At 45.3% G+C, this 44,682-nt stretch carries 45 protein-coding genes and 4 pseudogenes (1 of these 49 only partly in view); 16 read left to right on the forward strand and 33 right to left on the reverse strand.

The genetic code is table 11. The annotated features are described in order from the left end of the window. From V5G28_RS34995 to V5G28_RS35025, 7 genes are all read left to right on the forward strand, one after another. Positions 1-777 carry the 3' portion of a BMP family ABC transporter substrate-binding protein gene (locus V5G28_RS34995; RefSeq protein WP_332996210.1) on the forward strand. Its footprint begins 363 nt before the window's first position, so the window shows 777 of its 1,140 coding nt (coding positions 364-1,140); the start codon falls outside the window, past its left edge; its stop codon occupies positions 775-777. A 3-nt stretch (positions 778-780) separates the two neighbouring features. Then, the gene (locus V5G28_RS35000; protein ID WP_336231547.1) at positions 781-1,014 is read left to right on the forward strand and encodes a hypothetical protein; all 234 of its coding nucleotides are present in this window, start codon (positions 781-783) and stop codon (positions 1,012-1,014) included. Between the two features lie 607 nt (positions 1,015-1,621). Next, positions 1,622-1,822: a hypothetical protein gene (locus V5G28_RS35005; RefSeq protein ID WP_332996215.1), complete on the forward strand. Its 201-nt coding sequence runs from the start codon at positions 1,622-1,624 to the stop codon at positions 1,820-1,822. Positions 1,823-2,016: 194 nt separating this feature from the next. Then, positions 2,017-2,895, forward strand: coding sequence for a polysaccharide deacetylase family protein (locus tag V5G28_RS35010; RefSeq protein WP_332996217.1), 879 nt, complete (start codon positions 2,017-2,019; stop codon positions 2,893-2,895). 334 nt (positions 2,896-3,229) lie between these two features. Continuing rightward, complete coding sequence (locus V5G28_RS35015) at positions 3,230-3,820, forward strand: sporulation/spore germination protein (protein WP_332996218.1); 591 nt, start codon at positions 3,230-3,232, stop codon at positions 3,818-3,820. A 173-nt stretch (positions 3,821-3,993) separates the two neighbouring features. Next, complete coding sequence (locus V5G28_RS35020; RefSeq protein ID WP_332996220.1) at positions 3,994-5,634, forward strand: DICT sensory domain-containing protein; 1,641 nt, start codon at positions 3,994-3,996, stop codon at positions 5,632-5,634. A gap of 10 nt (positions 5,635-5,644) precedes the next feature. Beyond that, a complete protein-coding gene (locus V5G28_RS35025; protein WP_332996222.1) occupies positions 5,645-6,436 on the forward strand; it encodes an SAM hydrolase/SAM-dependent halogenase family protein in 792 nt (263 codons plus the stop codon). A gap of 52 nt (positions 6,437-6,488) precedes the next feature. On the opposite strand, the gene V5G28_RS35030 is transcribed toward V5G28_RS35025, so the two are convergent. Then, positions 6,489-8,084, reverse strand: a complete 1,596-nt coding sequence (locus tag V5G28_RS35030; RefSeq protein ID WP_332996224.1) for a sensor histidine kinase — start codon at positions 8,082-8,084, stop codon at positions 6,489-6,491. Between the two features lie 279 nt (positions 8,085-8,363). Here V5G28_RS35030 and V5G28_RS35035 point away from each other — a divergent pair, with 279 nt between their 5' ends. Together V5G28_RS35035 and V5G28_RS35040 are read left to right on the forward strand one after the other, a co-directional pair. Beyond that, positions 8,364-9,041 carry a general stress protein gene (locus tag V5G28_RS35035; protein WP_332996226.1) on the forward strand — a complete coding sequence of 226 codons (678 nt, stop codon included), beginning with the start codon at positions 8,364-8,366 and terminating at the stop codon, positions 9,039-9,041. A 277-nt stretch (positions 9,042-9,318) separates the two neighbouring features. Then, positions 9,319-9,810, forward strand: a complete 492-nt coding sequence (locus tag V5G28_RS35040; protein WP_096564355.1) for a BON domain-containing protein — start codon at positions 9,319-9,321, stop codon at positions 9,808-9,810. A gap of 222 nt (positions 9,811-10,032) precedes the next feature. Here the strand turns inward: V5G28_RS35040 and V5G28_RS35045 are convergent, their stop codons facing one another. From V5G28_RS35045 to bioF, 3 genes are all read right to left on the reverse strand, one after another. Then, entirely contained in the window at positions 10,033-11,331 is a 1,299-nt protein-coding gene (locus V5G28_RS35045) for a hypothetical protein (protein WP_332996230.1), read from the reverse strand. 35 nt (positions 11,332-11,366) lie between these two features. Beyond that, the gene (locus V5G28_RS35050; RefSeq protein WP_332996232.1) at positions 11,367-12,002 is read right to left on the reverse strand and encodes a hypothetical protein; all 636 of its coding nucleotides are present in this window, start codon (positions 12,000-12,002) and stop codon (positions 11,367-11,369) included. Positions 12,003-13,020: 1,018 nt separating this feature from the next. Further along, positions 13,021-14,190, reverse strand: a complete 1,170-nt coding sequence (gene bioF, locus V5G28_RS35055) for an 8-amino-7-oxononanoate synthase (RefSeq protein WP_332996234.1) — start codon at positions 14,188-14,190, stop codon at positions 13,021-13,023. A 151-nt stretch (positions 14,191-14,341) separates the two neighbouring features. On the opposite strand from bioF, the gene V5G28_RS35060 reads away from it, so the two are divergent. Then, the gene (locus V5G28_RS35060; RefSeq protein ID WP_332996235.1) at positions 14,342-15,205 is read left to right on the forward strand and encodes a class I SAM-dependent methyltransferase; all 864 of its coding nucleotides are present in this window, start codon (positions 14,342-14,344) and stop codon (positions 15,203-15,205) included. Positions 15,206-15,347: 142 nt separating this feature from the next. Here V5G28_RS35060 and ruvA read toward each other — a convergent pair whose 3' ends face one another. Together ruvA and V5G28_RS35070 are read right to left on the reverse strand one after the other, a co-directional pair. Further along, positions 15,348-15,983, reverse strand: coding sequence for a Holliday junction branch migration protein RuvA (ruvA, locus tag V5G28_RS35065; protein ID WP_096564350.1), 636 nt, complete (start codon positions 15,981-15,983; stop codon positions 15,348-15,350). Continuing rightward, the gene (locus V5G28_RS35070; protein WP_332996238.1) at positions 15,980-16,729 is read right to left on the reverse strand and encodes a sucrose-phosphate phosphatase; all 750 of its coding nucleotides are present in this window, start codon (positions 16,727-16,729) and stop codon (positions 15,980-15,982) included. The genes ruvA and V5G28_RS35070 overlap by 4 nt, the downstream gene beginning before the upstream one ends. 226 nt (positions 16,730-16,955) lie before the next feature. Here V5G28_RS35070 and V5G28_RS35075 point away from each other — a divergent pair, with 226 nt between their 5' ends. Beyond that, a complete protein-coding gene (locus tag V5G28_RS35075; RefSeq protein WP_332996240.1) occupies positions 16,956-19,319 on the forward strand; it encodes a sensor histidine kinase in 2,364 nt (787 codons plus the stop codon). 80 nt (positions 19,320-19,399) lie between these two features. On the opposite strand, the gene V5G28_RS35080 is transcribed toward V5G28_RS35075, so the two are convergent. The 8 genes and pseudogenes from V5G28_RS35080 to xseA form a co-directional block, all read right to left on the reverse strand. Further along, a complete protein-coding gene (locus V5G28_RS35080) occupies positions 19,400-19,720 on the reverse strand; it encodes a putative quinol monooxygenase (protein WP_332996243.1) in 321 nt (106 codons plus the stop codon). Positions 19,721-19,724: 4 nt separating this feature from the next. Next, entirely contained in the window at positions 19,725-20,642 is a 918-nt protein-coding gene (locus V5G28_RS35085) for an SDR family oxidoreductase (RefSeq protein WP_332996245.1), read from the reverse strand. An 88-nt stretch (positions 20,643-20,730) separates the two neighbouring features. After that, positions 20,731-21,591: a helix-turn-helix transcriptional regulator gene (locus V5G28_RS35090; protein ID WP_332996247.1), complete on the reverse strand. Its 861-nt coding sequence runs from the start codon at positions 21,589-21,591 to the stop codon at positions 20,731-20,733. A gap of 234 nt (positions 21,592-21,825) precedes the next feature. Continuing rightward, positions 21,826-22,221 (reverse strand): annotated as a pseudogene (locus tag V5G28_RS35095) (LuxR C-terminal-related transcriptional regulator); the annotation flags it as partial. Positions 22,222-22,324: 103 nt separating this feature from the next. Further along, positions 22,325-22,510: pseudogene (locus tag V5G28_RS35100) on the reverse strand (response regulator); the annotation flags it as partial. Positions 22,511-22,759: 249 nt separating this feature from the next. Next, a complete protein-coding gene (locus V5G28_RS35105; protein WP_332996249.1) occupies positions 22,760-23,008 on the reverse strand; it encodes a UPF0175 family protein in 249 nt (82 codons plus the stop codon). A 174-nt stretch (positions 23,009-23,182) separates the two neighbouring features. After that, on the reverse strand, positions 23,183-23,383 hold the full coding sequence (gene xseB, locus V5G28_RS35110) for an exodeoxyribonuclease VII small subunit (RefSeq protein ID WP_332996251.1): 201 nt from the start codon (positions 23,381-23,383) through the stop codon (positions 23,183-23,185). Between the two features lie 36 nt (positions 23,384-23,419). After that, the gene (gene xseA, locus V5G28_RS35115) at positions 23,420-24,673 is read right to left on the reverse strand and encodes an exodeoxyribonuclease VII large subunit (RefSeq protein ID WP_332996253.1); all 1,254 of its coding nucleotides are present in this window, start codon (positions 24,671-24,673) and stop codon (positions 23,420-23,422) included. 291 nt (positions 24,674-24,964) lie between these two features. On the opposite strand from xseA, the gene recA reads away from it, so the two are divergent. Next, a complete protein-coding gene (gene recA / locus V5G28_RS35120; protein ID WP_332996255.1) occupies positions 24,965-26,053 on the forward strand; it encodes a recombinase RecA in 1,089 nt (362 codons plus the stop codon). 53 nt (positions 26,054-26,106) lie between these two features. On the opposite strand, the gene V5G28_RS35125 is transcribed toward recA, so the two are convergent. From V5G28_RS35125 to V5G28_RS35170, 10 genes and pseudogenes are all read right to left on the reverse strand, one after another. Further along, positions 26,107-26,766, reverse strand: coding sequence for a Na(+)/H(+) antiporter subunit B (locus tag V5G28_RS35125; protein ID WP_332996257.1), 660 nt, complete (start codon positions 26,764-26,766; stop codon positions 26,107-26,109). Beyond that, on the reverse strand, positions 26,763-27,398 hold the full coding sequence (locus tag V5G28_RS35130; protein ID WP_332996259.1) for a DUF4040 domain-containing protein: 636 nt from the start codon (positions 27,396-27,398) through the stop codon (positions 26,763-26,765). Before V5G28_RS35130 ends, V5G28_RS35125 begins: the two co-directional genes overlap by 4 nt. Further along, positions 27,391-27,672: a monovalent cation/H(+) antiporter subunit G gene (locus V5G28_RS35135; RefSeq protein ID WP_096564334.1), complete on the reverse strand. Its 282-nt coding sequence runs from the start codon at positions 27,670-27,672 to the stop codon at positions 27,391-27,393. The genes V5G28_RS35130 and V5G28_RS35135 overlap by 8 nt, the downstream gene beginning before the upstream one ends. Then, a complete protein-coding gene (locus V5G28_RS35140; RefSeq protein ID WP_096564333.1) occupies positions 27,669-27,920 on the reverse strand; it encodes a hypothetical protein in 252 nt (83 codons plus the stop codon). Before V5G28_RS35140 ends, V5G28_RS35135 begins: the two co-directional genes overlap by 4 nt. Beyond that, positions 27,917-28,306: a cation:proton antiporter gene (locus V5G28_RS35145; protein WP_096564332.1), complete on the reverse strand. Its 390-nt coding sequence runs from the start codon at positions 28,304-28,306 to the stop codon at positions 27,917-27,919. Before V5G28_RS35145 ends, V5G28_RS35140 begins: the two co-directional genes overlap by 4 nt. Next, positions 28,303-29,735, reverse strand: a pseudogene (locus tag V5G28_RS35150) (cation:proton antiporter). Before V5G28_RS35150 ends, V5G28_RS35145 begins: the two are co-directional and overlap by 4 nt. Next, positions 29,732-29,926, reverse strand: a complete 195-nt coding sequence (locus V5G28_RS35155; protein ID WP_332996299.1) for a hypothetical protein — start codon at positions 29,924-29,926, stop codon at positions 29,732-29,734. The pseudogene V5G28_RS35150 and the gene V5G28_RS35155 overlap by 4 nt, the downstream one beginning before the upstream one ends. Then, positions 29,923-31,350 carry a cation:proton antiporter gene (locus V5G28_RS35160; RefSeq protein WP_332996263.1) on the reverse strand — a complete coding sequence of 476 codons (1,428 nt, stop codon included), beginning with the start codon at positions 31,348-31,350 and terminating at the stop codon, positions 29,923-29,925. The genes V5G28_RS35155 and V5G28_RS35160 overlap by 4 nt, the downstream gene beginning before the upstream one ends. After that, entirely contained in the window at positions 31,347-31,682 is a 336-nt protein-coding gene (locus V5G28_RS35165; RefSeq protein WP_332996295.1) for a cation:proton antiporter subunit C, read from the reverse strand. The genes V5G28_RS35160 and V5G28_RS35165 overlap by 4 nt, the downstream gene beginning before the upstream one ends. A 53-nt stretch (positions 31,683-31,735) precedes the next feature. Further along, positions 31,736-32,032 carry a hypothetical protein gene (locus V5G28_RS35170; protein ID WP_332996302.1) on the reverse strand — a complete coding sequence of 99 codons (297 nt, stop codon included), beginning with the start codon at positions 32,030-32,032 and terminating at the stop codon, positions 31,736-31,738. A 109-nt stretch (positions 32,033-32,141) separates the two neighbouring features. On the opposite strand from V5G28_RS35170, the gene V5G28_RS35175 reads away from it, so the two are divergent. Next, positions 32,142-33,362 (forward strand): ATP-binding protein, encoded by a 1,221-nt coding sequence (locus tag V5G28_RS35175; RefSeq protein ID WP_442994320.1) that lies wholly within the window; start codon positions 32,142-32,144, stop codon positions 33,360-33,362. Positions 33,363-34,497: 1,135 nt separating this feature from the next. Here the strand turns inward: V5G28_RS35175 and V5G28_RS35180 are convergent. The 9 genes and pseudogenes from V5G28_RS35180 to V5G28_RS35220 all read right to left on the reverse strand — a co-directional run bounded on the left by V5G28_RS35180 (position 34,498) and on the right by V5G28_RS35220 (position 41,979). Then, complete coding sequence (locus V5G28_RS35180) at positions 34,498-35,910, reverse strand: cation:proton antiporter (RefSeq protein WP_442994321.1); 1,413 nt, start codon at positions 35,908-35,910, stop codon at positions 34,498-34,500. Positions 35,911-36,190: 280 nt separating this feature from the next. Continuing rightward, positions 36,191-36,523 carry a P-II family nitrogen regulator gene (locus V5G28_RS35185; RefSeq protein WP_096564327.1) on the reverse strand — a complete coding sequence of 111 codons (333 nt, stop codon included), beginning with the start codon at positions 36,521-36,523 and terminating at the stop codon, positions 36,191-36,193. A 93-nt stretch (positions 36,524-36,616) separates the two neighbouring features. Continuing rightward, complete coding sequence (locus V5G28_RS35190) at positions 36,617-37,840, reverse strand: sodium-dependent bicarbonate transport family permease (RefSeq protein ID WP_096564326.1); 1,224 nt, start codon at positions 37,838-37,840, stop codon at positions 36,617-36,619. A gap of 125 nt (positions 37,841-37,965) precedes the next feature. Beyond that, positions 37,966-38,176: pseudogene (locus tag V5G28_RS35195) on the reverse strand (SulP family inorganic anion transporter); the annotation flags it as partial. A 324-nt stretch (positions 38,177-38,500) separates the two neighbouring features. Further along, positions 38,501-38,659, reverse strand: a complete 159-nt coding sequence (locus V5G28_RS36980; RefSeq protein ID WP_442994322.1) for a hypothetical protein — start codon at positions 38,657-38,659, stop codon at positions 38,501-38,503. Positions 38,660-39,428: 769 nt separating this feature from the next. Beyond that, complete coding sequence (locus tag V5G28_RS35205; RefSeq protein WP_332996267.1) at positions 39,429-39,809, reverse strand: hypothetical protein; 381 nt, start codon at positions 39,807-39,809, stop codon at positions 39,429-39,431. Positions 39,810-40,188: 379 nt separating this feature from the next. Continuing rightward, positions 40,189-41,088, reverse strand: coding sequence for an alpha/beta hydrolase (locus V5G28_RS35210; protein WP_332996269.1), 900 nt, complete (start codon positions 41,086-41,088; stop codon positions 40,189-40,191). A 52-nt stretch (positions 41,089-41,140) separates the two neighbouring features. After that, positions 41,141-41,374, reverse strand: a complete 234-nt coding sequence (locus V5G28_RS35215) for a hypothetical protein (RefSeq protein WP_332996271.1) — start codon at positions 41,372-41,374, stop codon at positions 41,141-41,143. Between the two features lie 47 nt (positions 41,375-41,421). Then, the gene (locus V5G28_RS35220; RefSeq protein ID WP_332996273.1) at positions 41,422-41,979 is read right to left on the reverse strand and encodes a DsbA family protein; all 558 of its coding nucleotides are present in this window, start codon (positions 41,977-41,979) and stop codon (positions 41,422-41,424) included. Between the two features lie 358 nt (positions 41,980-42,337). Here V5G28_RS35220 and V5G28_RS35225 point away from each other — a divergent pair, with 358 nt between their 5' ends. The 3 genes from V5G28_RS35225 to V5G28_RS35235 all read left to right on the forward strand — a co-directional run bounded on the left by V5G28_RS35225 (position 42,338) and on the right by V5G28_RS35235 (position 44,664). Then, positions 42,338-42,838, forward strand: a complete 501-nt coding sequence (locus tag V5G28_RS35225; RefSeq protein WP_332996275.1) for a helix-turn-helix domain-containing protein — start codon at positions 42,338-42,340, stop codon at positions 42,836-42,838. Positions 42,839-43,075: 237 nt separating this feature from the next. Continuing rightward, positions 43,076-43,528, forward strand: coding sequence for an IS630 family transposase (locus V5G28_RS35230; protein WP_332996277.1), 453 nt, complete (start codon positions 43,076-43,078; stop codon positions 43,526-43,528). Between the two features lie 261 nt (positions 43,529-43,789). Then, positions 43,790-44,664, forward strand: a protein-coding gene (locus V5G28_RS35235; protein WP_332996280.1) for an IS630 family transposase whose coding sequence is annotated in 2 segments (ribosomal slippage) — positions 43,790-44,119 and positions 44,122-44,664 — 873 coding nt in all. Because the reading frame shifts where the segments join, the coding sequence is not laid out codon by codon here. Positions 44,665-44,682: the final 18 nt, after the last annotated feature.

A 44,682-nucleotide genomic window follows, 5' to 3' on the forward strand; every position in this document is an offset into this window, starting at 1 on the left:
AAAGTAGCAAAAGACTTTCCCAATGTTGTTTTTGAACATTGTACTGGATACAAACGCGTCAGGAATGTCGGTACCTATCTGGGACGCTTTGAAGAACCGCGATACCTAACTGGTATGATTGCTGGCAAGATGACAAAATCGAATGTGATTGGTTTTATTGGTTCATACCCAATTCCTGAAGTCATTCGCGGAATAGGTGCGTTTACGCAAGGACTGCAACAGACAAATCCCAAAGCAAAAGTGAGGGTGGTTTGGGTGCAAAATTCGTATGATCCAGCTAAAGAAAGAGAAGCTGCCCAAGCTTTAGTTAATTTAGGTGCGGATGTCCTAACGCAGCATATCGACTCCGTCGCTCCTATTCAACTAGCAGAGGAAAAGGGTATTTATGCTTTTGGCTACAACACTGATATGAGTAGGTTTGGTGCAAAAGCTCACCTAACATCAGCCATTAATAAATGGGGTAAATTTTATACAGATAAAGCCTTGGCTGTGATCAACGGGACTTGGAAGTCTGAGGAAGTTTGGTATGGAATTGCTCAAGAAATGGTGGATATTTCGCCCTTGAATCCTGTAATTCCTCAAGATGTTCAACAATTGGTAATAAGGAAACGCGAGGAATTTATGAGCGGTGCTGCACATCCTTTTGATGGTCCGGTGAAAGACCAAAATGGTGTGGTGCGAGTCCCCAAGGGTCAGGTGTTGGGCGATAAGGAACAACTGGCGATGGATTGGTATGTTGAGGGAATTGAGGGAGGAATTCCCAAGGTAAAATCTTGAAAAATGAACCGCCCTAAGCGATTGCCCAAGGGGCACGCAAGAGAGCGCAATCGCATTTCTGCAATCTACAAAGGGCTAGTTTCTCCCCTCAAGTCATTGTGGACACTTACGAATGAAGCAATCGCCAATCATTATTTTGAATCCATTGAGGAACTCGAAGAAGCCTTAGTTGCCAGTTGCCAAGTCCTACTTGAACAAAAAGGTTTCATTAGTAGATTAACCTGCTACCACTGGTGACCAAGGACTGCTGTATACGATAACTCATCAACCAGATTTCATATAACCATTAATGGGATGGAAATCTAACTTATTGATATTTAAAATGTCTTATTGACACTATGCGTTTGCCCTGAAAGTTTTCCTAATTGGGAAAAGGCAACTATGACCATACGCTACTCATCGTATTTTCCTACTATGTACGACGCTGATTCCAGCCATCCAGGATGATTCGATTTTATCTTGGTGGCTTCTACCTTTTTTTGTTCTATCTTTTGCGGTTTGCTTAAAACTAAGCCAGTCACAAGTCCGACCAAGAAACTTGAAGAGATTGCTAATATCATACGGAAAGAAAAAAGTGATAAAAAGTTAACTAATTAATACTACCCGGTATAATTTGAAGCTCCGGAAATTTTGAAAGGTTAAAAAATAAAAAAACAATTAAGCTTTGATATAGTTCTTATAAAGAAAAAAAATGATTTATGTGTAAACAATAAAGAAAGTGAAAAATATAGTTTTACAAAGTCTTAGGAAGCGAGTTATTGGAGAGTGAACTAGGACTTGTGATGTTTGGTGGGGCGATCGCCCTGGTTGTTTTCGCGCTTGGTGGAAACCAGAAAGAATTCTCTTGGATGCTTACTTATTTGGCGCAGTCAGTGTAATTGGGCTAATCTTACAAGGACTGGCAGTTGATATCTCTCCTTATCTTTTGTCTTCCTTGCCCTATTTGGCAACTATCCTTGTACTGCTCATTATCTCGCCCGATGCCAAGAGCATCCAACTGAGGGTACGCGCCTCGCTGGGACAACCCTTGGGTCCTAATGATTAATATGTAGCGATATATACTAAAATTTAAATTTTTGTTGTATATTATACAAAAAATGTCTAATATATCTAAAATTACTCTTTTTTTGTGTAATCAGCTAAAAATCATAGTTAATATAGACTATTGACTTTTGACCATTGCTGAAATAATCAACATAAGTTATATATTTTGAATTTTGCCTGCGTGAATTTTTAATTATGCAACCTCCATTTTTTCAATCAATGACACAACGTTCGGTTCTGAAATTACCGAATAATGCCAGAGTTGCTGTTTCGGTGGTGATGAATGTTGAACACTTCACTTTTGGCAAACAGGGGACAGCAATTCAACCTGATTTAAATAGTTATCCAGAAATTGCCAATTATGGTTGGCGCGACTATGGCAATCGAGTTGGGATTTGGCGCTTATTTGACTTATTCGCTGAATTAGAAATTCCCGTGACGGCAGCAGTGAACGGCGAAATCTGCACACTTTATCCGGAAATTATCGCAGCCATGCAGCAACATCATTGGGAAGTGATGGCACACGGTCTTAACAATTCCAAAGGTCATAGTGGCATGGATAGGGAAGCAGAAATAGAAATAATTGATAAAACGCTGAGTTTACTAGAAGAAGCCACTGGAAAAACTCCAAAAGGTTGGTTGACACCGGGGTTTTCGGTTACAGAATCAACGTTTGAATTGTTGTATTCTGCGGGAATTCTTTATACTGCTGACTGGGTAAACGATGACCAACCCTATTGGTATTATTTACCCAACGGACGCTTGTTGGCAATTCCCTATACTCTCGAGACCAATGATATTACCTTATGCTTGAATAACCGATTTTCTGGTGCAGAATTTGCCCAAGCGATAGAAGATCAATTTGACCAACTTTGGTTAGATGGAGAATCTCAAGGGCGGGTTATGACTATTAGCTTGCATCCGTTTATTGTGGGTCAGCCACTGCGGTATAAGTATTTAAAACAATGTTTGTTACATATTAAAAATCAACCTAATACATGGTTGACAACAGGTGAGGGCATTTATGAATGGATGACTGAAACCACAGGAGTCAAGACACCGCAATATGAATAAGACAATGAATAAAAAGACTAAGTATGGTAGAAATAAAGTTAACTCGTTCAGTCATTAGTCATTAGTCATTAGTCATTAGTCATTAGTCATTAGTAAGAGGGCGCGAGTTTCAGGCGTTATTACCTTCGCTCTTCTTCGCTCTGTTTATTCCTACCTATTTAAGAAATTGAGCAAAAAACTGAAAATGTGACAAATGGCAAGATTTCAGTAAGATTACTGATTGACTAAGGGAACGCTATTTGAAAATATGACGAATGTTCATAAGTCCAGAATTTATGCGGATTTGATGGCAGCAAAAGTGTAGTCAATAGCAAAAGTTAGGGACAATAGAATTATGAACAAAGTTATGAAGCCCAGCAAAAAATATGTTGTTCCGTTTATGGTTGTGGGTATAGTTGCCAGCCTCAGCAGCTGTAGTTCTCATCCCATCTCTCATCATCTTGAAAGCACAATGCCAACAGCCAATACAACAACTAACAGCCAACTTGCTGCACAAGCAGCAACTGATAGCATATCTTCAACTGAAGAAATGTCAAACCAAAATAAGGCTTCTTTGAGTTCTGTCGCTGTTACTAAAAAAACTCTTCACGTCAGCCTATTTACAAGTGATACTCAATGTCAAGAACTGATTCCACAACAAGTCTTAGTACCAAAGCAAGAACCTGTGATAAGTGCGGTGGGTAACATCATAAAGCAATTTGACAGTGCTGATTTTAGCTTGTCTGGGTATAGTGTCACTGTCAAAAATCGAGTCGCAACAGTTGATTTACAAATATCCCCTGATTCCGAGCGTCAATTCACTTCTCTTTCCAGTTGTGAGCAGTTTGCTCTATTTGGCAGCGTTCGCAAAACTTTATTAAGTCATGTTGAATGGAATATTAAAAAAGTTCGGTTCACGCACCGAGGGGAGGAAATAGTTGTTTGAAAGAAAGAAAATAAAAGATAAAAATATTTTTTATTCATTATTCTGTCTTTATATAGAAACTATATCCGCTGCTCAACTATCTTTAGAAGCTAGGATTTTTTGTGGCTTTCTTATAAGATGAGAAGCGAAGGCAATATCGTTTGGTTAGTCCTTTTCCTTGTTGTGCTTTGCCCATGAATTTTTCTTTTGCTCAGGATGTGTCCGTTTATCAGCTGGCTTTGGGAATGCAAGCGCCTCCTCAACCATTGCCCCATAGTCCTGCTAGTCTACTGTCACTTGTCAGATCACAAATTGATTTACTTATTGAGCAACAGATTGCAGCCACTTTGTGGGTAAAGCTACCACCAGGAAAAATTTGGCACTCAGAAATTGAACGCTATCACCAACAACTGAGAATATCTGACGTCATTCGTACTTTGCATATTGAGGAAAGTCAGGAAAGCAGCAGAGGAATAGAGGGAGTAGAAGAGAACACCTGCGTGGGTGGGTTCCCTGATTTGAGCGGGCTGTCGAAGAGCGAAAATGCGCACAGTAGGAGTGAAAAACTCTCCGCGTCACTGCGTCTGCCAACGGCAGTCCCACGCCAGTCGCACGACATACACACTCCAACGAACAGAGGCAACGCCTTGCCTCCTCAATTGGAACCACAGGGGAATAGCTCCTCAATGGCAACTTCCCCACCGGGTAGCCTCCTGTGTGCGTCTTCTGATATACGAATACAGAGCTTACCAAATAGCTTGTTGCGTAGGGAATACTTTCTGATGGTGTTGTCGCCGCAGTTTTGCTTTCTCATTCTGGCTCATAGACCATTTAGAAGACGCAGAAATAATTCGGCAACGAACAGAAAAAAAAACCCGCAGTTACTTGCTATAAGTACCTTTGATGGAAAAGTCATTCAGCGAGTGTTAGATGTTATCAAACAGGGGATAACACCAGAATCATCCGTGTTTATACCGAACGATTTTATTTGTCCCGCCGCAAGCGAGCCAGCACTCATAAGTCAACTGTTGGCAAAACAACTCCAGCAACAGGATGAAATTCATCGTCAAAGAACGACAAAGCGTCTTGCGCAGATGCAGCAGCAAAATCAGAAATTGCAGGAAACTCTGCAACTTCAAGATGAATACTTGAGCAATGTGTGTCAGGAACTGCGCGCGCCTTTAACACATATGAAGACAGCCCTGAGCCTTTTAAATTCCCCTAATCTTAAACCCCCTCAGCGACAACGTTATTTCCAGATGCTCAAACAAGAGTGCGATCGCCAAAATGCCCTGATTACTGGTGTGTTGGATCTGGTGCAGTTAGAGCGCAATTTGGAGCGGATACCTTTGGAGGCTGTGCGTCTGTCGGACATTGTGCCTGGAGTCGTTAGTATCTACCAGCCCTTAACCCGAGAAAAAGGTCTGATGTTAGCCTACACTGTACCTACTGACCTTCCACGTGTTTGGTGTGTGAGCGGTGGGCTGAGGCAGATTGTGATTAATCTGCTTTCCAACAGCATTAAGTTCACCCCCAAAGGTGGACAGGTTTGGGTACGAGCACGTGTTCAGGGTGATTATGTCCAATTAGAATTTCGCGATACTGGTATTGGTATTGCCGATAGCGAGATTCCCAAAATCCTTGAGCGCTTTTATCGCGTACGTCCAGTCGCAACTGAAGATCCTGGTGGTGTTGGTTTGGGCTTATCAATTGTGCAATTATTGCTATGGCGCTGCGGTGGCTTTTTGTCTGTAAAAAGTAAACTCTATGAAGGTTCTACTTTGACTGCGCAGCTAGCGATCGCCCCTGAAAATCCACCACAATCATCCTTTTGAGACAAACTTTATGTTCATCACCTTGATTGCAGATTATGGTAATGGTGACCCAGCTTTTGCTGAAGTGACGCAACGTTTACTCATAGGACTACCGGAAGCACAGATTCATACTCTCTCAGTTCCTGCTTTCAGTACTCTGGCGACAGGTTTTTGGATTGCCCAACTTGGTCTTAACCCCGGTCCCCAAGAGCGTTTAATTTATCACAACTGCGCGCCTCGTCAAGATGATAAACAACCTAGACTGGATAATGAAGGCGAAGGACTCACTTATGCCTTGCTACCCAATGGCGTTACAGTCGTAGGCGTTAATGCTGGTTACAGTCTCTCTTTTATCAAAGAATATGCACAAAAAGTGCATATAGTCAAGGTTTCTAGAGGTGGGTCGCAGTTTCGTTCTCGTGATGTGTTTCCCAATGCGGCGGCGGCGATTGCTCAAGGCGACTTTAGCCTTTTAGGAGAAGTTTTGAACCCAAGCAATATACCCGATCCCCCGAGCGATCGCGTTGCTTGGATTGATGGCTACGGTAACATCAAAACCACCATCCCATCACATTCTGTCAACCTCAAACCTGAAGAGAAGGTCGTCGTCCGCGTGGGTGATGTCGTCAGTGATGCAGTGTACTCCGATGGTAGTTTTAAAGTGCCAGAAGGAACTTTAGCTTTTTCTCCAGGGAGTTCTGGTTGGTCAATGGCTGATGGGTCAAAATCAGTTCGTTGGATGGAACTATTTCTGCGTGGTGGTAACGCCTGGGAACGCTTCGCCAGACCCCGTGTTAATCAGTTAATTACTCGCATCGGCTAGCAACGCCGAAAAGAGCTTGGCTTTCCATAAATCAGATGCCGGTGATCAACGATTAATTCTTCACTTCCCACTTTTGCTGACTGCTGACTTCCAAGGGAAGGAAAATCGTTAGTACTTCTCCGTGACGCGGACGTTCGCGCACAATCAGTTTACCGCCGATCGCCTGAAACAAATGCTTAGTTGCAGCGAGATTCAAACTTATCGTACCCGTTTCTGGTTGGAACATCAGCAATTGACCAAGAGCTTTGCGAATTGGCGGTGTGCAGGTCGATGCTGATGCTTTCCCATTATCTCCAGCTTGAGGTAACGGCAATAACTGTAATTTAAGTTGATCCCCAGCAGGAATGACTTGTACTTGAATATGGCTACCACCGGGTAAGCTGCGGGTGAAATTCTCCATCAAACCAGTCAGAACCCGATCCAACATGGTAGGATTACTGATGACAGTGGGTAACTGCTGAGGTAAAACCACATCCAAAGTCAAGTTCCGCCGATTTGCTGCTTCTTGCCAGCGAGGGATGCTTTGCTGCAACACTTGCTCGAGAGACATTGGTGTCAGTTGAGCGTGTGTGCATTTTACGGTGGGAGATGTTTCCAGTTCTGCTGCTCTAAAGAGCAACTCCATCCGGTCAATTTGCTCAGTGCATTCACGGTCAATCAGTTCCAAACGCTTGATAACGTTGGCAGGCAGATCACGCTGTTTGAGCAGTAGACGAGTGATGGTGCGGATGGTAGTCAGAGGGGTGCGAACTTCATGAGCAAAAGCTTGCAGCAACTCTACATCAGGACGAGGTGAGGAGAGATGGGGAGATGGGGGGCTAGAGGTTGCCACTTTGTAGGGTGAACCAGAAGCGTCTGGTGCAGAAGTTCCTATAGAACGAAGTGCCCCTTGGGCAATAGAGGACTTTGGGCTTCCCTCTAGGGTTGGGGAATAAGAAACTTTGGGTTCGCACAAAGTAGAGTTGGCGGGCAATGAAGATTCGTTGTGTCCCCGTGTTCCCGTGTCTTCTTCTGGTTCTGGAAATTGCGTTAGCAACAACCGAGTGAACTCCATCACTATGCGATAATCTGGAGTTTCTGGAGAATACTTTTGTACTAATTTCTCTAAATCGGCAAACAACTGCGGATGACTTAATCTGACTCGTGCTCCGAGCGATCGCCATGCTAACTCAACGACTTCTGGATCAAAAGAAAATGAAAAACTTTTATCACCATTGGTGTCTTGTGCTAAAACCAGCACTAATCTAAACTGCTTGGTGAAAACCAAACAAAACTGCTCCCTAGCCAATGGATCTGTTCCTAACAGAGGTAAAACTGACTCACCAGGAGCAAATGCATCTGCCACAGCCACAGCATGAGGCATTTGAAATGGCATGAGTGCCAAGGGGTTAAATGGCTTTGCCGTAAAAGTGACTGTCTGTAAGCTTTGAGCTAGTGTTGGTTCGCTGAAGACAGGTGCTGGCGCAGCTAAAACTAATCCTTGGGTATCTTCAGGTAACGCTGTTGCCAAGGTATTTAATAACAACTGTTGTGTCGCCGCTATGCTTACGCGCCACTGCTGCTGTGCTTTGACAGATGAGCATTCAGCTATTGTTGATTGACTATTTGCTAAAACTTCGCTCAGACTTGGCAAGATCCATTTGTACACAACTTTTCACCCCTTCAATAAAGAGCGACTGACAGCATTTTGGGCAGGCATTCACTACTTATTTACGAGGTTATAAGGATTTCTTTGTTAGTGAAAGTCGTAGAACCGAACAATTGGAGCGCAATTTCCCCTGTAACCAATCTGTTGATAGATGCTTAGCTTACACTTGCGGACGATGCAAGTTAGACCAAAACAAGGCAAAACAGTAATGTGAGCGCAAAACAAAGTAGAAACTACATAATTTTGTGCTTATTTTTCGCTATGAAATGGAGGAGTAAAATGGCTTTGGGCGAACACAAGCGTGCTGTTGGGGTATTTTCTAGCCGTCGTGAAGCTGAGTATGCACTTAGCGAACTCAGAGATGCTGGCTTCCCGATGAATAAGATTTCTATCATTGCTAGAGATGCGGCTCGTGAAGGTGATATTGCTGGTGTCGAAACGCAAAAGGGTGTTGGCAACAAAGCTGATGAAGGAGCCGCAACCGGAGCAGTGACCGGTGCAACATTAGGGGGTATTACTGGCTTGCTCGTAGGTTTAGGTACCTTGGCAATTCCTGGCGTAGGTCCTATATTACTTGCAGGCGAAGTAGCTACAGCTCTGGCGACAACTGCTGTTGGTGCTGGAATTGGTGCAGCAACTGGCGGATTATTGGGTGCGCTCATTGGTTTGGGAATTCCTGAAGAACGAGCCAGAGTATACAATGATCGGGTCTCTCGTGGTGATTATTTGGTGATAGTAGACGGTACAGATGATGAAATTCGTCATGCTGAAACTGTTCTGACAAACCAGGGTATTCAGGAGTTTGGGATTTATAATGCACCTGGTGTTGCAGACACTCGTACAGATTACACTGATCGCGTTGTCAACAATCAACCTCCGCTAACCAACAATCAACCTCCGGTAACTAACAATCAACCTCCGGTAACTATTGTTGACCGTCGGGATGCAACTATTTAATGAGTCGTCAGTCATGAGTCGCTCATTAAAAAACTACTTTCTCCGGACTATTGACTCTTGAGTCTGGACTTTGAAAGATTCGCTCCTCAACCTCACACAATTAACAGTGTTCAGTTATCAGTCAGTTATCAGTCAGTTCCCGTAATTGAAGTCAGGGAATTTCTACAACGATTTGGGTGTTCTTGTATCTGTTTTGTAGATAATAAAGATAACTGTCTGCTGTTAATAACTGCTTATGTCAATGAAACTTTTAAAACATTCAAGTGGAACAGAGAAGATGAACAAGTTTATTCCATTGATCATTAGTGGCGTTATAGCTGTTGGTGCGGTTGGTTGCGAAGAACCCCCTTCTAGAACGAGTGCAGATGCTCCTTCGGGAACAACTGAAAACGTTAACGCTCCAACAAAAGAAACTGCTGAAAAAACTCAAGAAGACGCTACCGGTCAAGTTCGTAAAGACCAAATAGAGTCTGACATTAGAGCACGCGAACAACGTAACAATGCTACTGGCGGTGATGCGCAAAGAGCCGATGCTGATTTAGAAAGCGAAGTTCGCGGCAAGTTAGAGGCGAATTTGCCAGCTAGTCAGTTAACAGTTGACGCTAAAGAAGGTGCTCTGACTGTAGCAGGAACTGTTCCTACTCAAGAACAACTGAATAAAATTCCTACTTTGGCGCAAGAGATTAAAGGTGTCAAAAGTGTGAAGGTTGAGGCAAAAGTAGCTCCAGCGCAACCTAATTCAAACACGAACAATCAACCAGGTCAGTAGCAAGTTTTGTAGCTCATAAGGCTACCATAGGCATCTACCATACTAAATTCAACAACTAACGCTCGCATTCTTCAAGGAAACAGAAGAATGCGAGTACTTCTATATTTGAGCTAATACCGTTTTGAAAAAAGAATGCGACACATGATGGCTCATATATAGGTTCTATCTGTCGCTATCATTTTTTGAATTGGTATAAGCCACCAAATTGCAGAAGGGAAAAACTTAGCCTTTTGTTTGTGTACGCCAGTGCTTGAGAGTGACCATGTAAATGAAAATGATCATTAATACAAGGGGCGTTATTGTTGTTGGCTCCGGTACCTTCTTCACTTCCTGTCCAGGCACAGTTACGGGAGGAGTGGATGGCACTTCAATGATTTGGTTTTCACCGGGAGGACCACCATTGCCGCTAGGAGGAACAGACCCGCTGCCACCAGAGGAAGAGGAAGTGCCAACAGGCGGTGTAGCTGCGATGCTGCTACCACCGCGACCGGAGGAATCACCGCCACCGAAGGAGAGAAGAAGTAGCAGTAAAGCAAGACCGGCACCGCCAATTAGCCAAGTTGGAAAAGAACTCCCTGAGCCTTGTTGCAATACGGTATCTTCTGCTATGTTGCCAGGAAAATCAACTTGTGCAAGGCTGGAAGGAAGATCAAGACTGATCGCTTCTGGCTCTAACCATACTGGAGATTCCCATGAAACGACTTCTCCAGCGACAGTTTCCCCAGCGAACCAATCAGCTTTGGGAACGCCAAGATTTGGACGGTTGAAATCACCACCATCTGGTGAATATGGCACGGAGAGTTCTTTGAGAATGGTCTCTTTGAGAGACTGTTCATTACCATTCAACGCAAGCTTGGCTGCTGAAAGTTTCTCCGAGAAAAACTTGGCTTCCTCCGGCTTTAGACCCATAGCTTGAATCTGCTGCTGAGCATCGGGAATTTTTGCAATCTCCTGAAGCAACAGACGTCCATAAGAGTATTTCAAATCCAGCAAGGCATTGCGAGGATCAAGCGAGTTTCCACCTCCAGAAGGTGCCCAGTCAAAGTTTTTGGTGACTTGTCCCAGACCTTCTTGAGGAGTCTGACTTACCGTCTGCCCAAGAAGATACCGATACCCGTCCACGATATCAGGGTTGTTGTTCTCCCAGAATGAGGCGTACGGTATTTGAGCAAGATTGGGATTGTTTCCATAAAAGGAAGCGAAATTGCGGAAGTTTTCTTCCCCACCAGCGGCTTTCATCAGCAACTGCTCGTAGGTTGGTCCACCATTCGACTCAAGTATTTTCTGGAAGACTGCTCCAGCCTTGTTACAAGCGGCACCAAATCCTACACTACATGCAGGAATGCCTCGCATTTGGCTTAAATCTCGCCCTGATACCTGGTACTGGAGATAGTTTTGCTCCAGTCCTTGTTGGATACCATAATGTCCAACGTTGAGTTGAGCAGAAGCAGGTTGAGATGCATTGACTACTGTTGCAAAGGATGATACTGTAACTACAATTTTTTGAACTTTTGACTTCAAGGGATTTACCTCCAACAAGTAATTTTCGATGCACCTTATGAGACTGGAGAGGAAGCGAAATTCTGAGGCGAGTTGATGTTAATTGTGATTGCTGTCCCCTTAAGTTTTTCGCCTGTAACAGAGTGGTAGATGACAACAGCGCTGTTTGGTTGGTCGAAGAGGTAACCACGACTAGAAGGTTGTACCTTTGCTTCCTTCACTAAGGAAAAGAAGGATTCCAGATATCTGCGTATACTTTCACGGTTCCCTTGATTTGTCTTTGTATGCTTGTCTATGAGTGTCATGAATAAGTCCAGGCTGCGGTTGTCCTGCCCTTCAACGAGAATGCCGCCCTTTAGGAAAGAACTGGCTACAAGCTTTCCATTGATTTGTTGGACTTTTAATAGGGTGTAATAACGTCCCTGCTTCCTAGAATCACTTGCATAACAAACCCAGGCACCATCTGGGTTTTGTGTAAAACCTTGCTGCCCTAAGTAGGAAAGCGGTTCTTCACTTTTCTGGCTCATTAGTGGAGGTAACAAATCTTCCACGGCATCCGAAGAGCAAAGCTTCTGCGTCGTTTTTTGTTGGGGAGTCGTTGGAGTCTCTTGCGCTATTACAAAGTAAGGCATAACAGCAACAGCAGATAGAGAGATAGCAAATGTACTTAGTAAACGAGTAAATATATTCATGTTTTTCTTTATAAGAAGTTATTGGTCTTTAAAAGTTATTGAGGAATACCTTCTGTCGAAGAGTGTCCTATTTATTTCTTTTGTTCTAGATACAATTATCTAGATATTATTTCCGTATTTAGTTAAAATTCCCTATAAATATTTAAAAAGAATGTGTGAATAATTCGTGTTGTGGCTAAGTAAAAATAAGGAACAACCATCCTGCTGAGATTTTCCCTCTTTTCCCTTGTTGAGCTTAAAGGTATTAACAACAAGGCTTTTAAATTTTATTCTTCTAAATAATTTGATGAGATCTCCTGATAACCATAAGCGTTTTTACCGATGGAACCTCGATTCACTTCCTGTCACCTGAAATGTGATTTATGAAGCCAACTTTAAATTCTCGTAAAGTCTCATTATGAAGCCAGCTTTAAATTCTCGTAAAGTGTCATAGCGTTTCTTGTTGCTGAGACTGCACCGTGTATACAACTGATTTTTCGCTATAACCTTGCGTACAATATCCGTATATGAAACACTGTTGAAAAATTGTACGGCTTGAAAACTTAGTTTATATATCAGCCGTGATTTATGAAATCTAAAAAATCTTTGGTTGATTCATGAGAGTTTTGGGTGCAATGATCATTATTTTGCTTTCTTTGCTAAGTTTTTGGACAGTATACTACTAGCTTTGTTGCTGTTTTAGCACCCAGATAAAAACATACTAAGCAGTGACCTGAGTCACAACATGAATCTCAAGCTCTACATTATAGTTATGAGCAGGATTATATATATCAATCATCTAGTTGACTAGGCAGTGATCTGAGTCACAACAGTAAAGAGCTACATTGTCACAGGACAATTACCATAAATAAAATTTACTCAGCAGTGATTTTAATCACAATATTCATGTGAATCTCTGCCAGGATATTTTTAGCAAAATAATAGGGTGGGGATTGCGATATTTTTCAACGCAACTGTGTATATGCCGTCAAGACGAGCCTCCTACCCAGTTCTACAACTTCGGTGGGAACACAACCAATTACGGGAAAACTTGCGCAAGTATCTCTACCAATTTCTCAATATGCGCTGGTTGATGAGTTGCCATTAAAGAAATCCGTATTCGACTGGTAGGAACGGTTGGGGGACGAATAGCCGGGGCAAAAATGCCAGCAGCTTTCAGTTGCTTTCCAGCTTTGAGCGCATCTGCTGCACTTGGCAGTTGAAAGCAGAGGATGGGTGAGGAAGAGGGTAGTAATATCAGCGATAGTGGCTGCTGTTGCATGAGCTGTTTGAGTTGGGCTACATTCTGCCATAATTGGGCGCGGCGTTGCGGTTCTTGCTGTACTATTTTTATTGCTGTTAGGGCTGCTGCTGTATCGGCAGGAGAAAGCGCAGTAGTGTAAATCCAGCTAGGTGCGCGATTCCGCAAAAAGTCTATTAAGGTTGCACTTCCCGCCACATATCCGCCTAGACTACTCAAAGCTTTACTCAAAGTTCCAATTTGAATTAATTGCCTTCCCGTACATCCGAAATGTTCTACACATCCAGCGCCAGTTTCTCCCAGTACCCCTGTGGCATGAGCTTCATCAACGAGCAGCATACAGCTAAATTCTTCAGCTATATCCAACAGTGCAGATAAAGGACACAAATCACCATCCATGCTGAAGACGCTATCAGTGATGATAAGGCAACGTCGGTAGTTTTGCCGGTGTTGACTCAGTTGGGTTCTTAATGCTTCAACGTCACAGTGAGGATATTCAATAATGGTTGCACCACTTAAGATTGCCCCGTTTTTGAGACTAGAGTGATTGTACTGGTCAGATAAAATGAAATCACGTTTGCCTACAAGCGCAGTTATTGTACCCACATTTGCTAGATAGCCAGAACTGAATACTAAAGCATCTTCTGTTTGTTTGAGAGATGCGATCGCTCTTTCCAACTCCCTATGTAATTCTCTATGTCCGCTGAGTAATCTAGAACCTGTCGCACCCGTACCAAATTCTTGCACAGCAGCAGTAGCCGCTGCAATCAACCGCTGATCCCCAGCCAATCCCAGATAGTCATTACTGGCAAAATTAATCACCTCTCGTCCTTCCAAAAGTACCGTTGCACCTGGAAGACCGTGGATTGTTTGTACTGAACGATACCAGTCAGCACGGTGAATTGTAGCCAGAGATTCTTCTATCCAAGCGTAAGGGTCTGTAGGCACGGTAGAGAAGTGAGCGAAGTTGTTTTTTCCTACTTAATACAATTAAGTTCTAGTTATTAACTATAAAACAAATTTATAAGTAAAACTCGTACTCTGCTTGTAAGTTTATCTTTAAACTACTTGATAGTAATTCAAACAAACTTATACACAAATGCAAGCTAGTGACTATGACAAAATCATCCACACTGCTTTCATGGTTAGCAAAGCCCGACAGTTCACAGATATTCCTTATGCCAAGGAATTGGCACAATTGGTAGAAGCGCAAGGATTGGTAGAGCTATCTGAATCACAAAACCAAGACAAAAGTGCTTTGCTTACTGCACGTGTGGAAGCTCGCTATAAAGCCGTCAACCAAGTCATGGCTCAATATCAAATAGGGCAAGTTCTAGAACTAGCATCCGGTTTGCTACCGCGTGGTCTTTTCATGTCTTGTCATCCGAACATCACATTTATTGAAAGTGATTTGCCCAGAATGATTCGTTGCAAACAGCAACTAGTTGAACAACTCGTTGGGAAACGTCCCAATCTGCACTTTCTCTCAATTGATGCTACTAGCCGTCCAAGTCAGTTTTTGAAAAGTGTTGAGCTACTAAAAGTCGGACAGCCAATCATAATTTTGTGTGAAGGGTTGCTGACACATCTGAATATGGCAGAAAAACAACTTGTGTGTGCCAATATTCGCGAGATGCTTCAACAGTACGGTGGCGTCTGGATTACCCCTGACTTTATTGACACAGCTAGTTTAAGGCAGTCACAAGAATTTGACCCTTCTTTACAGAAGCTATTACAAACAGGTACTAACCTTACAGGCAGATCTTTGGTGAATAATAATTTTACAACACTTGAGCAGGCACGGCAATTTGCTTATGAGCAAGGTTTCTGTGTGGCAGAGCACAGTATGTTGAACGTGATGGATCAGTTAAGCTGCTTGAAAATCTTGGGCATTGACACACAAGTCGTAAGGAAAATGCTTGGGCTTTGGTCTATCTTTGCGCTAACTCTGGATGTCTCTTGATTTTCAACGGGTTGGAGCAAACCATGACAAAACCTGACTTCCTTCACTCGCGTGTACTCTTGAGGCACCCATAGATATATAACGATTCATACACGGTTTAGTCGCCTCCTCAGGGAGATGACTCTGTGGCTTAGGTATCCAACTACTGACTATATTCGCTGCTGAGATGAGCGATCGCCTGTTTAATCCACTCCTCCACATAAGCATCTTTAGGGAGTCCAATGTCTTCACTCACCACATGCAAGGCGTGACTTACCTCATTGGCAGTGTAGCCCAGTGCCAAGAGCGTCATTTGTACCTCTTCTAGAATACTTGGTGCAGGACCGCCTGTCGCGACGAAGAATCCTGCTGTCTTACGCCACTCTACCAACTTGCTTTTTAGTTCCAAGCATAGGCGTTCTGCGGTTTTTTTGCCAACACCAGGGGATTGAATGAGTAATTGAGTGTTGCCGGCAATAATCGCCTGCACTAAGTCTGGGAGTTCCAAAGTGTCCAACAGGGCGATCGCCAAAGCGGCACCAACCCCACTGACACTCAACAAATGGCGAAACAGATCTCGCTCCCCAGGTGAACCAAAGCCGTAAAGCAATGGCACCTCTTCTCGAATCTGGTAATGGGTAAAAATTTGCACTTCGCCTCCAGTATTTGGCAACTGCTGTGCCAGTCGTGCAGGGATTTGCAAATCGTACCCCATACCATTCACTTCCAGTGTCAGTGTATGGCGATTACCATTATTGTTTTGGATACCAGCAACGATTCCTTTGAGATAACTAATCATTCTAAGAAACCAAAATGTTTTAAGCCTTCTAGTATTCCACCAGCACAAAAATTTGTTGCCAGGTAACGGTAGTCAGCAGGATGTTCATTATGCCATTGAAGTAGCTCTGGGCGAGCATTTCCGACAATAATTCCTTTTTCACTACCAGCAGAGAATAAAGCAATATCATTACCAGAATCGCCACAAACAACCGTTTGCTCTGCTACAAATTTCCACTTTTGGCGGAGAAACTGTACTGCCTGTCCTTTATCGCTGTGATGGGGCACAATGTCAAGGTCTATACCGCTACTGTAGATTAACTTTATATTTAAACCACTTGCTTGCAACTCTGACTGAAGTTGTGGTAAAACCCTTGCAGATGGCTCTTCTTGCAGGAAAAAACTCACCTTGAAAGGACGCTGTTCTGAGTTTGGCTGCGGAACCAACTCAGAAAATTGAGTCGTTTTTGCGACTACAAGGTCACGGTTCCAACCAGATGAAAGTTTTTCTGACCATTCTGAATCAGGATTGCCACTACCGTCAAGATAAATTTCTGTTCCCACAGCTAAAATCAGGGCATCTGGTTCTAAAAGATTTTTTTCGTCTTTAAGTTCTTGGTAAAGAACAGGCGATCGCCCTGTCGCATAAACAATCTTGCTGCCATGTTCTTGGCGTGTCTGTTGCAGGCGATCGTTGAGTTCGGTCAGCGCATTGTCATCGCCAACCAGGGTATTGTCTAAATCGGTTACGAACAGAAATTTAGCCACAGCAACCTCTTTTATTAGCTTTACCACCAAAAAGTTTATGCTGATTTGGCACCAATCTCATCTGTTTTCGTTTTTAGATAAGCAAGTTGACCAGTTATGCTAAAACCATGATCTGATTAATCTAAACGATTTACAGGCGTTGAATTTAATATAGTCAGAGAAATTTACAATCATCATCAGCCCTTGAGGTTTTAACTAGATCTATGCAACACCGGAGGATTTTGGAGTGGCGACCATTTTTAGGTTTTTACATAACTTAGCAACTGCCAAGCGAAATCCTCTCCACAGCCTCAGAACCCGGTTAGGGCTGGCAATTGGCAGTGTTGCCTTTGTGCTGTCAATCTTAGCAAGTCTGATTGTCGGGCACACTACCAGCGAACAGGTCAAAGTCGATGTTGGTCAGTCGCTAGCCCAAATCGCTTACCAGATGGCTGATAAGTTAGACCGAGGGATGTTTGAGCGCTATCGCGACATTCAAATTATCAGCGCACTGGATATCATCCGCAATCCAGATTCTGTCTCACAGCAGCGTACACTCTTAGAAAAACTGCAAAGTACTTATACTGATTACGCTTGGATAGGTTTAACTGATAACAAGGGTATTGTTCAAGCCAGTACAAGAAAATTATTAGAAGGTAAGGATGTTTCTCAAAGACCTTGGTTCATTTACGGGCGAAGAGCAACCTACATCGGTGACGTACATGATGCTGTAAAACTGGCGAAATTGCTACCCAATCCGACAGACGAACCACTGCGTTTTGTAGATATCGCGGTTCCTGTGACCAATCTTCAAGGTCAGCCACAAGGTGTTTTGGGTGCTCATTTAAGCTGGACATGGTCTAAAGAGGTGGAAAAGTCCCTGTTACCCACAGTACAAGAACGCAACAAAGAAATCTTTGTCCTCAGTCAGAATGGTGATGTTTTGCTAGCCCCTCCCGAGTTTCACGCTGTCAATTCCCTATCCCTTAAAAGTATTAAAGCCGCGCAACGCGGGATGAATGGTTACCTGATTGAGAATTGGTCGGATGGTCAGAGTTATCTAACTGGCTACGCTCAAAGTGTTGGTTATCGGAATTACCCTGGATTAGGGTGGTTGGTGATCGTACGGCAAAAAACTGATGTCGCATTTGCTCACATAAGGCATATACAACAGGAAATATTTATTGCGAATATGATACTAGGTATATTGTTTGCTGTTTTAGGTTGGCTTGTGACAGCAGCAATTACCAACCCCATGTTGGCGATCGCCAAAGCCGCCAACTACATCCGTCAAGGTAGGAAACAAGTTAAAATTCCCGTTCTGCAAGGTCAAGATGAAATCGCCAATCTCTCTCGAAACATCAGCCAGCTCGTTTCGACTTTAACCGAGCAGGAAAAAGACCTCAAGGCAAGTAACGCCCAGTTGCAGCTAGAACTTACCTCCAAGCTTATGGCGCAGGAAATGCTACGACAAAGCGAAGAGAAATTTCGCCAATTAGCAGAAAACATTCAAGAAGTTTTTTGGCTTCAAGACTTAAAAATCTGCAAAATTATCTATATCAGTCCTGCATACGAGCAAGTGTGGCAACGCAGCCGCGAGAGTTTGTATGCTAACCCCAATTCCTGGTTGGAAGCTATTCATCCAGAGGACAAAGAGCGCGTAGTTACTAACATACACCAAAATACATATAGCGCCTACCAGAATGAATATAGAATTGTGCAGCCAGATGGCTCTTTACGTTGGATTTGGGATAGCAGTTTTCCAGTTTACAACAATCTTGGAGAAGTCTATCGTCGAGTAGGAATTGCCCAAGATATTACCGAGCGTAAGCTTGCCGAAGAAACACGTTTAGCACTAGAGAAAGAAAGAGAAATTAGTAAAATAAAATCCGACTTTATTACCATTGCATCTCACGAATTCCGAACGCCGCTAACGACTATTTTGTTATCTTGTGACTTTCTCCATAACTGTGGCGAGCAATTATCTTATGAGAAAAAAGAGCGACATTACAATAGAATTAAATCAAGCGTAAAACATTTGACTCAGATATTAGAAGATGTTTTAATTATCGGCAAAACAGAAGCAGGAAAACTTAAATTTGAACCAACTCCCATAGATTTAATCAGCCTTTGCTTAGATTTAGTCGAACAGCTACAGTTGAGCGCTGGCGAAAAGTATCATCTCAACTTTGTTGAGCAGTGCGTTTACGGCTGCAAAAGAGAAGACCTACCTGTGATGGATGAAAAACTGCTTCGGCATATACTCACCAATTTACTTTCAAATGCCATAAAATATTCTCCACAAGGAGGTACTATTCTCTTTGAACTTATTTGTGACAATAAAAGTGTTATTTTTCGTATTCAAGATGAAGGTATTGGCATTCCACGAGAAGACCAGCCCAAGCTATTTACCTCCTTTTTTAGGAGTAGTAACACAGCCAATCTTCCTGGAACCGGACTAGGGTTAACTATTGTCAAAAATGCAGTTGAATTGCACGGAGGACAAATTACTCTGGAAAGTCAAGTGGGTGTAGGTACAACATTTACGGTGGTACTGCCAATAAATAACACAGTTGCAGCGGAGAAAACCTTGATGAAAGGAAGTGGTTAGTCGTTAATCGAATTAGTCGAGACACTACAACCCCCACTAAAGCAGTAGAAAATAGCGTTAGGGTTTGCCAGAGCATTTGGTCAGGCGTGATACACCTCGGTCACTTCATAGAGGTGAGGATCGAACGAGGCGATTTCAGCAACCCTTTGTGCAAAGGGCAGGATAGCTGGATTATCCCTCACAGATTCAAACGCTTCACGGCTTTGCCACTGGGCGTAGTTCGTCACCCGTACACCGTCCAAGCTCTTATGGATACTCGCAGAAACGAAACCCGGTACGTGCCGATAGATGGTGTTCAGCGCTTCTGCCAGCAGTTCTACAAGCTGTTGTTGAACCTCCGGTTTGCAGGTGTGGACGGTGATGAGCGTTACCAGTGGTTGTCCTTTTTTGATCGCGATCATGTCCTTAACTCCTCATCATAGATACATAAGACCCATGCTCAAGCTCGTCAATAATGGACAGAGCTTCAGGCGTCCAGCCCAACAATGCCTTGGTTCGCTCCGCGCTCAAGCGCTTCTCACTGGCGATCGAGTCCGCCAGATCCCCATACTGCTGGTGGGCTTCCTCGATTGCCCAAGCCTCTATCCGATCGCCATACCCCAGAGTCCGGCTGATTGCCGCCACAATCTCCCGCATGGTGATCGGTTCACCCGCAACAGCATGGAGGACTGAGCCTGCGGGTGCTTTTTCGAGCGCGAGAGCATAGAGATCGCCTAGATCGTCGATGTGAACGGTTGACCAAGCATTTTCGCCATCTCCGAAAGTACGCCCTACCCCCGCTTGGCGTGCCAATGTAATCAAGAGATTCACCAGTCCACTGCCACCACGACCGTAGACCAGACCGGGACGCACCACAATGCTACGCACGCTGCGGTTGGCGGCACCGAGAACCAACCGCTCGATTTGGGCACGCACCTGCACGAAGAGGGGCGGATTGGGGACTACATCTTCGGCAGCAAGGGTCATCCCCGTATCACCGATCGTCCCAGCACCGCTCGTATAAATGAAGGCACCCCCTGTACCTGCGTTTGCATCCAGCATGACCGAAACAGCAGCTTGCTCCGCAGCGTAGGATTCGTCCATCTTGCTCCAGTTGTCATAGTTGAAGGCGGTATGGATAACTGCCTCCGCATTTTTGGCAGCACTGGCGAGACTGGAAATATCCTCCAAAACACCGACATAGGGTTGAACCCCCATGTCTGTGAGGCGCTGTGCCGATTGTTCGGATCGGGCAAGCCCAATGACCGTGTGATTTCGGGCGATAAGCGATCGCACAACCGCGCTACCAATGTACCCTGTTCCGCCTGTCACAAAGACCTTCATTAGAGTTTCCTGTATTGTGCCAAATTCGATGGTAGACACTCGCCAGAAATCTGTCTTGTCAATCTCGGCTTTTTTTAGAACATTCCTGCTATTGATTGCGGAATTTGAGCGGGGTAGTTCCAACCAGACGCTTAAATTGGCGCGTGAAGTGGCTCTGATCCGCAAACCCAACCAGACGAGCAATGTCAGCAATCATTAACTCATTGTGCTGCAACAACTGCATGGCTCGTTCCATCCGACACTGCATCACATATTGATAGACTGAAACGCCTATCGATTGCTTAAACAGCCGCGAGAAGTAATATTGGCTCATGCCAACTTCACAGGCGATGTTTGCCAGCGATAAGTTACCCGCTAGATTATCCTGAATGAATTCAATGACGCGACGCAATTTGCAAGGCGAAAGACCATCTGCATAATTTCGTGGGGTTAAGGAAAACTCACTATATCGCCTGACTAAATGAATCGATAGGAGATGTGCAGCAGACTCTGCATATAAATAGCTACTTACTGCATTTGTCTCTAATTCTGTCTTCAGATTTAACCCAATTTGGTGAATCAGCGGGTCTCGGATTCTAAAGTGCCGAATAATTTTAAGCTGCTCTGGCTCAACCAACTCTTGAACGGCATGGGCAACTAACCTGGGTTCTAGCCGCAGCAAGAGAAATTCACCTTCTTGTTGCCGACGGATTTTAGGACAAAGACCGGGAGGCGCAATCAGAATATCGCCCTTGACTCGGCAATCCTTGAACAGCCGTCCGTTCATCCAGTGCTCTACCTCAATCGGTTCCCCCAAGTAGATATTGATCAGATAACAAGTCAAGTTGGTTTCAGATATTTCTTGCGCTGGTTGACGGTGATGTTCCAGAAAAATGGCATTCCAGCCTGCGTCTTGGCTGGATAAGAGCGGTGGACGGTGATCGGGCGATGCAGTTGTGGTTTCTCGCATGCAGTGCAGGGGTTGAGCAAGGAGGCTGGTTTATTTCGGTACTTTACAGGATAGAAATTTTTGCGATCCTACTGTGGCATTCGACTTAGACAGGAGTGGAGCGATCGCCCCATCGACAAACTCAAGGCATCGTCCCATCAATAACCTCATGGTAATACCGTTTTGAAAAAAGAATGCGACACATGATGGCTTATATACTCCTGAGTTTTGAATCAACAGATATGATGGTGAGTTTTACTCTTCTATCATCAAGTCGCTTTTAATTAATCGTTTTTGTAAAGCAACAACAACAGCAGTCTGGCGATCGCCTACTCCCAATTTATGCAAAATGGCATGAACATGCACTCTAACTGTTCCAGGTGTAATGTAGAGTCCAAGAGCTATTTCTTGATTGGTTTTTCCTGCTGCCAATAGCGACAAGATTTCCTGTTCGCGATGGGTGAGAGGATTGGATAGTTTTGAAATATTTTCTGAGTCTGGTTGAGACGGATCGAATGCAAATGTTGAACGAATTTCTTTGGTTGCAGTTTCATCCCACCAAGATGCCCCAGCAGCGATAGAACGGAGTGCCAACACCAACTTTTCAGGAGCAATTCCTTTGAGGCAGTAGCCTTGAGCACCTGCCTCAATTATAGCAGGGGACTAGGGATTGGGGACTGGGGACTGGGTGAAAAGTCTTTCTGTGTCTAGGTTTTATCATCTGTTGATGTCCTAACCACCTTGGCTGTTGCTATAACCGCGCAATCAGGGATTTTTGAGAATGGGAAGTTAAAACTAAGATTGGCAGATTGGGATTTTGTTGCTTAATTTGTCTACACGCCTCGATTCCCCCGATTCCTGGCAACCCTACATCTAAAAGCACCACATCGAGAGAATTTTGGTTGACTAACTCAATAGCTGTTTCACCATCTTCAGCCTCAGGCTAGCGCAATAGCTTCACATTTACCTTCATCCAATTGTTGCTCCAAGAGGGGCGGTTTGTTACTTGTCGTACCTCAATCCATTCGAGTGTCTTGACCTCGCTGGAACCTGGAACAAGAGTTGCTGTACCCGTCAGTTCCTGATAAACAGCTTCACAGAATCAAAATTTTACTATATAGCTGCCGGAGTAAATCTAATTGACCAATTGCAGCAAGGCTAGTGATTGGCGAAGTATCACTGACAATAATCACAACCTGCCTAACTCCCGCAAGTTCTTCAAATCGAGTTCAAAATCTTCAATGTCATAGGAGTAAAGAGGAATTTCACGTTCTTTAAGTAACTGCTGAAACTGTATTTTATCTATTTGTGCAAACTTGCTGGCGTGTCCAAGCGCAAGCTTTCCAGACTGAAACAATAGCAATGCAACTTCCTGCTTGAATTCGGCTTCTGTCATCCCGCAAGCACGCAAAGTTTCATCTGATATGATGACACTCATAGTTTCCTCTTGTTAAAGATAGTACAGACATTTACTCCTACTCTTCTTCTAGCTTAATCCAAGCTATACATTGAAATATTACTGTTTCAAAGTGTTTGATTTCCTACTTTATCTTTTTCTTCCGACTTTATCTTTTTCTAGCCTAAATAGAATAACATCCTTATCAACTAACATTTATTCTTCTTTCAACGTTTCAATCAACAAATCTACCTTCTGCTGTCGCTCCTGCAAAAAGTTCTCACATTGACGCAAAGACTCAACAGCCGTTGCAAATTGGTCAAACACTTCTTCTAATTCCAAATCACCCGCCTCAATACGAGCAATAATTCTCTCTATTTCAGCAACCTTAGCCTCATAATTCCAACCTTGATTCATAAAATTTCTTGGCGTCCTTGGCGTCTTGGCGGTTCGTTACTCTTTAACTTCAATAACCTTCACTTTAACCTCACCCTGACCCAACTGAATCAACAACTCCTCGCCCACAGCCAACTCAGCAGCAGAACGAGCGATGGGCAAAGCCCCGCCAGAGGCGATCGCACCATTTTGCTGACGCACCACCGCATAACCACGCTGCAAAACAGCCTTAGGGTCAAGAGTTGCTAACTTTTGGCGTAACATCTCTACGTGCTGTGTTGCTTGCTGCAATTGCGTCGTTGTCGCACGCACCAATTGCTGACGCTTCCAACTGAGTTCCTGCATTTCCTGCTGCATTTGTCTATCTAACCGCAAGCGTCGCAAGCGGTTTCGCATTTCTTGGATTTGGTTTTGTGACGTTTTCAAACAAGAATGTACGCTCTGGTGTAAAGCAACGACTCGCTGTCGATGCTGAGTATATAATTCCGCTACCGCTGGAACAACTCGTTCCGCCGCCGCCGTAGGTGTATGTACGGAAGCATCTGCAACTAAATCTACCAACGACTCATCCCTTTGATGACCAATGCCGCTAATCACTGGAATGGAACAACAAGCAACTGCTCGCACTACGCGTTCATCATTAAAGCAAGCTAATTCCTCAACCGCACCCCCGCCCCGTGATAAAATCAGTACCTCAGCACGTCCATCCTGTTCTACCCGTTGAATGGCTTTCACTATCGACTCTGGCGCTTGCTCACCTTGTACTGTAGCAGGCGAGAAGATAACGTGTAAACCTGGATACCTATGCTTAAGTGTCTTTTGAATATCACCCCAAGCCGCAGCCGTGGGTGAAGTCACAACGGCGATCGCCTGGGGATGACGAGGAAGCGATCGCTTTCTTTGCGGCTCAAAAAACCCTTCCGCCTCCAACCGTTTTCGCAATTGCTGAAGGCGTAGCGCTTGCAAACCAACACCAGCCGGCAAAGCCTGCCAAACCGAAAGCTGATATTCTCCCCTTTGAGGATAAAGCCGAATACTTCCCAAGATAATTAACTGTTCACCTGGAACGGGTATCTGTGCCAGTTTTGCCAATTGGCTATTCCACGCCACACACTTAATAGCAGCACCACCATTTGGATCTTGCAGCGTAAAAAATAACCCACTGCGATGATGGCTCTTGCTGGAAACTTCTCCAGTCACCCAAACTCGTTGCAATTCCTCATCTTGTTCTAGTAAAAAGCGGATATAGTCGGTTAACCCAGCGACTGAGAGCGCTGTTTCAGCAATCAGATCAGGATAATCAGCAGTCATCAAACCCTATAATAAGTGCAAAATAATTATGCAAATCCTAGCAAATATCGCATCCTGGCAGATTTTGGTGATGTCGTTGTTCAAGTAGAAGGCAGATATCATGTTGCGCGCGAAAATTTGCTACATAGTTGTTTATACTTACCCAAACGAAACGGCAATTGAGCTAGGATATTGTCACACTTCGTTATTGACAAGTTATTCTCTAGCAAAGTGTGTTTAAATAAATTAGTATATCTGTTCTACTCCAACTCCTAAACCCACACTCCCGAGATCCATATATAGAGGCTCTGAATGGCTATTAACACCACTGATGTTGCTGGCAAGCAAAAAGCGCTCAACATGGTACTGAACCAAATTGAGCGTACCTTTGGCAAAGGAACAATTATGCGCTTGGGCGACGCTACCCGGATGCAGGTAGAGACGATTTCCAGTGGGGCGCTGACCCTGGATCTGGCGTTAGGTGGCGGTTTACCCAAAGGACGGGTCATTGAGATTTATGGTCCAGAAAGTTCCGGTAAGACGACATTAGCACTGCACGCGGTTGCCGAAGTGCAAAAAACCGGCGGTATTGCTGCCTATGTTGACGCTGAACACGCTCTTGACCCCACCTATGCTGCGGCGTTGGGTGTTGACATTGTAAATTTGTTCATTTCCCAACCTGACACCGGGGAAACTGCTTTAGAAATCGTCGATCAGCTTGTCCGTTCTGCTGCGGTTGACATTGTTGTTATTGACTCTGTAGCAGCACTCGTTCCCCGTGCTGAAATTGAAGGCGATATGGGTGATGCCCATGTTGGTCTTCAAGCAAGATTGATGAGCCAAGCTTTACGTAAAATTACTGGTAATATAGGTAAATCTGGTTGCACAGTTATCTTTCTTAACCAATTGCGCCAAAAAATCGGTGTCAGCTACGGTAACCCAGAAACGACAACTGGCGGTAACGCTCTGAAATATTATGCTTCGATACGCCTAGACATTCGCCGGATTCAAACCTTGAAAAAAGGCACAGAGGAATTTGGTAACCGCGTCAAAGTCAAAGTTGCCAAAAACAAAGTTGCACCGCCTTTTAGAATCGCGGAATTTGACATTATCTTTGGCAAAGGTATTTCTACTTTGGGTTGTCTTGTAGATTTGGCAGAAGAAACTGGTATCCTAATCCGCAAAGGAGCTTGGTACAGCTACAATGGCGAGAACATCTCCCAAGGTCGAGACAACGCTATTAAATACCTAGAAGAAAAGCCTGAATTTACTGAAAAAATTAAGCAGCAGGTGCGTGAAAAACTAGAAATGGGGGCTGTTGTTTCTGCTAACTCTGTGAAGAAGACAAGCGAAGACGAAGAAGAAGAAGAAGAAGAATTAGAGTTAGTCGAAGAAGATTAACAAAGCGTGCTTTTGCAGCTTGGTGAGTGGAGCGATCGCTCCACTCACTTAATTCACAATAACCCCCGATAATGAATAAAAACCAAAATAGCCGCCCAAGAACCCAACGCGACTTTTACTGCGACCAGAATGTTGAGCAGGGGGATAACCCCGCCGCTGAAAAGTGCCCCCAACTCTCCGTGCGGTAATTCTAATCCGGCTAGAGTTATAACCGACAGGACAATGAAAATAAGAACCGAAACCTTCTCCCATGTAGCGGCGTGCCAGCGCTGATAGATCGCCTGCATCCACTCGGTTGATGAGGTAATCGCAACAAGACCAATCGCCGTTCCGCCCGCAACTCCAGCCGCAAAACCACCGCCGGGACTCAGATGCCCCCGAATCGCCAGTTCGATAGCCACCATCGCGGCAATGGTGGCTCCCAGACGCGCCATAACAATCGAGGGTTGATCGGTGAACTGATAGATCGCACAGAACGGTCGTTCATTCGCCAGTAGAAACTTTGCACCCATTACGGCGATCGTAAATACTACCACTTCAAAGATGGTGTCATACAACCGATTCCTGAGAATGACAGCCGTAACTGCATTAGGTACTCCACTTTCTTGTACAAGCGTTTGGACAATCGAGAGCGATAAGTCCGGTGCCGGATTGGGCATGATCAGGAATTTGACGAACAGCGCTATCCCCGCGGCAATGTAGACCCATTTCATTTATGTTCCTCCCCTGAGTCTGGTGCATTTACATAGGTCAGGCTTGTCGCTGGTGACGAAAGTTCGGTTCGCATGATGTCATACAGGCGTCGCACCCTAGTTGTGGTGTGATAGGGTTGCTGTTCGTCCTCACTCGCTACAAAGTCTTGATTATCGTAGTCTCGTCTGGCACAGGCTGCATGGACTTCTTTCTCCATTAGCGCCCGGTGCAAAGCCTGCGTATTCGTGTACGGCACTACCTCAACACGCATATAGTGTTTGTGAAAAATTGTTCGTAAGTCATTCATCAGTTGCTGAAAATGGCCACACTTCTGCGAAGTCGCTACGCTAACAGCTTGTCCGGCTGCTAGAGACTCGTCATCTGTCTCACTCGCCCCGTCTTCGATCACGCCAAGACGCATCACCAGCGAGGAACGCACCGCGATCGCATAAAGCGTAATCGCCAGCAGAGTACCCATCAAGGCTTGGGTCAAAGCAACATCCGCCGCCCCCAAAACCGCAAATACTAATGTCGCCACCGCTCCCTGTATTCCCTGGATTACCAGGGCATGGTAGGGATTGGTCTGAAGTAACAGCATGAGCGCGGACAACGGCAGCAGGGCAGTTATGACATAGATATAGCTATCATTCATCGTTTCCTCCCGTGCTGGAACAGTATGCCAATACATACCCCAGCACTGTATTCCAAATTGCTAAGGTGATGATGCCAAGGATGAGCAGCGGCCATTCGCTAGGTACCTTCGGAAGGAGCAGTCCGACGATGATGAGCATGCTCCCTAGCGTATCTGCAACCGAAAGAGTATGCAGCTTGAATAATACCGAGCGATCGCCGATTAGGGGGAAAGTTCCCCAAAACCAGAAGAAAATTCCTATACCTATGCAAATGTAACTAAGCGCGTTGATCATAGTTCATTCAGGCGTTTAAGGACTTGTGCCAACAACATTAATCCGGCATTACCCACACTCAGGATGATTACCCCTACAACTCCGAGCATCCAATCATCCCGTAAGACTGATACAACCAGGAGTATGATTGATGTCTTAGTGGCGACACTGGCAAATGCCAACATCTTCTGCCAGATATTCTCATCCTGCCAAGCCTCGTACATGGGTATGAGCAGAGCCAGAATCATTGCAATCAGTGCTAAGTTCATCGCTTTTTCCTCCGTCGCACCCAGTGGACTTCGTACCAGCCATTTTCGTGGTATTTCAAGACAATAGTTGTGGGCGTAAAGGTGATCAGAAATATATCCAGGAAGATGAGTCCGGGTGTCCGTCCGGGTTTGACTCGTTCCATCGTCACATCTTCGTAATTATGGGGACTGACGATCATTTCAAAGGCTTCCTTATATGCCTGCGGAATCGCCACGAGGGTTTCCCACAGCGCCCGCAGCCAGTCCTTTAATGCTTCCGGGGTTTTGGGACGCCCCGGTAATAGGAGTGCGATGCTGACACCGATGATAATATTTGCCACACTCAGATTAGCGGTGAGCAAAAACCAGATGGCCAGTCGCAATATCAAATTCAGATGCCCAATCATGCCATCACCATCCAGAAAAGCAGGAGCAACATTAAACTCATCCCACCGATCAGATGCTCAAATTGCTCCATAACACGGGGCAGCTTGAGTATGGATCGTTTAAAAATCAAAAGATACGCCAACCAGCCAAGGCCGATGGTTGCGAGTGGTTTTACAATATTCTCAATGGTATAAGCCTCGTAATAGACAACGTTTGCCGCAAACAGGCCACCGAGCAGCACGATCGCCGCTGGCCAGAAACCGGGCTTTACTACCTCTTCGCCGCCCGCTTTATGCGGCAAGAATATGAATTTGGCAAACGAGATGGCTGTTCCCAAAGCCGCAATATTCATAGCGATCGCTTGCCAGGGCAGAAGATTCTTCGTCGTCAACACCTTTGCCCCAAAGCCAGACAACAAGGGAAAGCCTGAGATCGAAAAGCTGGCGATGACCAGAGCAATCCAGACCGTTGTATTGATCGGCTTATGTTGCAGTTCCTTGAAGTTGCGGCTCGGTAAAGCACCCGCGATCAGGAAGAGTACCGATTTGACCAAGCCGTGAGTCAGTGCATAAAACCCACCTACTTTAGGTGCGGCGAGGATAAAGCCTAACTGCGAAACCGTATGAAACGCCAGCATCCGCTTGGTATCTTTTTCAAAGACTGCATAGAACACGCCCAGCAACGCTGTCCCGACTCCGAAAATCCGGATGAGTGGATCGACCTCAGCCACCATCAGCGCACAACGCACTAGCGGATAGACTCCAGCTTTGACCACAACTCCCGACAGCAATGCCGACACTGGCGTCTCCGCTTCGGAGTGGGTCAACGGTAACCACAATCCCGATACAAACACCCCCCCTTAACCAAGAGTCCCAGAAAGATCAGGGCAAGCGCCTCCGGTGGTGCCCCGCGCAAACTTGCAAAACTAAACGAATGATTTGTTTGATAGGCTAGCACCGCGCCCACCAGATAAAACAGCATTGCCGTATTGCTGATAAACAGATAGCGCAATGCCACCCAAATCGAGCGATCGGTGCGGGGATAGGCAATCAAGAGAAACGCCGCAATTCCACTGACTTCTAACGCCACGTATAAACTGATAAAGTCTGCACAGGCGAACGCAGCATTGATGCTACCGTGCAAAATGATGGCTTGTGCATAAAAAAAAGCTGTCTTACCGCTGTGCCAACAGTAGAGGATGACTGCTGCTGTTACTATGGCATTGGTCAAGATAAAGTAGCCGCTTAACCGATCGACTACTAATGTGACGCCGAAATGATCGAGTAACTCTAATGTCAGGGGCGACTGTTCGACAAATAGCTGCAAGGCATATCCCACCGAAACAAAAGCCATGCACAATGCGAGTATTCTGTCAAGTTGGGGGAGCAGATAAATGGTGAACCCCAGAAAAAACGGTAGTGCGATCCATGTGAGGGTAATGGTAGTCATGGCGTATTGCTCTTCTCGTTAGCGAAGCGGGACGCGATAGCCTCCATTTCGTTGCTTTCCAGGGTGGGATTATCCCCTGCCAGCTTCATGACACCGACCAGCATTAAGCACTGAATCGAAAAGCCGATTTCCTCCGCCGAACCCAGAAACCAGATGGCTAATCGCCATATCACCTTCAAATGCCCCATCATGCCAGTACCATCCCAAACAGTAGAAGCAACATCAGACTCATCATACCGAGCAGATGCTCAAATTGCTCAAGGACACGGGGCAAAATGATTAGTAACCGTTGAAAAATCAACAAATGCGCCAACCAGCCAACGCCGATGATGGCGAGTGCTTTCATGATATTCGTAAGGGTATACGCCTGGTAATACATCCCACTATAGGCAATAAGCGCAGGGAGCAATAGTATCATCGGTAGCCAGAAACCGGGTCGTACATCCTTTCGTCCCCCATAGGGCAGAAAGATGAATTTGGCATACACGATCGTTGTTCCCACAGCCCCAACGTTCATGACAATGCTTTGCCAGGGCAGCAGATTCTTCATCGTTAATATCTTCGCCCCAAAGCCGTATAACAAGGGAAAGCCGGAGATCGAGAGGCTAGCCATGACTAAGGTAATCCAGAGCGCTGTATTGATCGGCTTATCTTGTAGTTCTTTGAAGTTTCGGCTCGGTAAGTTACCCGCAATCAAGAATAGCGCCGATTTAGCCAGTCCATGCGCTAGCGCATAAAAGCCCCCCACAACCGGGGCAGCGAGAATCCAGCCTAACTGCGAAACAGTGCTAAACGCCAACGTGCGCTTGGTATCCCTTTCAAAGATGGCATAGACTACTCCCAAAAGCGCTGTCCCAACTCCAAAAATCCTGACAATGGGATCGACCTCCTCTACCATCAGCGCACAACGCACCAGAGGATAGACACCTGCTTTGACCACAACTCCTGAGAGTAAGGCTGACACTGGCGTTTCCGATTCGGAGTGGGTCAACGGTAACCATAATCCCGATACAAAAATTCCTCCCTTGACTAGTAGTGCCAGAAAGATCAGTGCCAATGCCTCAGTCGGAGCCTTGCTCAATCCAGCAAAAGCAAAGGAATGATTTGCCTGATAGACTAGCACCGCGCCTACCAGATAAAACAGCATTGCCACGTTGCTAACAAACAGATAGCGCAAGGCTACCCAAATCGACCGATCGGTGCGGGGATAGGCAATCAAGAGAAACGCCGCAATACCACTGACCTCTAACGCCACGTATAAACTGATGAAATCTGCACACATAAACGCGGCATTGACGCTGCCATGCAAAATGATGGCTTGTGTATAAAAGAAAGCCGTTTTATCGGTGTTCCAACAGTAGAGGATGACTCCAGTGGTGACTAGCGCATTGGTCAATATAAAGTAGGCGCTCAATTGGTCAGCAACTAATGTGACGCCGAAATTATCTAATAATTGCAGTGTTAGCGGCGACTGAGCGACAAATAGCTGCAACGCATATCCGGCAGAAACAAGGGCTACGCCCAGTGCGAGGTATCGGTCAAGTTTGGGGAGCAGATAAATGCTGAACCCCACAAAAAATGGTAGTGCGATCCATGCGAGGGTAATGGTAGTCATGGCGTATTGCTCTTCTCGATCTCGTTGCTTTCCAATGTCGGATTATCCCGTGCCAGCTTCATGACACCGACCAGCATTAAGCACTGAATCGAAAAGCCGATCACAATCCCCGTCAATATGACCGCCTGGGGAACCGGATCGGCGTAAGCCCGATTGTTGACATCTGAAACAATGGGTGTGAATAAGCCATCTCGCGATGCAACCAGCACGTAATAGGCGATAACCCCTGTGCTCATGACATCCATGGAGATGATCTTCATAACAAGGTTTTTTTTTAAAATGATGCCGAAAAATCCGCACAATATTGTTGCGAAGACGAATGCTTCTAACACGGGAATTGCCTGTTGAGTAAGGGTCGGTCGTATATTATCTTTGAAAAAACACACTATTTCTGATAGGCAGTTTGATTTCTCCGGCTCACTGGAGGGAATCCGAATTTTGCCCCATTGCGGATAACCGTTGCTTGAGTCGTGACGGCTTTGGATAGCGCCGCTATCGCTTCTTCAGCTTTTGATTCCTGAATAAATCCGACGCTCGCGTTGGTCGTGGTTACTCCCCAAATCACCCCTGCCTGCCAAGTTGTCGGCTGCACAAGACGCTGTGCGGTCGTGGATAGATGAACCATGAGTAAATACCTATCAAACCGTGCTAAAACATATATAGCACGATTAAATAGTGCCATACCATAGCAGCACTATAGAAAAGTGCCAATAGAAACCATAGACTAATGCCACATCAAACCGCTTTGCCGAGTCACTAAGCCATTCAAAATTCAAAATGCTCTAACTCAAATGAAAGAATCGACTTATGGCAGAGCCATGCTAAACTTTAGCCCTGACTCACGCGCCGACAAAGTAAACGGCTTGCAAGATAGTCAAGCTCCAAATCAAAACGTTATACCCGTGAATCTCTTAAATTTGTCAGCACCGTTTGCATTAGTAGGGCGGCAGGCTCAATTTCAACGCATCACGCAGGTTTTAGCGCGTGACGGCGACCTGCTGATTGTGGGAGTGCCGGGAAGCGGACGGCGGACTCTGGTGCGGCGGGCGGCTCAAGAAGTTGGCGCTCAAATCTTGGAGGTTGACTGCATCCGAGTTACCGATGGTCAGCGCTTTGTGCAATTGCTGTGCGAGAGTATAGACCAGACGTTTCAAAGTGCAGCAGCTCGATCGCTAATGCAAGAGTGGATTGAAGACAAGGCATGTGGATTATTTGTCCTGAAAGACGAAGCAAGTGGCAGACAGCGACTGAAACCCGTTCGGGCAGAGAGCCAAGAGCAACAATGGAGAGCATTTGAGGTATTACTCCATCTTCTGCAACAGTTAGCGGAGTCTTCGGGCAAACGGGTGGTACTGATTTTGGAAAGCTTCCCCCACATTCGCTCTTGGGATCGCAATGAAATGTGGGAAACGTTTTTGAGGAACGAGATTCAGCGTCAGACTCAGGTAAGTTATGTATTAATCGCCACGATCGCAGAAATCAGCATTCATCCCGATGAACCTGGCAATAATTTGGAAATCGTGCAATTGGCTCCCTTAGCCGATAATGTTGTCGCCGCTTGGGTTCAGGAGGGCTTGCATGCCGAAGGGCTGACATTCGATCCGCGATCGCAAGCGCTGGAACTCTTTGTCAATGCGGTGCAGGGACACTTAGGCGATGCTTCGGCACTGGTGCGACGGCTAAAGTCGGTACGAGTTTCTGACGGGCTAATTCGCGATTGGCACGTCCAGCACGCAATCCAAGAACTGCTAACCGACCTATCGATGGTCTTCGAGTCATTACTCATGCTGCTTCCAGCCAATCAGGCGCATCTTTTGGAATCCTTGGCGTTAGACCCTACGGACAAGCCGCAAAGTCGAGATTACATTCACAAGCATTACCTGTCCAGAGGGGGTTCTCTCCAAGGAGCGATCGCGGGATTGCAGCACAAAGGCTTGATTTACGGTTCTGAACAAGGTTACCGACTTGCTCTGCCTCTCTTTGCTTTGTGGCTTCGCCAGCGCCTGAGTTAATCTAACCGAACGAGTCTGCGTTTGATGGCTAGGGTAGCGGACAGCATCCTGAAAGCGTAACAAATACTTGGATAAATTTAAAACACTTTTTTGACCTTTTTCTTGCCAACGTTTGAGACGACTAATCACTCTTTTAACGTAACCTCTATCAATTGAATCCAGGATGTGTTTTATCCAAATAGAACGCATTTCATCACTAAATTCCATTGCTTCAGCTGTCGCATAAATATGCTGTTTAAGATGTGCCCGATCTAGAATAAACTGAAAATGATTAAATTCAGATGATAATGCTTCTCGTCAGCCATTTCCCCCATCTGCTACACCATAAACTAATGTATAAGTAGATAGTTTGAATAGCTTGAAGTAGGATTTGACTCACTTGTTCGACAATGTCAGAGTAATTTTGATTCATAATACTATCCAATTTGAGTTCACATCTTCTTAAAACACTCCCATATTTCGGGAGTTTGTGAAGTCAAAATTCTACTGCATTGCTGTTGGTGCTTATTTACTCATGTCAGCTTTCCCAAAAAGTTTTCCAGAAGCCTCACCAATCCTTCATTTTCCCTTAGAAATACAAGGAGCCGAAATTAGTTTGTCATGAGGATGGGGAGGTGGAGCATCGCTCCACCTCCCCATCCCACCTCAGGCGATTATCATTATATTTAGCTGCGGGATATTAAGCGATCGCTCACTTACCAACTACTTTTGACCACACCCATTGATTGACACTCTCCAGCCTAAAGGCATGGAGATTCTTGCTTCATCCGTCCTCTCTAGATATCTGAATGCAAGCATTCAAATACCCCCGGAGCGGATACGTCCACAAGCGCACACGGGCTGTCCGACCGCGTTTGAAAGGATTTATTCAATTCTTTAGATTTTTCTCATTCCCACACTATGTCGCACTCAGCTGAGCATTGTGGATGGTGAAGCAGCGCGGTCTTGGGGGTTTCCCGCATGAGCGACTGCTGAACCCGAAGGGCGAGCAACCAACGTTGGCTATCTAGGCGTATTACCGCATTGCCATTTATCATTATGGCATACTTGACACGATTCGTCAATAAAGCCGTCAAACGAAGGACGGGGCTTTAAACCCATTCTTTCGGTAAACAGCCGTAATCTCGTAAAACCGTTACTCACTTGCTGTTTCTACAGCCGTGGTAGATTCTGGGATGGGATTCGTGGATGAACCAAAGGCAACCCGTAAAAAAGGTGGAGCCAGGAAAGTTGTCAAAATTACCATGATAATAATCGACACCTCCAGCGGCTTATCCAAAATGCCGCTAGCTGAGCCGATGCCAGCAAACACTAGGCCCACCTCACCTCGAGGGATCATCCCAACCCCGATCGCCACTCGATTGATGCCGGGTTGTCCAAACACTGCCCAACCTGTGATCAGCTTGCCAATAATCGCCACCCCCATCAAAAAGACAGCAATCAATAGTCCTGCCCGATTCTCCGGTACCGCCGGGTTCAAAACACCGAGGTCGGCACGCGCTCCCACCGTCACAAAGAAGATGGGTACCAGTAAATCGGCGATCGGTTTGATTAATTCATCTAACTCGTTCCGGGCATCGGTTTCATCGAGCACCAAACCTGCTGCAAAGGCACCTAAAATCGCTTCGAGATGAATGGCGTTCCCTAAAAATGCCATAAAGAAAGCGAAGATAAATGCCGGAATCACAATATTTCCACGGGTTTTGAGCTGATCCACGATCGCCACAAAACTTTTGTTAAAGATACCCCCCAACAAAATTGATCCAATCAAAAATGCCGTAGCGCTGACAATCAAGTAAATGACATTGGCGACATCAATCTCACCGGTTTTGGCTAAGCTGGCGACTACAGCCAGGACAATAATGCCGAGGACATCATCAATCACCGCCGCGCCAACAATGATTTGCCCTTCTTTGGATTTGAGTTGACCTAACTCTGATAACACTTTAGAGGTAATGCCGATACTCGTTGCCGTTAACGCGGCCCCCGCAAAAATCGCTGGAATTGCTGCTACATGAAAGAGCATCATTAACCCTGCCGTGCCCGCCGCAAAAGGTGCCGCGACTCCGACACAGGCGACAACCGTGGCTTGAATTCCCACTTCCTTCAGTTGCCGCAGATCGGATTCCAGTCCAATTTCAAACAGCAGAATAATCACGCCGATTTCAGCCAGAACCGAAATCACTTCACTTTGCGACTCAAAGATCCGGGTCAGCGCATCCGGTGCCAATTGATTCAATCCTTGCAGCGCCGTCATAATCACCGAGTCAGAGGCAGACAGCCCCCCTTCGGGAAAGATCACCAGGTGCAACGCCGAAACACCGACAATCACACCGGCGACCAGTTCCCCCAGGACGGGCGGAAAATCCAATCGCCTAGCGACTTCTGCGCCGAACTTGCTGGCCAGATAAATCACCACCAGCGTCAGCAATACGCCAGACAGAATAATAGGTGAATCCTCAGCAACAACGGTCGCCAGGAATGGTATCGGAGCCATGAGAGCGGCGATCCCCCCACTGAAAGGAGGCAGAAAGTTGGACAGAATCATGAGTTTAAAACGATGAAGGTTAAGGGTCTGAGGAAGTCATAAAACTGCGGGGGGTATGAAAAAGGCAACCGATCAAAGATGGTCATGCTTTGGATGCGGTTGCCTGGATCGAGACAAGCTTAGTTGTCAGTGAGTGACGCGGGCGAATGGGTGTTGAGATTATCTTGAGTCACAATCAGCTTCTCCGCTTGGGCATCATCTAAATCGACTAACGTTTTGAGTAACGGTCACCAAAAAGCCGGGGTCATGACCCGGCTTTTTCGGTCTGTGTCGTCTCGATTCAACAGCCGTCTGGTCCACAGAAACTGTGCCCGTACAGTACCTCCGCGTCACAGATATAGATCATGCCCGCAAAATCGAGGAAAAACTTTATTGCGACCTGATCCGCAATATTCTCGGCCATATCCCGATCCGGGGTGAGCACCTCGAATTTTATATTCGCCGTGGTGTCAGAAACGCTGGGTTGTCCCGACGAGCGCACGTTGCGACTGCCTTTACCGCCGGTTTCCAGAACCGTATAACCGGTTGCCCCGGATTCTTCGATGATATCGGCGATCTTTTTCAGCAGAATCTTTTCCGTGACGATGACGAGCTTTTTGGCTGGCTTGGCCATGTTGGTTACCTCCTTACCGTAATTGATCTTATATATTGAGTCGCTTGGTCTGCCGGGTCAAGGGAGGGCCGACAGACCGCGACCCGTCTGGGATTACCTGCCGCCTATCGCCTGGGCGAGTCCGAGGAAGAGCGGTATACACAAGCCGATCGCAACGGGCGTACCGATGGCTGTGGAGGCCCCGATGTAGGCGGAGGGATTGGCCGACGGGATACCGGCTCGCAACGTGGGCGGACCTGAGATGTCTGAACTGGAGGAGGCGATGACGGCCAGAACCACGACACCGCCCAGGCTGAATCCTGCGACGTAGTGGGCAATCAGGCCGAGACCGAAGGCGATAAGCCCATGCACAAACGGTGCCACTACGCTATACACAACGTACCACTGAGCCACCTTACGTAGTTCGCCAAGTCTTGACCAAGCCTCCATACCCATGACCACCATCAAGATCGAAAGCAAGCCTTTGAAGGCGGGATCGTAGAAGCTTTTATAGACACTTTCCGGCTGGGCGAATATGCCAAGAGCAATGCCGAGCAACATTGCCGATAGGGCAGGCCCCTGGAGGCTTTCCTTCACGATCGGCCATATTTTGACCCGATTATCCGCAGACTGTTGCTTTCTGAGATACTCTTGTCGGCTGCTGGGATAATCACCTGCGGGACTGGGAGACGTGCCTGCGGGACTGGGATAATCGCCTGTGGTACTGAAAGACGTGCCTGCAGGTAGAGATGCGCCTGCGCTACTGAAAGCCGTGCCTGCGGGACTGGTATATTCTCCTGCGGGACTGGTATACTCCTGCTTGCTGAGAGACTCGCCTGCTGCACTACGCTTCTTCTTTTTGAGATAAATGTTAGCCACCACAATCGCCGTTACGAGCGCTGGGATATCCATGAAGGGATAGAGTGCGCCAGCCCATGCCTCGTATTGCATTTTTTGTCCATCCAGTACCGTCAGGGCGGCGGCCATAGTAGAGCCACTCACAGCACCAAACAACCCCCCGGTCGCAATCGCATCTACGGTTTTGACCTTCGGCAGCTTGGCCAACGTATAGCGCGCGATGAATACAATGAGAATTCCTATTGCTATAGCAGACGCTACGGGTAACACCATATCCGTCAGGTTGGAATTGCGGATCGCCTGACCACCGGTCAGACCGATTTTCATGAGCAGCATGAAGACGATGATCTGAGTAATCGCCTCTGGAATTACCAATTCGCTACCGAGAGCGGCAATGACCATACCACCAATCAGAAAGCTGAGTGTTGGGGACTGCAACTGCTTAACGAAGTCCATTAAAAATAAGGACAAAAAATCCACGAATACCTCCTTGTGCCTCCTCTGACGAGGAGTAGTGCAATAAATGAACTAAATGAAATTTATTAAAGAGTGATGCGCTTTACCCCTACAGCACAGGTGCTGCACGAGAACCTGTAGACAGGGCTTACGGTCATTGCCCCGGTCGGTTCACAGATCAACGTTGGGATACCGCCAAACAGGGCGGCAAAAAAGCCGCCACAAACTGCCCCATAGAGTCCGCCGAGGGCCTCCACCCCCAAAGGCCAGAGCCAGGGGTAATGAGACAACGGCAGTCGTGACACCGCCGAAGATAGCGCCCCCGAGGTTATTAAACCGGATGAGATTGGTGATTGCCATCATTGAGGTAAATGAACGGTAGATCAAACTAACTAGAAGCGACCCATTTCATAGAAAGGATCGGCTATAGATAAAAATCGGCTGGAGAATGGAATCTGGCATCTGCGATCGCGCGCTCAAAGAAGTCTCAACAACAGACTGCCGAGAATAATTGCCAAGCGACTTCAAGCTCTGAAAACCTAAATCGTAATAGTTAAATAATTTGGATATTCTTATACTGTATGCCACTTTGGGTAGTAATACTTGCTGAGGGATCAAGAAAAAAGTTGTTGTATACATAGAGATTCTTCTATGGTTTTTAGATCAGAGGTTGTTTGTAAATGATTATGAAGGAGCTAATTGAGGCGTTGCAAGTCGTTTCAACATCAAACGAATCATGACGGTGTAAATCATCGATTCGCTGACTTCTGGTAACAGTTCATAGTTTTTACGCGCATCGACGATATTGATTCCACCACCCAAACGTACGTATGCGTTCGGCACGCTGAGTCCCAAGGGGACACGCTGCGCGAACGCATACGACAATCCAACGTTTCGGTAACACTTGAAATCCTGGTTCAGTACGACAAATCACATCCACGGTTGCTGTACATATTTGATGCTTTTGTAGAAGCCAGCCTCGTCAGTGTAATGATGCGAGTCCTGATGGAAAATTCGCAAACATCCCAGAAGTCCCAAAAAGAAGCGACCACCACTGTCCGTTGATGGCAAACATCCTCACTGTTCCACGGCTCGAAAGCTCAAGCAATACAAAGCAACTCTTGATGCTATCCCGTGAAACAAGTTCATAAAATATGTTATTTGTCAATATTTAGAGGGCTGGTCTTTCAGCGGACACGATATGAGAGGGGAGCCGCCGTATTAAACATTTAGTCTGTTGACATTACCAAACAAGCTTTTCTGCTGTTGTTATACCGTTTCTTTATGAAGCTGCGCCAAACTCTGTTTCGGAAGAAAGGTTGCAGCATAGATTCTAGTCTAAGCTTGATTTAGCGTATCTTCATACAGAATTGGTATTACTTCCAGGTATAAAAAAAACAAACCGATAAGTAAGTTGGCGTCAAAAAATCAACCTATGTAACTAAATGTAAAGCCAACGAATACTTTAAAAATAGCTCATTCCACCGTTTTTACAAAACTAAACATACATTAGTTTTATCGTGCCGACTTACTTATCAGTGGCAGTTTGAGTCAGTAGCTTGTGAAGATTCGGAACTTCTTAACACACGATCAATGATTGCATCAACGCCTTTCATGCATTTGGTGTACAACCTTGACTCATAATCGAGCGACCGTTTTTGTACACCTCTAAAGTCCCCTGCCCTTGATGATCTCCCCTACCAGCAAGCACTTGATATTCATAGTTGCCATTCTTAAACTTATACACTTGAGCTGATCCTGTATTGTCTGCAGTTCCCTTGCCCAAACTCAAATTACCTTGAGGACTTGTAGAACGGTAGAGAAGTTCACCCGAATCATACCTTCTCCAAACATTAACGTTGTATCCACCTTGGCACTTCAAACTGAGTAGCAAGCCAGCAGTAGAGTCAGCTGAGGCAGGTAAGACGAGATAAGCTGAAACACAACTCATCAAACCAAGTAGTAACGCAAACCGCTTTAGTAGTGTTTTCATAGTTTCCTCTTGTAGTTTTGAGTGTTCGGTTTTTTACCCTGATGAGTCATCAACCTTGTTTGATACAATTTCAGATTTGAAATTGTAGATTGCAAGAGCCTTTTTAGATAAGCTTTTTAAGAAATTATTTGCTCTAAACACCATTGAAATTGATTTTATTTTGGTATAAATTATGAGCGCAATTCTCTCAAAAAACTACATCCACAATTTTCTCTAATCTCACAATCAATTTATTGTTTGTGCTGTAAATTGATGATCGTTTTGTCCAACAGAACTGTCACTTGGTTCTCCAACTCCGGTCTGATACAGTTTTATCCAGCTTGGTATGCAGACGATGCACTTTACGAGAACGGCAGCTTCCAAAACAGCTGCTTCAAGCCTACTTCAAATATTTCTCGAACCATCTCAACGCAGTTGTACTTGCAATCTCAAAGCCCTCTCCCTGGAAGCCATCAAAGTGTCCGCCCTTCAAAATTGTGAGAGACTTCGGCTCCGTCGCGTGTGCATAGACATCGGCGGTCAAGTCGGGGGCTGCAAGAAAGTCCTTCTCACCCACAATCACGCATAGCGGGGTGGGAAAGATCGCCTCGAGGTGAGGAATCGGTTCGTAATAGAGACAGTGTTCAATCGATTCAAAGGTGAGCCGATTTTCCCATCTTCCTTCGCTCGCGCTTTTGGTTGATTCAACCCAATTGAATGCATCGGGTGTCGCAAGAAAGGAGGGTTGACCGGGCGGAGCAACCAAAGGGAAGTAGCTTACCTTTCCGGTTTGATACCGTTTTATCCGGTCCTGTGAAAGCATCTTTGTGAGTTCCTCCAGTTCAAGTGGGGAGACTTGGCGGCGAGAGTTGAGAAACGCATTCACCGTAGGCATTTGTGCCACGACCGCTTTCACGCGCGGATCAAATGCGGCTAAATGCAGCACGTGACCGCCGCTATAGGAGAAGCCCCAAACACCTATGCGTTCAGGGTCAACTTCGCTTTGTAGTTGGGTCCAGGTGATGGCATTGCGGTAGTCCTCATGCTGCTCGGCAGGGATCATTTGTCCACGAGGCTCTCCCTCACTGGCACCAAGGTAGCGATAATCGAACAGCGAGACGACGAACCCGGCTTGAACGAATCTCTCAGCAAACTGTGGCAAGCCCATCTCTTTGGTCAACCCAATTCCATGAGCCATGACAATAGCCGGAAAGCGATCGCTGGATGCGACTTTATCTGGAGTGTAAAACGTGACGGAACACTTTAGACCTTTACTTTCAAAACTGGTTGTTCTTTGCATATTTGTTTACCGTTTCATTTCACCGAATAGCTTTGGCGTAGTGAACTCAAAGTTATTTGTTTTCCACAATGATTTGCCTGTATTCTGGCTTGCTCGAATCGCGATCAAGGGGAGCAGGATTGTTGCCCTCAGCTTGAAAAGCATAAGCTTGTTGAAGCAACTTAGCAACCTCTTGTGCAACAGCAGTAAGTGCATCATTAATAGAGGAATTGTCAAAAAAATCAGTCTGAGTTGGAACTTTTAGGTACTCAAAATCATCTTTGACCAGTGATGAAATAGATGCCATAAAACTATTCTCCGTAAGACATTTGTTAGGGTTAAAGACCAGCAAGGTTAATAACTTGCAGTGACAATAGCTGCCATCAACTGCTCAATCTTCCAGCGCCCGAGATAGCGAATTCCATTAATAAATAGGGCTGGAGCAGCGGTGACTCCACTGAGTAATCCACTTTCGATATCTTGATTGATGCGATCAACGTGCACCTGTTTGGATATATCTTGCAGAAATTGGGAGATATCAAGTCCTAGATTATCGGCATACTCTACAAGATAGCCGTTTCCCAACTCTTGTTGATGGGTGAACAAAATGTCATGCATCTGCCAAAACTGACCTTGGGCGGCTGCTACTTGGGCTGCTTCGGCGGCACGTAGAGCATGAGAATGAATCTGTATCTGTGGAAAATGACGGAAGATGAAGCACAAATAGTTCTCTCCTAAAGAAACACTAAGCTGTCGCCGAATGACTTTAATCAGCCGATAAACGTCAGCGCTCTCAGAACCTTCATAGTCCCCATACATCACCAGCACTACGGTGGCACTCACCACACCTTGTACGTGATCCTGTGTTGAAGGCGGAAGGAATAACAAACTGCGATCTCGGTCTTGGCTCACTCGATACCTCTGAGGAAAGAAATACTTATAGCAAGCGATGCCTGCGGCGGGCTACGCCTACGCCATACGGCCCTCTTTCTGCAATTTTTGTGTAAAGCAAACTTAAATCTTGCAACGGGCGTTGCTATCAGCGTTTGCATAAATTCAATATATGCAATTGCCTCTAATTTGTCGTCCACTTTGAGTTGAAACTTTTGTTCAGTAAAGTGATTGATGAATCAATCCATCTCTAAATCGAAACTTGGCTCCAACTAAAGTTGGAATATAAATTCAAACTGAAGTGCTAATTTTAGACTTAATACCATTTCACGAAAAGTGTGATACATATAATTGCAGGTGCATCACTCATAAAAAAACAATGTGTAGGGTTCTCAAACTAGAGATAAAAGAAACACAGGCTGAACTTCAAGAGTTGTTGAGACAGCAAAAAACTGGATATGGGAAAGAACGAATACAGGCATTGTATTTACTCAAAACGCGACAGGTAGAAACAGTACAGCACTTAGCAGTAGTGCTAGGTAGAGGGCGTATGACGGTGCAGAGGTGGTTAAAGCTCTACAGAGAAGGTGGGTTAAGCACCCTGCTCGAACTTCGTAAAAGTCCAGGACGACCAAAAACCATTTCCCTTGAGGTGCGATCGCTAATTAAAAAAGAATTGTCTGAGCCAGAAGGATTTAAAAGCTACGAGGAAATTCGTACTTGGCTTTTAGCCTCTGAAGGCATCGAAGCGTCATATAAAGTTGTCCATGAAGTTGTACGCTACAAGCTAAAAGCAAAACTAAAGGCACCACGTCCGCGTAGCCTCAAACAAAATAAGGGTGTGGAAGAAGACTTTAAAAAAAACTTCCATCATGGCTAGAACTAATAAAGAAGTATTTAATATCACATGACGACCAACATCGTCAAGTACGTTATTGGTGTGGAGATGAAAGTAGATTTGGTCTTCTCACATCTTGCACCTAACTGTATAAGCCCGTACAAACCAAAAATATATGCGATAAAGCTACATTATTTTTCTTGGCTTTTCTCGCTATATAAAGGACTTTTGGTTTCATATTGAGTAACGAAGTACCATCAATTTTTCTTGGTGCAAAATGTGAGTCTTCAAACTATAACGGGAAGATTGATAACACTGACAGGAATAAAACCAGTTGGGCTGACGCAGTGGAAACGAGATAACTTTTATATCTATAGAGTTGTAGAGCCATTAACTGGAGAGAATTTTGCCCTTGAATTCTCACATTTGGATACAGTATGTTTTGAAATGTTTTTAGAAAAGTTTGCAGCATCATACCCAGAAGAATTACATATTATTCAAGTGGATAATGGTGCATTTCACTTCAGTAATTACCTCCGAGTACCAAAAAACATAATTCTCTTGTTTCAACCTCCGCATACGCCTGAAGTCAATCCACTTGAGAGATTATGGAAAGAAATTAAAAAGACATTGAAATGGAAATGTTTCCAGACGTTAGATGAGTTGCGAGAAGCTGTGTGGAAACAGTTAGATAAATTGACAGTTACTCAAGTGAAATCTATTGCAGGCTGAGATTTTATTTTGGAGGCTTTATTTGTATCAGGATTTTCGTGAAATGGTATAACGGCACTTTACATAGCCATTTCATTTCCGACATGAGTTTGAACTTCGCTTCTGTATATAAAGCACAATCTGCCACTATTAAACTATCTAATTGGATTTGATTTTTATACTCAACAGCAATTTCTCCAAAGTATAGCAAGCGCCAAGGCGGTTTGAGCATAAACTAGATGTAGTCCCTTTTTTTCCTGCAAAGTGTGCTCGCGCTAACATATGCCTAAACCTTACAGTTACGACCTTCGTCAAAAGGTCATCCAAGCTATCGAACTTGATGGTTTGAAGAAAAGCGAAGCAAGTCTTGTGTTCAATATCAGTCGCAACACGATAGACTTATGGCTGAAGCGACAAGCCGAAACTGGGGACTTCCAAGCTTTGCCCAATCAGGCTCCGGGTAATAATCATAAAATCAGCGACTGGGAAAAATTCCGTGAGTTCGCTTCATCTCATGGAGATAAAACCCAAGTTGAGATGGCCTCACTTTGGGAGGGAGAAATTAGTGATCGCACAATCTCACGGGCTTTGAAGAAAATTGGTTTTACTCGAAAAAAAAGACCTATGGCTACCGTGAGCGCGATGAAGCCAAACGACAAACGTTCATAGATCAGTTATCTACACTACCCTCGGATAAAATCGTGTACTTAGATGAGTCTGGCATGGATAGTCGAGATGAGTATGATTATGGTTGGAATGAAAAAGGGGAGCGCTTCCATGCACTTAAGTCAGGCCGACGCTCTGGACGGGTTAACATGATTGCCGCGCTGTGTAACCAAAACCTAATAGCTCCCTTCACTGTTGAGGGTGCGTGTAATCGAACAGTTTTTGAAACTTGGCTGGAAGCTTGTTTGCTTCCAATACTCGAACCGGGACAGGTTTTGGTGATGGATAATGCCACATTCCATAAAGGTGGGCGCATTCAACAATTGATCCAGGATGCAGGGTGTGAACTGCTGTACCTACCGCCTTATTCTCCAGACCTTAATAAGATTGAAAAATGCTGGTCTTGGTTAAAAAGTCGAATCCGCAAAAAACTCGATCAGTTTGATTGTTTACGAGATGCCATTGAGGATGTCTTGCTTTTTACGTCTTAACCGCCTTGGCGGTTGCTA

The sequence above is a fragment of the Scytonema sp. PRP1 genome (assembly GCF_036697665.2).
Classification (GTDB): Bacteria; Cyanobacteriota; Cyanobacteriia; order Cyanobacteriales; family Nostocaceae; genus Kalymmatonema; species Kalymmatonema gypsitolerans.

What these genes read in the sequence shown, in the direction of transcription:
- V5G28_RS35000 (WP_336231547.1), top strand. Translation starts at nt 781, where the DNA reads ATGAACCGCCCTAAGCGATTGCCCAAGGGGCACGCAAGAGAGCGCAAT.
- V5G28_RS35010 (WP_332996217.1), top strand. Translation starts at nt 2,017, where the DNA reads ATGCAACCTCCATTTTTTCAATCAATGACACAACGTTCGGTTCTGAAA.
- V5G28_RS35015 (WP_332996218.1), top strand. Translation starts at nt 3,230, where the DNA reads ATGAACAAAGTTATGAAGCCCAGCAAAAAATATGTTGTTCCGTTTATG.
- V5G28_RS35020 (WP_332996220.1), top strand. Translation starts at nt 3,994, where the DNA reads ATGAATTTTTCTTTTGCTCAGGATGTGTCCGTTTATCAGCTGGCTTTG.
- V5G28_RS35025 (WP_332996222.1), top strand. Translation starts at nt 5,645, where the DNA reads ATGTTCATCACCTTGATTGCAGATTATGGTAATGGTGACCCAGCTTTT.
- V5G28_RS35035 (WP_332996226.1), top strand. Translation starts at nt 8,364, where the DNA reads ATGGCTTTGGGCGAACACAAGCGTGCTGTTGGGGTATTTTCTAGCCGT.
- V5G28_RS35040 (WP_096564355.1), top strand. Translation starts at nt 9,319, where the DNA reads ATGAACAAGTTTATTCCATTGATCATTAGTGGCGTTATAGCTGTTGGT.
- V5G28_RS35050 (WP_332996232.1), bottom strand. Translation starts at nt 12,002, where the DNA reads ATGAATATATTTACTCGTTTACTAAGTACATTTGCTATCTCTCTATCT.
- V5G28_RS35060 (WP_332996235.1), top strand. Translation starts at nt 14,342, where the DNA reads ATGCAAGCTAGTGACTATGACAAAATCATCCACACTGCTTTCATGGTT.
- ruvA (WP_096564350.1), bottom strand. Translation starts at nt 15,983, where the DNA reads ATGATTAGTTATCTCAAAGGAATCGTTGCTGGTATCCAAAACAATAAT.
- V5G28_RS35080 (WP_332996243.1), bottom strand. Translation starts at nt 19,720, where the DNA reads ATGATCGCGATCAAAAAAGGACAACCACTGGTAACGCTCATCACCGTC.
- V5G28_RS35085 (WP_332996245.1), bottom strand. Translation starts at nt 20,642, where the DNA reads ATGAAGGTCTTTGTGACAGGCGGAACAGGGTACATTGGTAGCGCGGTT.
- V5G28_RS35090 (WP_332996247.1), bottom strand. Translation starts at nt 21,591, where the DNA reads ATGCGAGAAACCACAACTGCATCGCCCGATCACCGTCCACCGCTCTTA.
- V5G28_RS35105 (WP_332996249.1), bottom strand. Translation starts at nt 23,008, where the DNA reads ATGAGTGTCATCATATCAGATGAAACTTTGCGTGCTTGCGGGATGACA.
- xseB (WP_332996251.1), bottom strand. Translation starts at nt 23,383, where the DNA reads ATGAATCAAGGTTGGAATTATGAGGCTAAGGTTGCTGAAATAGAGAGA.
- xseA (WP_332996253.1), bottom strand. Translation starts at nt 24,673, where the DNA reads ATGACTGCTGATTATCCTGATCTGATTGCTGAAACAGCGCTCTCAGTC.
- recA (WP_332996255.1), top strand. Translation starts at nt 24,965, where the DNA reads ATGGCTATTAACACCACTGATGTTGCTGGCAAGCAAAAAGCGCTCAAC.
- V5G28_RS35125 (WP_332996257.1), bottom strand. Translation starts at nt 26,766, where the DNA reads ATGAAATGGGTCTACATTGCCGCGGGGATAGCGCTGTTCGTCAAATTC.
- V5G28_RS35130 (WP_332996259.1), bottom strand. Translation starts at nt 27,398, where the DNA reads ATGAATGATAGCTATATCTATGTCATAACTGCCCTGCTGCCGTTGTCC.
- V5G28_RS35135 (WP_096564334.1), bottom strand. Translation starts at nt 27,672, where the DNA reads ATGATCAACGCGCTTAGTTACATTTGCATAGGTATAGGAATTTTCTTC.
- V5G28_RS35140 (WP_096564333.1), bottom strand. Translation starts at nt 27,920, where the DNA reads ATGAACTTAGCACTGATTGCAATGATTCTGGCTCTGCTCATACCCATG.
- V5G28_RS35145 (WP_096564332.1), bottom strand. Translation starts at nt 28,306, where the DNA reads ATGATTGGGCATCTGAATTTGATATTGCGACTGGCCATCTGGTTTTTG.
- V5G28_RS35155 (WP_332996299.1), bottom strand. Translation starts at nt 29,926, where the DNA reads ATGATGGGGCATTTGAAGGTGATATGGCGATTAGCCATCTGGTTTCTG.
- V5G28_RS35160 (WP_332996263.1), bottom strand. Translation starts at nt 31,350, where the DNA reads ATGACTACCATTACCCTCGCATGGATCGCACTACCATTTTTTGTGGGG.
- V5G28_RS35170 (WP_332996302.1), bottom strand. Translation starts at nt 32,032, where the DNA reads ATGGCACTATTTAATCGTGCTATATATGTTTTAGCACGGTTTGATAGG.
- V5G28_RS35175 (WP_442994320.1), top strand. Translation starts at nt 32,142, where the DNA reads ATGAAAGAATCGACTTATGGCAGAGCCATGCTAAACTTTAGCCCTGAC.
- V5G28_RS35180 (WP_442994321.1), bottom strand. Translation starts at nt 35,910, where the DNA reads ATGATTCTGTCCAACTTTCTGCCTCCTTTCAGTGGGGGGATCGCCGCT.
- V5G28_RS35185 (WP_096564327.1), bottom strand. Translation starts at nt 36,523, where the DNA reads ATGGCCAAGCCAGCCAAAAAGCTCGTCATCGTCACGGAAAAGATTCTG.
- V5G28_RS35205 (WP_332996267.1), bottom strand. Translation starts at nt 39,809, where the DNA reads ATGAAAACACTACTAAAGCGGTTTGCGTTACTACTTGGTTTGATGAGT.
- V5G28_RS35210 (WP_332996269.1), bottom strand. Translation starts at nt 41,088, where the DNA reads ATGCAAAGAACAACCAGTTTTGAAAGTAAAGGTCTAAAGTGTTCCGTC.
- V5G28_RS35215 (WP_332996271.1), bottom strand. Translation starts at nt 41,374, where the DNA reads ATGGCATCTATTTCATCACTGGTCAAAGATGATTTTGAGTACCTAAAA.
- V5G28_RS35225 (WP_332996275.1), top strand. Translation starts at nt 42,338, where the DNA reads ATGTGTAGGGTTCTCAAACTAGAGATAAAAGAAACACAGGCTGAACTT.